Origin of the sequence: Bacillus paramycoides (genome assembly GCF_001884235.1) — a bacterium.
GTDB lineage: Bacteria > Bacillota > Bacilli > Bacillales > Bacillaceae_G > Bacillus_A > Bacillus_A paramycoides.
This window is the reverse complement of record NZ_MAOI01000133.1, coordinates 1-47,194: the sequence shown is the minus strand read 5'-3', so window position 1 is coordinate 47,194 and position 47,194 is coordinate 1. Positions and strand designations below refer to the sequence as shown.

The window sequence follows — 47,194 nt, the reverse complement described above, 5'->3', positions numbered from 1 at the left end:
CAGGAAGAAAATAGAGTGCGAAAACCAAGCCATTCGGTTCCTGCGTAAAATATCAACCGTACCAAAAGAGCGTCCAGGCGTTGGACATCTAGGGTTGGAGCACTCCGAAGTAACGCTCAGGGAGACGAAAGGTTGCTTTCGTCGTGGAACTGAGAAGCTCCCACTTCAAGTTTCGCTAAGTGGCGAGTAGTTCACAACAGTTTATTAATAGGCTTCATTTTGAATAACAATGGATTCTGGTGTTTTGACATTTCCGCACCAGAACCCATCAACTCCTTATACATAATTCCCCTGTTTTATGCTCTTTCGTGTATAGTATATAGTCTTTTATTTTCAATTAATTTATCAAGGTTATATATTAAATTGGCTGCCATTCGCAGGAAATTAAGCCTTGCAATTATGACTATTTGGTTGAGCCATCGATATGTTGTTCTGAAACATCAATATATCTTAAAAAGGAGCTCCCTTTATCAAGAGAGCTCCTTTTCTTATTTCTTCTTCTTTTCTGTCGGTTGGCTTTGTTTAGCGAAATTAGATGAATCATCGAAATTCGGTTGCTTTTTACCAGCATTATTACTTCTACCTTTTCCCATATGTAATGCACCTCCCCTCCCCCTTACTATTCCCAATAAAAAAATCCTCTTGCATCCAAAAGAATTTTTTATGAAGAGATACTTTTCCGTTCTGGAGATATTCTAAAATATTAGCTTGATGGTGATATTCCAGTATTTATTTAACAATTATAAATCGATATACTAATCACTAAAAAGCATAGTCGGGAAGCATATGTTATTATAGAACAAAATCAGTTGTAAGGAAGTAATTAAAATTCTATATTTTCCGCATTTTTTACACAAGCAAACCATTGACCGATTATCTCGTTATGATGCTTAATGATTTGAGACGCTGATAATACTGTAGAATTATATGTACTATGTCCATTCCCTACAAGAATAACGTCATATCCTAAGCTGTACGCACGCCTGCATGTTGCATCTACACAAATTTCAGATTGAATTCCTGCTATAACAATTCGTTTTATATTCCTCATTTCCAGAGCTTGTTGAAGACCCGTTTTATGAAAAGAATCCGGGTGATTCTTCTCAAGAACGACATCTCCTGTTGCTGGAGCAATAGATTTATGAATTTCCCACCCTGCTGTCCCTTGTTTAAGTGTGGAACCAGACTTCCCATTAAATTTCATATAAAAAATAGGGGCTGAAGCAGAACGGGCTTTAGAAATCAATAATCGAATAACTCTTAATAATTCCATTTCATTATATAGAACTTTTCTCTCTTCAAATGAACCTACTTGTACATCAATAATAAGAAGTGCTGTACAGCTTTTCATCATAAATACCCTCCTAACACTTGTTCCCAAAATACAAAAAAACATATGTAAACTACCAAGTTATGCATATTTAATGTCTCCAAAATTTCCAAATAAACACACTAATACATGTATGTATTTGCTACCAATACTATGAAATGCTTACGCCATTTGTAAGAAACTAAATTCCACTTCACTTAATAGTCATAAAAGGTGGGTAATAATGGTTCATAAATTAAAGTTTATAATTATAGTCGGTATCTTATGTACTATTGGTACATTGACTTCAAATAAAGTAGCTGCTCGCATGTTAATGAGAGAAGATCTAGAGCCAACGGGGATAGTCACTCGGGACGTACCTACCAACAAAAAGATAATTGGCTTTCGTATACAACAGGCTCCTCAATTAGTAAAAACGGTTTTAAATAAGGGGCATGAAATTGGCAATCATACAATGAATCATGTTTTCGCTCAAAAGACACCATTAAAAATAATCCAAAAAGATATTATAGAAGGGCAGAAATATATAGAAAAATGAAATAAAGATCTCTTACTTTTCAGACCACCTGGTGGTTATATAAATTACACTGTATTTACAACAGTCAAGCAACAAGGGAAACAAATTGTACTTTGGTCTTGGCATCATGATTCATGTTATAAAAAATGCTCGTAACGGAGATATTGCTCTTCTTCATGATGGTGGGGAGAACAGAAGACAAACTGTAGCAGCTCTAAAAATCATTCTTCCTAAGAATCAGGAAAAAGGATTTCAATTTGTTAAAGTTCATGATTTTCTCAAGTATAAACGAAGTAAGTAGCATAGGTGTACCTTTAAAAACACTCACAATATGACTGCTAAATGGTAGATGTGCAAAGAAAACTTTTCTCCAAACTATTAACAAAAAATAAATACATCCAAATCACTGATTATTGAGCCTCGTTATTAGCAACAGGATAACTACTTAAGGACAAAAAAGAATTTGCCAATTTTTTTGCAAAATGTAACGGGGGCTCCACTGATTGGATATGAATATACATAATTAATGGGTTCATGTACAACCAGTGATTATGTAAAGCACTAACAATAATTCCTTGTTGTACAATTGATCCCATAAATGAAGGGATCTCTTCTTGCAGAACAGCAATTTCTCCTAAATTTAATGCATTACCATTTTGATCCAACGATTCAAAACTTACTCCTACGGGTACTACATAGGCACTTGGCTTCCCTTGAACAAGCACCCTAAAATCGCGATGAAAAGATACCGAACAACCACCTTCACTTATTTTACTTTTCCCTTTAAGAATTGTAGCAAATTGATCACAAATGAAATTAAAGTTGTGCATAAATTTAATTCCTTTCTCATACAAAATGATGAATTTAGAGTTTTAATTTAAAAAGGACTTTTTCCTACTCTTACAGCCAAGAAACACAGATAAACAAACTCAACTCGCTTCGAAATTCTAAAAAACAGGTCACAAAGTGTAATCTGTGACCTGTTTATTTTAGACGAAATACCTATAATATCTCCAAGCAATCATAACCATTCTTGAAAGGGATCAATGTATCAGCTTTATTGAACGTCTGATTCATGATGTCCCCCTGTTCTGTTGTAGCTTTGCAATAAAGTTTGATTAAAAATACCTCACAAACCTATAGTTTACGGTAAAGAAAAAGAATCCAGTTTGAAAAAAGATTGATCAAAATGAATTCCACTTTTGAGATTGACTATTTATCTTTCATAAAAAAGTTTGATCATTTTTGTGATCTTCCCTCCATTAAAGCGCCCGTTTCTTGAATAACTATAGGTTTACCGCATATTTATCCCGTTCTGTTTTATTTTTTCCCCATTATTGGAGGTATAAATATAAAAAAAAGCAAGAAGTCCATATAAGATTCCTCCTAACAAGAAAAACGGTTCAACAATTACTAATAGTAAAGAAAGTGATTCTGATTCCAACAAGCTTTGAATTATCCCTACACCACCGCGTAAACCCAAAACCACACACGCTCCCCATGCAGAAGTGAGCAACAACCAGGATGGAAACCTTCGTCCCCATGCTTGAACAAGTGCAAGTGCAGTAAATGCAGAAATTATACATAGGGCAATTGCAACCAGATTAATGATGAATAACACTTCGCCCATCGTCTTGCCTTCAAATCCTAAAGTGCCTCCTGCAGCCCAGTAAATGTGGATTAACCCGAATAGAGTCGACCAAACAAAAGCTGCATAACCAGTAAAAACCAACCACTTCTCGATTTTGTCCAGAGGATGACGATCATTATTGTTTTTGATTGTAATAACTCCTTTCATTATGAGGGATAACAGAAATCTTTTTGAATTGCGTATAGTTTTATATATTGTTTCATTTTATAATTTATTATTATTAAATCCAATGAAAATTTTACGAATATTATGATTGTATTTGTACAATCAGTTACTACATTATAGTATACTCACAACGCTCCTACAAAGCTTACTAAAATAACAAGCTCATAATCCACGTAAAGTGACCTACGATTATCATCATGTCTTCATCAGAGTTGGTAATCCTGTAATTCCAAGAACAGGCATCCAACAAATAGCGAGGAAACCATAATCCGCTATAACCTGCGATACTAATTCCATCTTTCAGACTCCATTTCATCTGACATATGTTTTTTTAAATGTGGAAATAAGGTGTTCCCCCCTTTCAACTAACCAAGTTATGTTTCAAAAAAAGTTAATTAAAAGTCAGTGAACATATGCAACTTCTCTAATAAAAGCCACTCCATAAAGACTCTATTACTATTTGGTCTCAAGGTTATTCTTTTTTTCTTCCCGTATAATTTGATTTATTTTAATTAAGGTATCGGTCATTTGCTGCAAGGATTCGATATCAATTTTAGAGAAGTATTTCTCAATAAGTAAATCATCTAGCTCAGACAACCGTTCTATAAACTTGCTACCGTTAGGACCAAGTGTAAGGAAATATTCACGTTTATTGTTAGGATTTACTTGTTTCGAAATCATCTTATGTTTTTCCAATTTAGATAAAACTTGACTGACAGCACTTTTGGATATATTAAAAGTGCTCGCAATGTTGTTTGCTGTAGTATTTTTATTTAAATTGATATAGAATATCATGTTCTCTTGCTGTCCTGTTAGACCGAACTCAGTCTTTAACTCCTGAGATATTAAAATGTTTAATTCATTGTAGGCCTGGTTCATTTCGGTAATTACTCCTTTATAAGAACTAGTCATATAATTCTTCCTCCACTCATTTTGTTATTGCACCGTACGATGTTATTTCGCTTTTGTATATAATTAAGTTAAGTTAACTGTACAATGTCTTTGTGTTAGTGTAAAGCAAAATGTATCTCAATACTTTAATTACAAATTCTTTTTAATAGTGCATAAAAAGCTCCTATCTCACAGCAGTATTTGCAAGAATCCCTTGAACTACACAAGGTACACCTTTTGAAGCATTATCACAGGGTTGCTATTCTAGTCCCTCATATAGATAAAATGTAATGGATTAATAAATTATGGAGTTTCAAAGACTCATTTTTTCAAGACAGTTTAATTTACATTTAATACATAGATGCAAGATAAGAAACAAAAAGAGGCGATCTGTTGTTTCCAATGATAATAACGAAAACGGAGGCATATGGTATTGAAAAAATCGGATCTACGGATTATTCGGACAAAGATATTTATATATGATGCTTTTATCAAGCTGATAGGGGAAAAGGGATACGACGCTATTACCATTCAAGACCTCACAGATGAGGCACTCATTAATCGGGCAACATTTTACTCGCATTACAGGGATAAACAAGATTTGTTAACAAATCTTACCGAGAATACACTAGGAGAATTCACAAGTAAGATGGTCCTTTATACCCATGTACAGGAAAATCAAATAGAACTTTCGAAATTCGAGGAAATTTTACAATCCATATTTGAATGTATCGCAAAACATGCAGACTTTTATAAATCTATGCTTGGGCCTCATGGCATTCATGATTTTAAGCTACAAATGCAGCAGGCTATCATGGATAACCTTGAACAAAATTCCATTAAGCTTACACTTGGAGAACATGACTTAGATATTCCGAAAGATATGGTATTGCACTTCATCACTTCCTCTATTATTGGGATAGCAATTTGGTGGCTTCAAAATGACATGAAATATTCACCTAAATATACTGCAGAACAAGCAGCGAAGCTTTTTACTAAAGGCCCCTTTTGTGCATTGGGTTTTACTTTTTTTTCACGAGGTCTAGAAAAGGTAACTGTACTGTGAAGAATCATCCTATCATTTCAGGAAATTCGCACGTGTAGACACAAATTGCACACAAATTAACCGGTACCTTAAAAGTTAAGGTGCCGGTTAATGATTTTATGCTTAATAATTGAAATTTGGTCTCTTCCTAATTTCAATTATTATCTCCAATAGTTATAGCTCCTTTAGGCTCTGCTGCAAAAACTCTAAAGTTCTTGCAAGTAATCTCCTAAACTTGGACATACTGATCGTACACCTTTTATAAAGTTGTATTATCAATATGTCCAAAATTTGAAGATTCATTGCACAAGTTTTATCGTTTTTACACCAGAATCGTTTATAACGAAAACATGTTGCTTATAATAAAATTATATCTTATTCGCTATATAATTCAATTTACACATAGTTCATAAACGTATTGTAAAAAACAAAATTTCAAATTGTGTCGTTTATATTGACGATAACGAACGATTAATTAAAACAGGTAGGCATATATCTAATACCAACTCTACAAATTCTAACTCTTTTAAATTAACCTCTTATTAAGACTTAGAAATATCAACAAATCCTTCTCCGAACACATCACGAACATCGTGTATAGCGATGAAAGCATTCGGATCAGTAGATTGAACAATCCGTTTTAACTTTAATACTTCTTGCTTGCTAATAACAATATAAAGAATTTCCTTTGGGGTTTTTGTGTAATAACCATGACCTGAGTATACGGTAACCCCTCTGTCCATTGATTTAGTCACTTGTTCGGCAATGTCATTCGGTCTATCAGAGATAATGGTAATGGCCTTCTTCGGGTTTAAGCCTTCGATTACAAATTCCATCACTTTCGTTCCTATATATAGCATAATAATTGTCAACATCAGCTTTTCTGCACCTATAATAAAATAAGATGAAAAAGCAACTATTAAATCGAAAAACAATAGACCATAGCTAATGCTCCAGCCTAAATATTTTTGTGTAATCCTTGCTAAGATGGTAGTACCTGCTGTTGTTCCGCCAACCCGAATGATTAGTCCAATCCCGCACCCTACAAATATTCCTCCAAAAATGGCATTTACCATTAATTCATTAGAAGCAATATTCCAGCCTTCTGTCAGATGAAGAAAAAGCGAGTTAAAAACTACAGCAATAATCGTATAAATCGTTGTTACCTTATTCAAAAATTTATAGCCAATTATTAACAAAAACGCATTAAGAATTAAGTTGACTAAACCTGGTGACCACTCAAATAAATAGTAGGTTATAATCGTGATACCAGTTACTCCTCCTTCACCAAGCTCGTTCGGGATAACAAATAAATTAACACCTAACGCGAAAATAAAGGCACCCATAATGATAAAAATAATGTCTGTGGTTCTTTTTTTCATACACTACCTCACTTCTTATAAAAATATTTACTCAGGCATAAACCCTAACCATTATAACCTGGAACATTTAACTCGAACAGTAGTCTGTTTTTATTTTAATACAGGATTTTAACTAAATCAGGAACAGCATTCAAACTACAATTACAAAATAATAGTACATCTAGTGCTTCTTTATCTTATGGACATGTTTTTAACTAAATTATTACATTTAAATTAAAATAAAAGGCATTAACCTCTACACTGTATTGGTTAATGCCTTTTATTTCTTGTCTAATGAAATTACGTATTATTTCCTCTCCGAAATTTCAATATTATAGTGTTCTAAATCAGAGTTACTTACATTCTTTTTCAAGTATGTCAACCATTCCTTCTTATAGTCCATTTTTTCTGTTTCAATCCAAATTATTGGATCAGTGATACCAATTTGAAAACTAGCTAAATCATATTTGTTCCAAACGTTTTCAATTGCTGTTGCAATACGTTCTTCACGTAATTCTGTAGCACTTTTAGTTGTATCTACTTCACTAGCATAAACATTAAATACTAGTATACAAGTTAATAGTACTACTAAAACGAAAGAAAGTTTTTTCATTATAATACACCTATACAACTTTATTGTACGATGATAACCCATTTTTACATTTAATTTCCAATAAAATTCATAAAAATGCATCTGCGCTTTTAAAATAAATTCATTTGTAGTGTAAAAGAACTTCCTTATTTTTGGTCTGTTCGGTTTAATTTGAAAGTAAACCTTTAAATATTAGTTCACATTCAATACCCCAAATTCATTGACTGCACAACAAATCTCCTAATATCCTCAAAACACAGATAATAAAAGATTTGTTAGCTTTTCTTTCCAATTGTACGAAAAAATATTTAGCATAACAATTTTATCATCCCCCTTATATATAAGAGTAATTCTCTTTCGTACTCCGTAAACATAAAAACCTATATTATGTAAAAAAGTCATTATCCTGACTAATAAACAATACTATAAGAAGAAAATATAATGGAGGTGAAGTCATGGGAGTTGTTAACGCTACAGATGCAGATATTGCACTTTTAGCAAGATTACTGAGAGCAGAAGCCGAAGGAGAAGGAACCCAGGGTATGTTGCTCGTCGGAAATGTAGGAATTAACCGAATAAGAGCTAATTGTTCCGATTTTAAAAACCTTCGTACCATTAGACAAATGATTTTCCAGGAACACGCGTTTGAAGCTGTTACTCACGGTTATTTCTATCAAAGAGCAAGAGAAAGTGAAAAAAGCTTAGCTCGTCGAGTAATCAATGGAGAGAGGTTCTGGCCTGGGAAATTTAGTTTGTGGTATTTTAGGCCACCAGGTGATTGTCCTCAACAATGGTATAATCAGCCTTTTGTAGGGCGTTTTAAAAAGCACTGTTTTTTTCAACCAACAGCCGCAACTTGTGAACAGGTTTATAATACATTTTAAACAATGATAAAAACAATCTGTAATTAAAGAAAGAATAAAAAAGCGCTAATTTAACACTTTTTTACTAGTTTTAGGGGTAGCATCCATGCACATCAACTTAGGGAAACAGGTTATCCCCAAAACGATGAAAATGAATCTTATTACTATAAAAGCCATAAAATTCTTCGTTTTGGGATGCAAAAAAATTTGAAGTTTATAGAGATAGGGCAGGACCTCTTTAAAAAGATAAAATCCTGTTTATCAAAACAGGGTTTCTCATATCAAATAATATTTGCTTACTTTCTAAATAGCTATATTACATTTAAAAATATATAGTTGTTCCTTAGCACTAGTGATTTTTATAAATAATAACTCATGACAATTAAGGTTCTGGTGCAAACATAAAACAACAGAGAATAAAGCACATATATTCCTAACGGAATCATATCTTTTTTTGCAAGTCCAAACAATTGATGGATGAATTCTTTTTGATTTTTGACAAACTGGTTCCGTAAAGCAATCTGTTCTTTTTTAATCATATGCATGGCTTCTACTCCAGAAAGAATGGATGTAGCTATGTCAAAAGATTTAGGACCTAGCATAGAACGGATTCGCCTCCTTATAATGCGATGATCTTGTTCTACTATGTTATTCAAGTACTTTTGTTGTCTAAGTCGCATACCGTTAGGTATGCTTTTTTCTTTTCTCAACTGTTCAATTGCTATAGGATTAGCTGGATTCTTATCGACTGTTATCACACGTGGCTTTGAAACATGAAAAGACCATAAAGCTTTCTTGAAAAAGCGCCTTGCAGCCTTATGATCTCTTGTTGCGCTTAGGCAAAAATCGATTGTGTTTCCGTTCGAATCAACAGCACGATACAGGTACATCCATTGACCCTTTACTTTGATATATGTTTCATCGACTCTCCAAGAGCCATTTATTTGTTTGAGGTAACGTCGGATCCGTTTGTCCAATTCAGGACCATACTGATAAATCCGACGCATAATCGTTGTATGAGAAATGGATAAACCACGTTCCTCCATCATTTCCACCAAATCACGAAAACTTAGGTTGTACCGTAGGTATCATCTTACCGTTAATAAGATAATATCAGGCTGATAGTGCTTCCATTTGAACCAATTTTTCTTTTCCATACCGATTACACACCTATTTAGAGCAATAGTATCTGTATGTCCAAGTTTTAGAGATGATTTGTAATTACCTTGAAGTTTTTGCACCAAAACCTGGATTAATGTGTTTCCGGTAGTCCTACGCAGTAGACTACCTTTATTTAAAGAAATTACGGACAGGATCAATCTTAAACTTATAAAAACCAATACATCTAAAACGAGAGTGGTTGGTCTTATCTACCAACCGGAGGAAAATGCTTGACTACCCAATACTTCAACTATCGGGTGCTAATGTTCAACAACGCGTACCGAAAATGATCAAACATTTTTATATCCAATATAACGTACAGGAAATCGACTTTTCTCTTGTCGAAATTTACTTAGCGTACAGTGGTCATATATTTTTAAGAATAACGGAAGAATATATAGAAAATGCTACATAAATGTGAAGTTTGATCAACTTAGGAGGGACAACCTTGTTCAATCAGGTAGTAAAAGCTGTACCGAATTTATTTACGATTGGAAATTTATTGTGCGGTGTTTTTTCAATTACCATGAATATGAGTGACTATTTGGTAGTAGCCTCCATTTTCATTTTCTTGTCAGCTGTTCTAGATCTTCTTGATGGAAGGATTGCGAGAAAATTAAAAGTGAACAGTGAGTTTGGTGTAGAATTAGATTCCTTAGCTGATATTGTTAGTTTCGGAGTTGCTCCTGCACTTTTATTTCATTCGATAGCAACACCATCTATTTTAACTTCTTTGGCATTTATCCTTTTCCCAACGATGGGTGCTTTAAGATTAGCTAAATTTAGTGTTAAACCAACTATTGGATATTTTAAGGGATTACCTATTCCAGCTGCTGGATTAACATTGGCTGGTATGGGATTGTTTTCATATAGCAATGCATGGATCACATTAATCCTCGCTCTCTTAATGGTAAGTCCAATTAGGTTTAAAAAACTTTAATTGGGATCCCGTCCATCGCCATTAAGACTTTATGGAATATCGTTTATTTGAGTAAGACTATAGAAATATTAAAGAGTAAGTATGACTTCAATGAGGAACGGCTAAAACATATTTCAGGTTCTGTTGCAAAGTTTGAAATAAGCATAAACAAGTTGGTAAATGAGGAACAATGTTTATGTTGAAGTTCATTGTACGTTGAAAAGGCGGAGTCTCTTTGAAGACTTCGCCTTTGGTAGCAAGAATCCCACTGACATTAGTCAGCTTGCCCCTTTAGGGGGGATCATCATTAGGAATATATGCGCTTTATTCTCTGTTATTTTTGCACCAAAACCAATCATTATTTTTATTTTTCTTCACCTTTTGCCTGCATCGAGTTGAAAGTCCAATTTAAATGTAATGCATCTCCTTGGAACATATTTTGATCTTCGCCGTTATCTACAAATGTGAACATCACATAGAAGGTATCATCATCCCCTGGGGCAAGTCCGTTTTCTTCTCGGTCTAAAATACCTTTTTGCACAAGATCAGGAATATTCCCATTTTGTGTACCTTTCTTCAAATCAGATAATGTAGTCGACCATATTGGAACCTCATTTTTATCCAAATTCCACAAGAAATCAACACGGATATGATCCCCCAAATCAGCATTTCCATTATCTCCTTTATCATCGATTACATTGTAATCAGTCAGAAGCTTCACATCTCCTATCGCTAATGTACCTTTGTTAACTAGTTGAAACCCTCGTTCCATTTCGTCACCTGGCTTAAGATTATCTATATCAATAACAACTTTAGGATCAACACTCAAATCTAAAGTACCAGCTGCAAACGTGTTTTGTGATACTTCCTTATCACTGAAGTACGCATATGTACCTCCACCAATTAAAGATAGACCAAGAGCTGCAGTTACAACACCCATACCCAGTTTTTTCTTAATACTCATTTCACAAGTCCCCCCATTATTAAAGTTCAAACTACATATCCATCCCACAACCAATAATAATTAAGCAAATACCTTATCCAGTACCGAAAACTAACCATCTTTAAATTATTTACTTCATGTAGAGATTTAAGTATCCAAATAGCTATCGCTTTAAGACTACTTGAAGAATAACCGGTAATGTTACAATGAATCATTACCGGTCCAATATTAGTAACTCCCATTTGATTCTAAAATCATTATTTTATTGTTTAGTTTACTATAGAATTGTGCCCACTTATTTTTTTGGTTCTAATCCAATGGAACGCAAGATTTTATCTAACGTCACTGGCCCCACATTTTCTTTCGGTTTCTGATTTTCTTTAGCATCTGGACCCTTTTTCAAGAAATTCTTCTCTATCAAGCGAATATCCGTTTCATTTACAACACCATCTTGATTGACATCGCCATCTTTGACAGTCACTTTTCCTTTTCCATACGATAAAGCTGCTATTCTAGCATCTTGAATATCTACCACTTTGTCGCCGTTTACATCACCTGCAAGGTTGTCATCCATATCAGCTCTAAAGTTTTGTCCCACTAATTCTCCATCCTGCATTTTCCCTATTTTTGTTGTTAATTTACTATTTAAATGACCTGGCATTTCGACAAAAATATCGTATTCTTTATCACTTACAGGAACATTATGAATTTCGAATTGACCATGATCATCAATCGTTCCTGTATATTTCTTTCCATCCTTGCCAACTACGTACACTTTTGCTCCTAGTTTTGTGTAGTCGTTCTTACCTAAATACCCATCTTCATTCAAGAATGCTTCTGGTCCGATATACCCTCTAACTGTTGAATGCTTCGAAATAATAGAGAAGGATTTATCTTTAAATACAGGAATTTCAACACCTTCTGCTGCACCAGATTTTGTATAAGAGAATTTATTTGCTCCAAATGCAGTTAAATCATTAAAATATTCATCACTCGTCATTTCAAATGTAACATCTAAAAATGGTGTGTCTCCATCTAACCCTTTAAATTCTTTTCCTTCTAACGATGCACCAACTTTCACCTTGTTTTCCCAAGCTCCTTCTGTATCTATTACCTTTGGATCTTCTAATTTAAGATTTAGTCCATGTTGTTTTACATATTCCGTAAGTGCTGGATTTGGTTTCACATCTGTAAATTTAAATAGCTGCTTGTAATAAGGAATCTCAAATGTACCTGACATAAGTTGTTTCACATTATTGAGATTTAAAGTTAATGTAATTTTCTCTCCTAATTTGATTTTATCTTTGTCATAGCTTGGAACAGCGTATTCCGTTCCCTCTTTAACAAAAACATAGTCTTTAAATCCTGCTGCCATATCCCCTGCAGTTGCAAGGTCATATCCAAATAATTTTAAAGTTAACGGTTCATTTATTTCCTCTGGAAGTACCCCAAATTTAAAATCACCATTTGCTTGAATTGTATTCAGCCAACCTGATGGAAAGGCCGAGTTTTGATAATATACAATTTGATTAGCTTTTTGGTCATACTGCAGGCCTTTTACCTTTAATGCATCAACAGTAGAATCATAAATATTACCATGTACCCATAATGCTCGCTGACCATCTTCTTCTTTAAACATGGAATCATTTACTTCATGTATACCAGGTTGTACATCCTTAAATTTCATTTCAGGTATTACATTATCAATGATAATGCTATCGCCTTTTGTATAAGATTTTCCTTCTTTATCATATCCAACGAAGTTCAATTCGTAATCTCCATCAGGCAACATAACAGGTTTATCCCCAATTGGATGAGCTGGATCTCCTGTGAATGGAAGTACATACCCTCCCATACCAGAAAACATCATATATTCAACATTTGGTGTTAAACTGCTTGCATTAAGTGTACCAACGACTCCTAATGCCTTTCCTGTTTTTCGATCCTTCACAACTGCATCAATGGTTTCAAGAGGACTATTTAATTTAAATGTCAACGGCGAACTTGGTCTTTCCATAAATGGATGGAATTTAGATGCATCTGTTGCCATTGCGTCTCTCAGTAAATCTACAGACGCAATCCCTTTTTCTGTGAATTTAACTGCAAATGGCACTTGATATACTTCTTTTTCATTGTTTTTATTTGAAATATGAATATATCCCTCATATCTACCGAATTCAGCGTTTTCTGGAATGATAATTTCAGGGCTAATTTCCCCTGATGTACCAGGAGCCACTTTAATAGAATCTTGTACGTTCAGCTTCACACCATTCTTCGCTGCGTCCTGCACACCTACACTTGTTGGTGAAAACTCTACTTCTAATTTGAACTCTTTCCCGTCTGTTTTACTGCTGTTCTTAATTAAGACTTTTCGACTATCTTTAATAGGTTCATTTCCCAATTGATTTTTATACCCGAATGCAATAGAACCTGTTTTTTCTTCAATTTCTACTTCTTCATCATTTACAACATTTGATGTTTTATCGATAACCTCGATAGATGTATCTGCATGAACTGCACGATATGCATCAATTCGACCTGAGCCTACCTCAAATACAGAGCGCTCTTCTTTTAAGTCAACTGCGGTATTCATAAGCGCTTCTTTTACGTCAAATGGGCTATAGTTTGGATGTTCTTGTAAAATGAGTGCTGCTACCCCTGCAGTATGAGGAGTTGCCATAGATGTACCTGACATACGTCCATACGCTACTGGATAATTTTCTCCATCCTTTGGATCATTAATATATTCAGGAACAGTAGAGAAAATAGACACACCCGGCGCTACAATATCCGGCTTAATATCATCTGTTTTAGTTGCAGGACCACGAGAGCTGAAATCAGCTAAGTGATCTCCCTCAGTTTTTATATTATTAAGTTCTCCAAATGCTAAAGCCACATCCCCTTGGACAGCTTTTGCTTGTAATTTCTCACCATCTACTTTTGTTAAGCGGAACGATGGAATAGATGAAGTACTTTCTCCAAGATAACTAGTGATTTCACCATCAACATTGTTATATACAATGACAGCCTTTGCGCCTGCTTCCTTCGCATTCTTAATTTTTTCATCAAATGTAATCTCACCGCGTTGGATAAGCGCTAATTTTCCTTTTACATCTTTTCCTTTAAAATCATCTGATTTCCCAAGTCCTGCATATACAACCGATAAGGATTGACCTTTTAAGTCTTCAAGCTTATCAGTAAAGCTTTTTCCAAGTAGCATCATCTTATCCACATGTAAATCACCTGCAGCGGCAGAAAACGTTGGGATAGACATCGCAGCGTCACTTGCTCCAACTGTAATTGGAAGTGCCGCTGCACTAGGTGATCCAATTGTCCCTTCTCCTGGACCACTATTACCTGCCGCTACTACTGTAACAACACCAGCTAACATGGCATTGTTCACTGCCACAGAAGTAGGATATAAAGGATCATTAATAGCCGCACCTAATGATAAATTGATAACATCCATATCGTCTTTCACTGCTTTATCAATCGCAGCAAGAATACCGCTTGTTTGACCACTTCCATATGGTCCTAATACACGATATGAGTATAAATCTACATCTGGAGCAACGCCCTTAACTGCATAATCTACATTATTCTTTTTGTCTGCAGCAATTGTCCCAGCTACATGAGTACCATGGGATGTATAGTATGCACTTCCATTATAAATTTCAGGATATCCTCCAGAATTTTGCCAATCCTTATACGTTGTTTCCATCGGATCAGCATCATTATTAACAAAGTCCCATCCTTTTATTGAGTTCGGATCTATTTTGCTTGGATCTTCACCTTGCTTTGCACGATATCCTTTATATGCATCTTTTAAATCAGGGTGGTTATAATCAATACCTGTGTCCAGTATCCCCACCTTAATTCCTTTGCCTGTTATTTTTTCATCGTGTAGCTTGTCCACACCAATTTGTGGTACACTATCTGCCATTTTTGGCTCGACACCCGCCTTAGCTGTTTCTTTCGGCAAATCAATTTTGACCTCACGATCTTCCCATACACGCTTAACAATACCAGTACGAACTAAGTCTTCAATCATATTTGCTGGTAACGACATTGCTACACCATTAAAAGCATTCTTATATTCTCTTGTTATTTTGGCAGATTTAAAATTCGTCCCTTTATCTTTCTTCTTTTGAAGTTGTTCAAGCTCTGTTTTAAATCCTTTATGAGATGCCTCTACCTTTTGTTCCGCATTTGAAAGAGCTAACTTTTTCCCTTTTGCCGCTTGTTTTAGCACCTCAATTTTGCTAGGCGCTTGCTTAAATTCTACAATTACATTCACATTATCAGGGCTAGCTGTATTGATGCCTGGTGAAATAACAAAACCTGGTTTTGTATCCAATGTTTTTAAAGCATTACGTTGTTCCTTTGTAAGTCCTTTCAATACAGCATTTACATCATCAATACCCGGTAAAGTGGATGAATTCACATCTTCTGCCAATACGTTATATGGAATTCCTTGAGACAATAGCATACCAACTGTTAGCGTTCCAATAAGAATCTTTCCAAATTTCCCTTTTTTCATATTGCATCTCCCCATTATAAAAATTATCTTTCTAAACAAATTGATTATCAAATTCCCATTTAGCATTGAAAATTCTATTAATCTTAAACCTTCATTTCGTATAATTAAGAATTTCCAACACTGCTTCCATCCCACACCTCATATAGCTAACCACTCACTTTAATTTTTCTATAAAAGCCCCCCAAAAATTTATTTTCAATAACAGATTTTCATAAAATGGATTATTAATAGAGTTAAACTATAATTCTGTTTTTATTATTTCACGTTCTGATTTTTCTGAAAATTAATCAAAAGGAGTATTTTTCTTCTAACGATTCTACGTTTAAATAGTACAAAAGAACTACCTTGCCCCTTATTCTTTGTAATATAGAATAAGGAAACACGATAGTTCTTTTAAAAATCTCTTATTTAATCCAGCGGAACCAATTGATTTCGAACAGCATAAATCACCGCTTGCGATCGACTTTTGACATTCAGCTTTTTAAAAATTTTATTGATGTGAATTTTAACTGTTTTATCACTAATATATAGAGCTTCAGCAATTTCTTTATTACTAAGTCCTTTTACTAGTTCAAAGAGAATTTCCTTTTCACGCTCTGTCAGTTCATTTTCATTTGGTTCTGATTTCATTTTTTGCTGATGATATGTAATTAATTTTTTCGTCATACGCGGATGAATAACCGAATCGCCTTGATATAACATTCGAATTGCAGCCACTACCTGTTCCGATGATGAATCTTTCAATAAATAACCATCAGCACCAGCTTGAAGGGCATCCATTAAATACTCATCATGCTCATACATTGTAAAAACAAGTACTCGGCAATTAGGATAATTCTTTTTCACTAATCCCGTAGCTTCAATTCCGTTCTTCCCTGGAAGATTAATATCCATCAAAATACAATCCGGTCTGCATTCCCCTACTTTTTCCAATACCTCATCCCCAGAGCTCGCTTCTCCAACCACTTTCATATCAGATTCAACCTCTAGTATGCTCCGAATTGCGTCTCGTAAAAAAGCATGATCATCCACTACTAATATTTTAATCATTTTACGCACCCCTTGTCTGTGAATCTGGAATTAAAAGTGTAATTTCTGTCCCTTTCCCTACAGAACTATCAATCTGTAAAGTGGCCCCTAATTGTTCAGCTTGTTCATTCATATGTAATATACCATAATGTGGCTCACGTTTCGTTTTAACCATAGACTCAAATAGTGAGAAACCGACTCCATTATCCTTAACCTTTAAAAGCACGTGCTCACTTTGATAGCTTAGCAAAACATGAATTTTTTCTGCTTGTGCATGTTTAACAATGTTTTGTAAACTCTCTTGTAATGTATCAAAAATAACTCTTTCTTTCGAAAAGCTAAGCGCACGTGAATTACCTCTTTCATGATATGTAATATCTAGTTCATATTCTTGTTTTAAAGATTTTATTTTACTTGCTATCGCCTGCTTAAGCCCTAATTGCTGTGTCGGATACGGTTTTAAAGCATAAATAGAATAGCGGACTTCTCCTAAGCTTCCTCTTAAATCCTTTATACTTTTCTCGACTACTTGCTGCATATCGGTTGGTTTATCAAAGTATTTTTTCTTAGCGGATTCTAGTTGGAATATCACCCCGGCCAATGTTTGCGCAATGCCATCGTGAATTTCTCGTGCAATTCTATTTCTATCTTCTAAAATCATTCTTTTTTCCTGTTCAGAAATCAATATCCTGGTTTTAACTACGTTAGCTAATTGGTTAGAAAACGTGGCTAAAGATTGTACATCCTCCGGAAAAAAACCCGCATTTCTACTTTTTCCTGCAACAAACATTCCAACTAATTCATCATTCACAATAAGAGGAAAATATACAAGCGAGCGTATGACATCATCAAATATTTCATCTCCAGGCGCCGTACCAGTTTTCCAATCATTAAAAACAAGATTTTTAGAGATTTCCTCAAACGCCTCGATTTTATCTGAATGATCAGAAATATCAAGTTGAACTTTCCCATCTTTTAGTAGAAGATTCCAGTTTCCATCATCTTTTGTCCATATTACATATGCTTGTATACCAAAAAAACCCTTGAGTGCTTGTTTAATATGTTTCAAGTTTCCTCCGTTTAGTCCACGACTAATTTCTGTTGTAATAAGAAACAGTTCGTATAATCGTTCCTTCTCCATCCTAATTCGTACAGAAAAAGAACTGATAACTGAAATTGCTACAAGTGGAAAAAAGAAAAACAGTACTGTAATCTCGTTTATTTCCACACTATATGTACTAATTAATACATGCATCAGAGCAGCATAAGATACACCAAAAGTTTCACAAAGAAATACTGTTACGGCTTTTTTATACCACTGATGTATCGAATACGGCTGTGGGAGGAGTACCATTAACAAATCGTAAAAACGGTTGTTGAAAAAACAAAAAAACACGCAAAATAATAACAAAGATATTAAATTCTCATACAGAGCTGACATATCCATTCCGCTAATCAATAACGACAGACATTTATTTGAAAACCATTCTGCCAAGATTAAACTAAGAGCATGCTGGGTACTATTAAATAGCATTCTTTGTACCGGTGAACGACGATGCAGGTGAATAATTAGTGTAACGAATACAATAGTAATAATAGTTATATGTATTCCGAACTGCCAACTCATAGCGTAAATTATCGGAAAGGTAAGCGAGCTAGTTCCTCTCCAAAATCGTACAGGAAAATACTCTGCAATCCCCATAAATATTAATAACAATATTAGTATTGTTGGATGAGAAGGGATTTTAATTTCAAGTAAAGATATAGTTATAGTAATCAAACCAAGAAACGAAATAAAATAAAGATAAAAACTAGCAACTTTTTCTCTCATAGAAATAGAATTTACATCTTTCAAAACAGTCCCTTCTTTCTTTATAAGAATTCATTTTCTCTATTATCCAACAAAAAACCGGCACTGGCAAAATGGAAGAACTCCCACTAGCCAATCACCGGCTGTGTACTATACCTAAAGAGGCAAGACACAATACTAGTATAAATTTCTTTTCATACATTTTCTATTGATCAAATGATGTAATTATACATATCATTGGACGTAATCTTATAGTACAAAAGATATATGAAATATGAATCGTGAAATTACATTGTTGAATACTGTTTGTTTTTAGATAAATCGAATTAACAAAAAAATAATAATTTTTATTTTTTTCTTTGTAATTTAATAAATTTCATGTTAATATGGCGAAGGCTATAAAATAGATATCGTCATTCACAGTCTTTTTACAGAATATTCACTCCTGTAAAAACGTAACTATTCCAGTAATTCACTTCATGTTTTAGCTATACAAGAGCTACTTTCAATTTTTTGTACATAACTAAAAGTAGCTTTTTATTTCTATCTTCCTCATCGATTCTAATATAAATAATGAAAAAGCACTTTTGCAAGTGCCCTTCCCTTTCTTTTTAAAGATAGAAGGTCTAATAAAACCAAACACCTAGATTAAACTCATTCATAATCCTACTTATAAACTATCAGAGAGGCATAAACTATGGGAATTCCTACGCTCTTAATAAATACCTTTATTATTATTATTTGTATCCTTAGCTATCATGTATTTTGGCTGGAACATAAAGAAAAAATTGCATACAATAATATATTAATTTCTGTTCTTTCCTCCATTGCAATTATTTTTTGTATGACTTTTCCTTTTCATTTACATGCTGGATTCATTTATGATTTACGTTTTATTCCTATCATTTTAGTTTTTCTATATGGAAATACAAAAAGTATTATTTTTGTTGGGATTTTATATCTTTCTTATAGATTTTACTTAGGTGGAAGCGGAGTTTTCCCGTCATTTATTATCTTTACTATTATTTCTGTTATTACAATCACGTTTCGTTACTTGTCACCTATTTATTTCAAGGAAAAGAAGATATTATTAAGCATTCTACTTATTTTGATATGTACAACTTCCCTTTCTATTTGTGGTATTGTAACTCAAATAAATACAGGTGGTACAATTGACTCTACTCTGATTGAATTTTTATTTAATTATATTGTCATTAATATTTTCACAGTATTATTATCAGTCTATCTAATAGAAGGAATGATTGATAAATTTAAAATGAAAGAAAAAATGCAAAGGGCAGAAAAGTTTTATATAGCTAGTGAACTAGCTGCATCTATTGCACATGAAATTCGTAATCCACTAACCACGGTACAAGGATTCACTCAGTTATTAAATGAAAATGAAAGCTCTAAGGTACCTCAAGATAAGTACTTGGAAATCATGTTAATTGAAATGCAACAAGTACAGGCTACTATAAATAACTATTTATCTTTAACCAAACCACAAAACATTATTAAAGAGAAACTAGATATTAATCACATTTTGAATCAGGTAATAGATACAATTTCACCACTCGCTCTATCATGGAATGTTGAATTAAAACTGAATAGTACAGACTCCCTTTTTATAAATGCTGATTCTGAGAAATTAAAACTGTGTCTAATCAACATAATACAAAATGGAATTGAAGCTATGAAAAATGGTGGAGTATTACAAATAAATATTCAAAAAATAAAAGATAATATTGTAATTGATATTATTGATACAGGAATTGGAATGTCTTCTCAACAAATAAAACGAATTGCTTTGCCATTTTATTCAACAACAGAAAAGGGTACTGGGCTTGGTACTATGATTGCGTACAGTATTATTAAAGAATTAAACGGAGATATAGAGATAGAAAGTGAACTAGGAAAAGGAACACACTTTTCTATCACTATCCCCTGCTAATATAATAGAGTTATTAGAACGAACATTCGGAGATGACGACATAATGAAATTGAACTATAGGTTTGAAATCTATCCTACAGAAAAACAACAACATATATTAGAGAGAGGGATTTCCATTTGTCGTCAGCAATATAACTCCGCTTTGCTAGATAAACAACGATATTATAAACAAAAAAGACTTAACACGGTATGAATTACAAGATCAGCAAAAACTTGATAAAAAGGGTTCTGGTGCAAAGATAAAATAAAAGAGAATATAGCGCATATATTTCTAGTGGAATTGTATTTTATGCTGTAAGCCCAAACAATTGATGGATGAATTCTTTCTGGTTTTGGACAGACTGATCCCGTAAATCAATCTGTTCTTTTTTAATCATATACATGGCTTCTACTCCTGCAAGAATGGATGTAGCTGTGCTAAAGGACTTGAACCCTAGCATAGGAAGGAATCGCCTCTTAATGAATCGATGATCCTGTTCCACGATGTTGTTCAAATATTTTACTTGTCTTATTTTGATGCCTTCCGGCATCTTTTTTTCATTTTTCAACTGTTGAATAGATACTGGATAAGCTGGATTTTTATCTACTGTTATTACACGAGGTCCGGCAGCATGTGAAAAAGCCAAGGCTTTTGTCAAGAAGCGCTTGGCTGCTTTGGCATCTCTCGTTTTACTAAGGAAAAAGTCAATGGTATTCCCATTTGAATCGACTGCACGATACAGATACATCCATTGGCCTTTTACTTTTATGTACGTTTCGTCCACTCTCCATGAGTCATTAGTTTGTTTGAGATGACGTCGGATTCGCTTATCTAACTCAGGGCCATATTGATGTACCCAACGCATAATGGTTGTGTGAGCTATGGATAAGCCTCGTTCCTCCATCATTTCCACCAAATCACGGAAACTTAGGTTGTACCATAGGTACCATCTGACTGTTAACACAATCACATCAGGTTGATAACGCTTCCACTTAAATAAATTTTTCTTTTTCATACTGATCACGTCCTTTTTTAGATTGATAGTATAAGTATGTTCAAGTTTTATAAATTTCTTGCACCAGAACCCTTTTTTCTAACCCTTCTCTTTTTTGCATTTCCTTCATCGCAAGTCGTGTCACATCCATTAGCTTTTTTCCATCTAATGTTTTGGTTTTCGTATCATATATGCCTTGTTCTTCGAGCCAAGGATTATGAAAAGAGATGACATCTTGCCACATAATCCTTCCATTTCCATGACCAGTTTTGAACATTTCCTTTAAGGATTTTTTTTCACTTTCTGTTAATCGGTTTGAGTACTCTGTAAAAAGAGCTGAAGTTTTTTCTGGATTCCCCATGTACTCTTGATACAGTTCAAACATTTTTTGATTGAGCTTTACTTCACTTTTTGCTTCCTCTCGATCAACGTATTCAATATAGTTTTGAAATGCATCGGAATCAGGTAAAACAAATTTTGTTTTTAACACAACACCAGGCGTTACTGAAGATGGAACAGGAGCCGCATTACTCATTTTCATCATCCTGCATCATCATTTGGATAAACGCATTCATTTTTTGCATTTCGTTATAACAATCATTCATCACATAGATGTTTTTTTGAATAAGATTTTCTTGCTCCATTTCCTTTTTAGATTGCTCAGGTAAAAAGGCTGCCTTTTCGAGAATACCTTTTAATAATTTTTGCCTAGATGTTCCTTTTTTCTTTACCATTTCATCAAACTTTTTGATTGCAACTGGATCTATATCTCTTATTTTCAGATGCACAATTTCAGCTCCTTTTTGCAAATCTGGTTAGAGAACGAAAAATAGTGAGAAGAGCATAAGGGGTTTTTGTTCCCACCGAGGGTGTGAAGCTAGGCGGAGCCTAGCAAAACGATGGGGGCAAGAAAACTCGTTGAATGTCCCGTTAATGTCCCCTTATTTCTTATTCATGTCACCATCACGTCCCGTCATTTTTTCTAAATGTCCCTATCGTGTCCCCTTGTTTTTCCTCAATGTCTCCATCATGTCCCTAAGACTTTTTTCAGTTTTTATGAATTTCTTGTTCCTTTTTCTCCAATTTTTTAATCTTATCTTGTGCATTTTTTTGTTTCGTTTTAAACAGTTCTATGCTCTTTTCAGACTCTTTTATTTTCGATTCTAAAGCTGAAATTTTAGATTGCGTTTCCATCTTTTCCGCTTCCGTTTGATACTTTAATTCCTCTTTTAGTTCTTTCATTTTTTGATCTACTTGTTTCACATTTTCTTCTTCTAACTTGATTGCTTTTCCGTAATTTGTGATCTTTTCTCTCCAATCTTTTTTATCCCTTTCAATAAAATCTTTCTCATACGATTGCTTATCTTTTGCCAATAATTCATCATTTGCTTTTGTTTTTCTTTGGTCAGTAAAGATGGTATATGCCAGTTTGCTAGACGTATCTTTATCTGTCTTTTCCTCTTCATATTCTTAAGGGTCTTTTGTAAATTTCCGAATGTCCATTTGTTCTTTTTCACCGTTTTCATTATAAATATCTAACGCTACAGCTCCCCAATTCAGAGATGATTTTTGCACCTCAACTACATAATGACCATTGTCTTCATACAACACTTTGACAGGTAATTGTGTACCTGAATTCACCTTCTCTTGTGCTTGAAATGTATAGATAGTTTCTTTAAAATTTTCTAATCGAAACAGAATTTTCATAAAGTTTTTACGTGGATTGTATTCCCGTTTTTCCACTACTAACCTCCCCATGCCAGGTAACTTGATAACCTTATCTGCCTCCGTATGAAAGAGCTTTTCATCATTCGGCATATAGAATTTTGATGTCAAAAAGACAAAAAAACCGAGAAATAAGGATCTTCAAAATTTCTTCTCCATCAACTAATGAACCTATCAATTCGCTCACCCCTTATCACTCTCAACTGCTCCATTTCCTTATCAGCAGACTCCTCAAGCCATTCTTCATCTCCCTTGCTCATCCCGCCAATCCAATACCAAAAGTGGATTACCAGTAAAGTAACAAGTATACCTACGAAATATCCCGTAATACCTCCCAGCCAAAACATTCCATCACTTACTTCGCACAATAAAATAAGACGCTATACCGATAACGGCAGCGCCTAAAATAGTTATAACTATATACATCGTATTACCTCATTCAAATGTCCATTTTGTTAAATTAAAATGCTATGTTCTAAAAGATTGTTGCTATTGTATTTTATATTCATAAATTCCAAAAAAAGATTTACTTATCTTTCTCCATATATTTTTTAATCTTTCGTTCTTCCCACTCTTTTCCGAATATACCTAATGGAAGAGTTGTCAAACCGTGTATAACAATACCTATTCCCCAACCTCCAAGTGGATATAAAAACCATAATTCACTTGAGTCAGAGATTACATTTATTAAAAAAAGCATCAGATTAACTAGTATATAGACCGTTAAATGAATGTAAAACGCTTTTAAATTCTCCACCTTTTTTTAGCTCGTAAATAAATCTCATCTCGCTCCACCTTTAAACACCTCTTTCATTCCTCCATCATCTCCACCAAATCACGAAAACTGAGGTTGTACCGTTAACAAAATAATATCCGGCTGATAATGCTTCCATTTGAATACATTTTCCTTTTCTATACCAATCACGCACCATTTCTAGAGTAATCGTATCAGTATGTCCAAGATTTATAGATTTATTGCAAGTGTCCTGAAGTTTTTGCACCAGAACCAAAAATCCGGTACTGATGATTCAGCACCGGATTCCTTATGAAAGAGTAATATGAGTAATGTACTTGCGACCTGTTGACTAAGCTATACACATTAAGCAACTAGCTCCTGTGCTTGATCTTGAAGGGCTCGCTCTCGAAATTCTCCATTCTTTTCAAAGTTATTCTTTTACAGGAATAACAGCACCGTTATATTCCTTATTAATAAAGTCTTCAATTTCTTTCGAATGCAATACTTCTACAAGTGCTTTAATTTCTTTCTTATCTTTATCACCTTTACGAACTGCAACTACGTTTACATATGGAGAATCATTACCTTCAATCGCGATTGCATCTTTCTTTGGATTTAATTTTGCATCAATTGCATAGTTAGCATTAATTAAAATAGCATCGCCTTCTTTATTTTTATACATTTGTGTTAATAAACCAGGTTCAATGTCTGTTTTGAATTTTAAATTTTTCGGGTTTTCTGCAATATCTTTTACGGTTGCTTTTACAGGGTCTACACCATCTTTAATTTTCAAAATACCTTCTTTTTGTAAAATCGCTAAACCACGTCCATGATCAGTAATTGCATTACTCATAATAATTGTTGCGCCATCTGGAAGCTCTTTTAGGTTTTTATATTTTTGAGAATATAAACCGATTGGTTCAATGTGTATTTTTCCAGCTACTTCAAAATCATATTTTTTGTCTTTCATTTCTTTCTCTAAGTATGGAATACCTTGGAAATAGTTTGCATCTAATTCTTTATTCGCTAATGATTTATTTGGTAATACGTAATCTTGGAATTTTTTAATTTCTAGCTTTACACCTTTTTTCTCAAGTAACGGTTTTGCTTTTTCCAAAACAACTGCATGCGGTACATTAGAAGCACCAACAACAAGCTTATCTTCACTTTTTCCTCCACAAGCAGCTAAACCAAAAATTGCCGTTGTAATAAGTGCTGATAGTAATAGTTTTTTCATGTTGTAAACACCCTTCTTTTTTTTTATGTATTTATTTTTTTATCAATTCACGTTGTAACAAAATTACTAACCCATTGAATTAGAAAAACAATGAGTATTACACAAATTGTTGCAATGATTGTCACATCGTTATTCCTGCACTGAAATCCTTCTAAACAATCAAATTTCCTTTTCCTACCAGCACCGATAACACCAATAGTCGTTATGGTAATACCAACTACTGGTGTTAGTAAGGGTCCTAGAATTAATACCTTCCCAATAATCGTGCTCGTTTTGCTCCTATTGCTTTTAAAGCTCCAATCATTAAAGCTAGCAGTTCTACACTTATCCCAAGGAGAATCTTCATAAATGGGATCGCTAAAATAACTAAACGGGCAAAATATTGACTATATGACGGGATAGAATGAACTCATAAATATTACTTACCATCGGCTGTATAAATTGCTCTGTTTTCTCTCAGAATATTCTTCGCCCTCATTCGAACAACAAAAAACCTTTCTGCTTTTAGAATGAGCAGAAAGGTTTTTATGCATATATCAACAGTATCCCTTCCTCTCATCTCTCAAAGCATTTGCTTTGCAGGAATTAGCACCATTTCAATGTAAAAGTTGATGGTTGCTGGGTTTCACAGGGCACAGTCCCTCCACCTCTCTGGATAAGAGAAATCAGATTTAATTTTCATCTGATTTGAAATTTATGAAATTATCTATATTTTATGAATTGAATTTTATCAATATACACTCGTTATGTCAATAAGGATTTACGCAAAAAAAACTTCAAAATACTAGCTTGATGGGTGTGTGGTATTACCTCTTATAAATCCCTCAATCAAAACCACTTATTTTATACTTTTTCTAGATTCATTGTTATACAGTAACACGATAATACTAGAAGGATCTGTTGCAAAGTTTAGGTATACTTAAATTACTCTTATGAAAATTTTTACATTCTATGCGATTTTGGATTCTGGTGCAAAAATTATTTAATAGGGACATAGAGCTTACATTGGGTTCTGTTGCAAAGTTTGAAAAAAGCATAAACAGATTGGTGAATGAGGAAAAAGGATTAGGAAGTTGCTAGTATTTGTTGAAGTTCATTGTATGTTGAAAAAGTGGAGTCTCTTTGCAGACTTCGCCTTTGTTAATATAGCGGATGAATAGTCTCGATACCTTTTATCATACGTGAAGCATGGCGGAGATTTTGAAATCCAGAAGATTTGGCAAAGTCCGTTTTACATGACGGTGATCCTGTTCAATTAGGTTATTGAAATGCTTAATGGTACAATGTTTTGTACGCATATAAAGAGCATTCTTTTTCAGTTTTTTTGAACGCACAAAGTAAGACTGGAGCCTTATCTGCGGGAAGAACCGTTGGTTCTCCAAAGGCTTTGATAAGTCGCTTCATTAACATATAAGCTGCTTGATGATCACGTGTTTTTCGAAGCTGAAAATCAAGCGTATACCCATCGGTATCAATGGTACGATATAGATAGCGCCACTCACCTTTCACCTTGATATAAGTCTCATCTAAATGCCCAGCATGGTGGTGATTTGTGTTTTTCCTTTTCCAAACTTGATAGATTAGACTGCCATATTCATGAACCCATGGCATGATGATTATTAGGCGAACGGAAATACCACGTTCTTTCAGGATCTCAGATACATCGCGATAGCTTAAAGAAAAACGACAGTAATAGCCAACGGCTACCAAAATAATATCTTGTTTGACGGTATTATTTAAAGAAGACCCTCAAAACGAAGGGAAAAGTTATTATCTTAGTAATTATTACATTTCTATTGTAAATTCGCCCTTTCCTAAGGCTCCCCCACAAAGAGCAGTGTAAATGAAACATCCATAATTTTGCACTCACCCTATTTTACGTTTACTCTGATTCTGTCATTTCATCCATATGAATCTGTTTTCCTGTGAATAGTTTGTAAAACAGATGTGTGCGAATATCTAACAATTTATGTAGCGCATGCCATTGGCTCCAATGGTGTGCGTTTTGATTTTTTATATATGTTTGGAGTGCCGGTGGCACTTTTTCTTTATATCCTAATCAAAAAACGTAGGCTCACGCCTACCGATATTCATCTCCCACCTAAAATTGTTGTTTCACACCTTCACATTTTTGAGGAAGGAGTCTTTTGTCGGAAAACAATAAAATCTTATTAATTTTTATAATTAGTAGAATTTTTATAGAAATAATCCTCTTAATCTATTAAAATTATATCGTATGATGTCAGATTTTATTAAGGGGAGAGAAAATTTTATGTTGAAAAAAATCATTCCAGTTGCTTTAGCATTAAGTACAGTTACTTTTTCAAGTGTATTTGCTGCGCCTCCAGCTCAAGCAACTACAGAACCAAACCGCTACATAGATGTACAAATGCTCGGTATTAACGATTTTCATGGGCAACTAGACACTGTAAAGAAAATTAACAATAAAGATGCAGGGGGAATCGAGTACTTAGCGGCTTATTTACGTGATCGTGAAAAACAAAATCCGAATACATTAAAGGTTCATGCTGGCGATATCGTTGGAGCAAGTCCTCCTGTTTCAGCATTATTACAAGACGAACCCACAATTGAATTTCTAAATGATCTAAAATTTGATGTTGGAACCATCGGAAATCATGAATTTGATGAAGGCATTGAAGAAATGCACCGCCTTATTTATGGTGGATACCATGAAAAAACAGGGAATTTTAAAGGAGCAAAATTCCCATATGTTGCCGCAAATTTCTATAATAAATCCACCGGTCGTCTATTTTTACCACCATTTACTATAAAAAAAGTACAAGGAGTTCCTGTTGGCTTTATCGGAGTCGTAACAACAGATGTTCCTAACGTTGTTATGCCTACTATGCTAAAGAATGTAGAAATTACAGATGAAGTTGCAGCCATTAACAAATCCGTAAAGCAATTGAAAGAACTAGGCGTTAAATCTATCGTTGTTCTTGCACATAACGGAGGTACAACAGATGAGAACGGCGTAACAAATGGTGATCTCGTCCGATTAGCAAATGAGACTGATTCAGAAGTCGATGTTATTTTTGGGGGGCATAGCCACACCTATGTAAATGGAACTGTTAATAATAAACTTGTCGTACAAGCAAATTCTTATGGAATGGCTTTTGCTGATGTTGATGTAAAGATTGATCGTAAGACAAAAGATATTGTTGAGAAAAAAGCAGAAATTGTTACAACCTACCATGATGGCATAAAGCCTGATGAAAAAATAAAGAAGAAGTTGGATAAATATCAAGAAAAAATCGCACCTCTTGTCAATGAAGTTCTTGGTAAATCTACCGCTCCACTAGATCGCAAACAAAATACGGCTGGTGAATCTACTCTCGGCAATTTAATCGCTGATGCCCAGCGTGCAACAATGCAATCCCAAATTGCTCTTATGAACCCTGGTGGTATTCGTAATGACTTAGATGCTGGTGATATTACATGGGGAGAGGTATATGGCATTCAACCATTCGGAAATCAATTAATAAAAGTCAATTTAACGGGTCAAGACATTCGTGATATTTTAAATCAACAATGGCAAAAAGACATAACAAGAATGCTTCAAATTTCAGGGATCCAATACACTTGGGATGCGAACAAGCCAAATGGAGAAAAAGTCACAAGTATTCGCTTAACAAATGGAGAAGAAATTATTCCTACTAAAACTTACAGCGTCGTTGCGAACGCATTTCTAGCTTCAGGTGGAGATGGATTTGTGTCCTTTAAAAATGGGAAAGATGCTGAAACAGGACCAACTGATTTTGAAGCATTAGTAGATTATATAAAACAAGCAAAAGAACCAATTCAGCCTATTATTGATGGAAGAATTCAAAAAATAAATTAGTTTTTCATTAATCTCAAAACACCTAGATTACCTGTTCGCTATACTTTTTAGTGTGCAGGTAATCTATTTTTTCTTGTGTGGGTTTGAAATAAAGTCCTACCGTGATCAACGGATTTACCATCTATATGCAAAGTACCGAAAAAAAGAAAATTTATATTTAATTTTGACATATACGCTAATGTAACTTTAATAGAAAAAATCAATAGAAATTTGAAAAATGGACATGTTGATAATAATAAAGCCATAAATAATTTAGAACAGGATATCCAGGAAGAACTTAATAAAAAATTACAACATATGTTGTATGAAATACAAAAGAATAAAATTGATCCAATTGCATTATCACTATATGCTAGAGCTTTTCAATATAAAAAGTGGAAAAAACTAAAAGGAAATTGGCCGCAAGCATTAACAGAGGCTAAAATAAATATAAAAACTCACGTCAAAATTAAAGATACTGGAACCATTAGAAATTAGACTAGACTATACTTATATTTCATAAAATTTCTCTGTACATTTTTCCTTCCTCAATAATAATTATGTGAAGGACGCTAACTCAAAGAAAGATCTATTGGTTAAATGCTAACCAATAAATCTTTCTTTTTTATTACTAATTATTATCAGATATCAAATTATATCCATAATAAGTTACAAAAAATAATATAATTACTATCCAAACACATATAAACACCTTATAAGAATGTTTCATTTTATATACCTCAATGATTATATATAGATTCATAATGAATTTAAATCTAAAAATTCATTTGTATGTATTATTAGATTCAATAAATAATGTAACTTTAAAGTTCCCCTATTAAAAATACCATCTAGGCATTTTTTTAGAACAAATAAAATGTCTAAGATGATATTATTAAAAGTTTAGTTTTTTAATATTGTTTTAAGTAATAATATTTTCTTTAATGCAGTTAAATTCATATGTATAAGGGTCTATGTAGCAATTAGACTAAACCATAAACATGTACTAAATTGTGTGGGAAAGGAAGTACATTTTATTTAATCTCATTACAAAAAAACCTAAATAGTTGGTATTCTTCTTTTAAGACAGAAAGGAAATTTTATAATTTGCATGTAGTTCTAGCTCAGACTTTTTACTACACACACCCTTATACACATTGATAAATCATTTTAACTTTACATTTCGTAACAAAAATAAACACAAAGAAAAACAAATGAAACAAAAGTAACTTTATGTAATGTCATTGTAACATTAATGTAACATATAATATTTAAACATACAATATTTTTTATGGTTCTGGTGCAAAAATACTGTCATTGTGTACACTGAAAATATTCATAAATAAAGGACGTGTACGACGATGAAAAAACCAGTGGATATTAAATGGAAGCATTATGAACCGGAGATTATTCTATTAGCAGTTAGATGGTACCTCCGGTACAGTTTAAGTTATCGAGATTTGGTAGAAATGATGGAGGAACGTGGTTTATCCATTTCTCATACAACGATTATGCGTTGGGTTCATCGGTATGGATCGGAACTAAATAAACGCGTTCGTCGTCATTTAAAGAAAACAAATGATTCCTGGCGTGTCGATGAAACATATATCAAAGTGAAAGGAAAATGGATGTACTTGTATCGGGCTGTGGATTCTGGGGGAAACACCGTTGATTTTTATTTAAGTAAAAGTAGAAAAGCGAAATCAGCTAAACGTTTCTTCAAAAAGGCCTTATCTTCTTGTCATACCTCAAAACCTCGTGTCCTCACAGTTGATAAAAACCCAGCCTATACAAAAGCCGTGAAACAATCACAAAAAGCAAGAGACCTACCAGCAGGAATCAAGTTACAACAGATGAAATATCAAAACAACATTGTCGAGCAAGACCATCGTTTTATCAAAAAACGGGTCCGAAATATGCTAGGATTTCAATCTCTTCACACAGCAACCAAAACACTTGCTGGAATAGAAGCAATGCATATGATTAGAAAAGGACAGACTTTCTATGGAGGAAAGTCTGTCCAAAAGCAGATACAACTGATTAATATTCTCTTTGGTCTTAACGTATAAACAGTCATTCCGTTAGAAATGACTCATTCTTTTTACTCTTCATTATCTTTTTGTACCAGAATCCTGAGTATTATATGCCCCTTATAAATTTTACAGAACTAATTAAACCTATACCTTCACATAAGCTTAAAAACATCTTATTGCTTGCTGATCCGCACGAAGCACGACCGTTTAATAAAACTTCTTTAAAATTTAGAGAAGAGGTTTCAGAAAAAATCTGGAGGGAACTATGTAGATATATGTAAACAGAGTCGCCAAGGATTTGCTGTTTCATATTTCGCACTAACTTTCCTAATGCAGACAGCTTTTATAAGACATTTTTCTAAAAGAAATTTAATCCCTCAATTTAAATGATAGAGGGATCTCTTTGATTTACGATTACTGGTAGCCTACGCGTCTCTACAAAGCATCTCTTCACACTTCACTTTATCATAAAAATTGATATTCTGGTATATCATCACTAGACTTATTTCCTTTAGTTTTGCAATATTTGTATCCTATCTGCTGTCTGTTATATAAATCCCCATGCTCCAAACAGGTAACGTCCATCACCTCAAGTCTTTAGAATAGTCGTCCCAGCACACTCCTGTGATAAATCAGTATGAATTATATGCTAGCGTTGAATCATTTTCCTTCATCTAAATTCAATAAAAAGAGGCACAGACTTTTAAAGATTGTGCCTCAATTACCCTATTCACTTTAATTCCACACTATTCAAAACGTTGTTTAATGTCTTTAGTTCCTCAACAGTCAATGTAATGCCCTTACCCATCTTTTCATGATTTGGCGCCCAATCACGCAAATCATACTTTGCTTCTTTTCCATTCCAACTAATAAGATTTAATTCTTTTGTCCACCCTTTAGGTGATTGAGATAAAACGCCTACGTTTTCTTTAATTTCAAACTTTATATCTGCCATAGCTATGTCTCCTTTATAGTACATAGTCACCGCATTGTTGCCTGTTTTTCGACCTATATCAATAGAATCTGAATTTCCACACAAAAACTCTGCTTGTCTCATGACCACTTCCAGTGAATTCCCCGCTTAAATTGGTGGGGAATCCCATTTCTTGAACAGCCTTTTAATGATTCTTCTCCTACCTGCTTGAGCGCTTTGTCTGAAACTCCAGTCAATAGTTATGTTGTTCTTAATCGCATTTATTAATTCATGTGCGATTTTCTTTAGCGTTTCATTATCCATGGATTTCTTAATGACATCATCAGCTGTTAACTCCTCAGAACAATATTGTGAAAAAGTCAGTAACTAAGTATTATAATATGAGTAGGAATATTGTACCAATATACTTTTTATCATCAGCCTTTTAAATAATTGAAAAGGAGGTAATTATGTCATTTTTGTACGAAATGAAAATTTTAGCACCTTCATAAAAAGATATCCAGTCACATTTATTATTGTTTTTATTACCACAGTAATATTTATTCTCACGTGCATAGACGGAGGACCCACCAATATCCATACTGTAATTAAATATGGAGGACTATCTCAACCGCTTTTCTCAAATGGCGAATACTTTAGATTGGTTACATATTTATTTCCGCATGTTGGGGGAGTTACTCATTTCTTATGCAATATTTCATTTATCTTAATTCTTTCTCCTCCTCTAGAACGGATTATGGGGAGTTTCCGTCAAGGCATTATTTTTCTATTATCAGGTATAATTGGTGGACTATTTGTAATATACTTTACTCCTGAAGTCGTAGTAGGTGGAGCTTCTGGTGCAGGTTATGGTATGTTAGGAACATTTTTAGCTTTAATTTATAAAAAAATGCATATATTGATAATACGACAAAAAAGTATATTTTTGTCGTAACAGCAATAAATGTGATTTATACTTTTACTGGGGAAAATATTAGTATACCCGCGCATTCCGGAGGCTTGATTACAGGTTTTCTTCTATCTACCTTATTAATAAATCACACAAAACCAAGAAATATTGCAACAAATTATCTCGCTCCTATTACAGTTACCCTTGTTATCTTGGTTGGATACATCATTTCTCAAGACAACCATACAATTATAAGAAAAGTAACTAAGGCGTCAGATACTAATACAATAGAAATTATTAATGATGCGAATTGGTTTAATGAAAAATACAAGAACATTTATCCACTTATGGATGAATTAATAGACAGCTATAACCAAGGGATATCAAGCCATGCAGAAAAAGAACAATTTTTGATCAAGATAGAAAAAAAGGAAGACAATATTCAAAAAATTATTAGTGAGATTTCTAAGAAAAAATTCAATCCAAATATGAACGAACCTCAAGCATTATTACTTGAAATTTTCAACAAATTAAATGAAGCTGCTGAGTATTCTAAATTAGCTATAAACAACAAGGATGTAAGCAGTGGCAATAAATTTTCCAAATCTATTGACGATATAAATAAAAAAGCCGAAAAATATAATCAGTTGCTAACCCGTATATATGAAAAATCAGGTATACAGTGGACATCCAATGGAAAAAACTAAATTAATCCAGCTAGATGATTATCATCTAGCTGGATTTTTATTTTGGTTTGCTGATAGTTCTTGTACGGTTCACTATGATATGTCTAAGAGAGTTTTTTTCTTAAACTGCTTTAGGAGTGATATCTCTCCTATGTTTAGCCCTACTAAAATGGTAAGGCTATTTCATCTTCAAAGGATGAATTAAAAATTGATTTTAAATGATTATATTTTTGTAAGTAATTTAAGCAAACAAAGGAATACTCCCCAGTCGAGGCCTTCCCCTTTACACGTGACATACTAATAAATAACGCATTTTTTATTTGTTTTGGATTAGCTGTCTGGGAAACGATTACATCATTTAAATGACGTGTTGATGGAGAATCTAACACTAAAATAACATTAGGTGCTTGCCAGCCTTTGTAGCTGTGGTATGAACATACTTATTTACCATCTCTGTAAAAAGGCCATTTTTCCAGCCTCTGACAAAGGAATGGATATTGTGGATGTAACATAAGAGATCACCTTATGATGATCTACTTTTAGTATTCCTAAAAAAACATCAGGTTAATTTCAAGGAACAAATGGACAGGTCTATGTCCCTTATTCTTTACTTATTTTGATTTTTTTGAGCTCTTAATGCTATTTTTTCAAGTCCATTTTCTCCAGCAAGTTCTACATCTGCTTTTGGGAGAACGTTTTTATCATTCTTAAATTGATTTTTTTTATTTTTAGCCATTCTTTCACCACCCTTGTAGTTTAAATTTAGTTATTCCTTCAAAGATGCCAACAATTATACATACACCATATACAGATAGCGAAGTAGTATCTTTTCGTTATCGGCACCCTTGATTTTAGTTTGCTTTCTTTTTTGTAGGCTTATGCTATTTGATTTTCTTCTGTAACTAAACTCCCCCATTAGCTCAATAAGAAAAAGAAAAATCCTGCAGTTTTACTACAAGATTTTGATCAAACTTTATTATTTCCAATTTCCATCCATCTTTTGCTCAATTATTTCTAATACCATCGATTCAAGTCATATATGGTATTTTATAGAGCATCACACATCAAATCCTCTTATTAATACCTATACGACTCGAATTACCATCAACCCTAATATGTTAGCTCAAGTAATTACTTTAACCTTATACGAGTAATTTGATCATGAGGTGAAAATTACTAAAGATGCAGTTTAAAAATAAAAAAGCCTTTTTAGAAGGGCTTCTTTATTTTTCTTAGACTCATGCCCAGTTGTATAACATAATATTCCCTGTATGCCTTATAACTTCTCTCATCTTCAGCCGTACATTCGGGTGTACTGTTTAGTCTAGGAAGAGTTATTATAATTTAGCTGACATACTACCCATAAATTTATTGATGGAAGAAGTCTGAAAGATACGGAAATAAGGAGATTGAACGTCGTAATGTTTGTCTGTAATTATAAGGATTGAAGGAAAGAATTTAGAAGCTTTCGGTTGCCAGGATTCATTGTGCCATTCTTGACTATGGAAGTATAACTCGTATCTGCTTCCTAAACGCGAAAGACTAATTGTCTTCAATCCAATCTCTTTTGCTGTTTTCATTAACTCGATTACATCCATTGTTTCTCCACTGTAGGAGATTCCCCAAAGTTATTAGGTAATATAAAATGGTCTCCTTTTTTAAAGAAAAAGAGTTCGCCGTCTTTAATTAACTCACCTTCTCCCTCAATTACACTAAACTTTTTTCTATGGCCGATAAATCCCCAACCAAAAAGGATGCTCGTAAAAACTCTTACAAACATACTCTCATAGTGAATAAAACCTAATATTTTGGTAGTTAAAATATACATCTGCATTTCGTAAAGGATTTCACAAAATAGAATTCTATCTACTTGAGAGGGGTCACTTTAGCTTTTATTCCATTTTTTCTTGCTCATCGACTTAAATGATCGTTTAATAACATCAAAGAAACTTAGAGAACGAACCATGTGATTTGGATTTACATATTCTCGTATGGTCCGAAGAACTTTTTTGGGATCCTTAGAAGAAAAGGTGAAGGTCCCGTTTCTCTTCGTTTCAATCGCATAACGTGGAATCCATTTCCCTTTAAACATCACAGAGGCAATAACGTGATCTACTTCTTCCCATGGAATTTGAATAAATTTACGTGTGTCACGAGAATTATAAAATTCAAACCCTTTATCACCAATCATAATTTCCCCATAATCTGCAAGTCCCATAAAGGAAGTGGCATCTATTACTAGATCTACCTTTGTATTAATTGACTGAACCATTATATCCGCTCCATTTCTATTATCTTATTTATTAATTGCTTCTCTAAGCAATTAAGTCAACATGAAAAGTGGCCGAATCAATATCCTCCAGCCACTTTTATTTGCAAACAATTATGTATTTGCAGGCTGTAAAAGTCTCCTACAAACTACATCTCAATAGTAAACATTGGGAATTGAGAGCGTCGATACTTTCATTATAAAAGTCCAATTACGTGACCAACTATCCCAACTACGAATAGGGAAAGAATAATAACAATTGGGCTGACTTTTTTCTTAAGCAACCACATACATAAGAATGTCAGAAGCAATGCAGCCAAACCAGGAATTAATTGATCCAAGTTATTTTGTAAGGTCGTTACTTTCGTAGGTGAAAGTGCCATTCCTGAGTTTACTTGTTCAAAAGCTTGACGTATTCCTTCCCCATTTAAAGGAAGCTTATCCCATTCAATATATGCACCTTTATCTAACTGAACTTTAGATATAACCGGCTGAAATTTAATCGATACCCACCGTTGTACTAAGGCAGCAAGTACGAACATACCAAGGATTGATGCACCTTTTGTAATATCTTGTAATAATCCACCTGAAAGATTATCAGTGATTTTAGAACCTGCTTTATAACCAAATTCTTGTGTATACCACATAAAGCCCCAACGAATCAGATTCCAAGCTAAGAAGAAAAGGATTGGCCCAAGGATATTTCCACCCATTGCTAATGATGCCCCTAAAGCACCTAACATCGGACGTAAGGTAAACCAGAATACTGGATCACCAACACCGGCTAAAGGACCCATCATCCCAACTTTAACCCCTTGAATTGCCACATCATCAACTTCAGCACCATTAGCACGTTCTTCTTCAAGTGCTAATGTAACTCCTAGAATTGGTGAAGCAATATAAGGGTGCGTATTGAAGAATTCCAAGTGACGTTTTAACGCTGCTTTTCGATCTTCTTTTGATTTATATAATTTTTTGATTGCTGGAATCATCGAGAAGACCCAACCACCATTTTGCATACGTTCATAGTTCCAAGAACCCTGAATAAACGTAGAGCGCCATGCAACGGCTAAACGATCTTTTTTTGTTAATTGAATTTTTTCTGCCATTTCTTTTCTCCTCCTTCTGAATTAATAATCGTTTAAGATATCGCCAAGTGGATCGCCAGAGTTGCCTCCACCACCATTTGAAGAACCACCCATTTTAGAAAGTTTCAAATAAATAAGAGCTAAAGCCACACCCAATGCACCAAGTGCAATAAGTGTTAATTGAGAGATTGCAGCTATTACGAAACCAATAATGAAGAATGGCCATACTTCTTTAGTTGCCATCATATTAATAACTAAAGCATAACCAACCGCAACAACCATTCCACCACCAATAGCCATTCCGTCAGTTAACCATGCAGGCATTGATTCCAAGAATGCTTGAACGCTTTGTGCAGGGATAAATAAAAGTGCTCCTGCAGGAAGCGCAATTCGAATCCCTTGTAAACACACCGCAGCGATATGTAACATTTCGATTTTTTTTATATTTCCTTCTTCAGCTGCTGTATCCATCATATGTACGATAGGGACAGCTAGTGTACGAACGATCATTGTTAAGAAAAGGCCTGCTACTGCAAGCGGAACCGCTACTGCGATTGCTGATGCAACACCACTAACACCTTGTCCGCCTAATACTAAAATAATTGCTGATGCAACCGATGCCAATGCAGCATCTGGCGCTACGGCTGCCCCGATATTTGCCCATCCAAGTGCAATCATTTGAAGTGTACCACCAAGAACAATACCAGCCTCCAAGTTGCCTGTTACTAAACCAATTAATGTACATGCCACTAGTGGTTGATGAAATTGAAATTCATCTAATATTCCTTCCATACCAGCTAGAAAAGCAATTAGTATTACTAAAACTATTTCTATAATAGACATTATGGACCCCCCATTTCATTTAAATTTGCTATGTCACTATGCTAATTCAACTTTCGCTTTTTTTAGAATGTCATCCATGTTTGCACGATTATCATTCGGTACTTTACGTACATCAAACCGAACGCCTTTTTTTTCCATTCTCTCGAAAGCCTCAACATCTTCTCGTCCCATAGAAAGAACCTTACTAACGACAACTTTACCGGTTGAATGAGCCATAGAACCAACGTTAACTTCTTTAATGTCCACACCGCCCTCAATAACTTTTAGGACATCTAGTGGGTTTTCAAATAATAATAGTGCTTTAGTGTTACCAAAACGGGGATCTTTTGCAACTTCAATCATTTTGCTGATTGGAATAACATTTGCCTTAACCCCTGGTGGTGCCGCCTGTTCGATCAATTTCTTACGAAGGTCGTCTCTAGACACTGCATCTGAAACTACGATAATACGATTTGGGTTTGTAGACTTTGTCCACGCAGTCGCTACCTGACCGTGCAATAAACGAGAATCCACACGGGCTAAAACGAACTTGATTTTCCCGTCACCAACTACTGTACCTGGAGCAAGCGGACCTTTTGCTTGTCCATCTTCAACAACTACGGTATTAGTATTTTCTTTCGGCTCTAGCTCTTCAGGTTTAATTCTAACCCCCTCTTTTGCCGTTTTAACGATATGTACTGCGATTTCTTGAGCAGAATCCATTGAGAAACGGGATGCATAGGCTTCAATCACCATTGGTAAATTCATACCAGCAACGATTGCCCAATTGTCTTTGTGTTCTTCATACAAGCTGTTAGCTTGATTGAATGGAGTACCGCCCCATAGATCAACTAAAAACAATACTTCATTTTGATTATCAAAAGATGCAACTGCTGCTTCCATTTTTGCTCTCAAATCGCCTGGACCTTCGCTCGGCATTAAGGTAACCGCTTTAACGTTTTCTTGTTCTCCAAAAATCATTGCGCTAGATTGTAAAATGCCTTCAGCAAATTCGCCATGACTTGCTAGGATAATCCCAACCATATCACTACCCCCAATGTTTCCTTCTGTTTTTTCTGAATAGACACAACTGTTGCGTCTATTTTCGTCAATCTTTGTCTATTGAAAAGTTAACTTCTTCTCTGAGAAAATCACCTCCTTTATCCCTAGTAAGGATCTCGGAATTCATTATTCCGTATCGGCTCTGTCCTGATAGCCAAGATTTATCATTTATTCACCCCCAGAACAAACCTGATTCTTGAGATTTTTAAAGCGGTTTCAAAATTGGCGAGGAGGCATTGTTGTCGCCTATCTCTTCGAAAATTGAGTGATTGCTGTGAAATTTTTTTCTCATTCTCATCAGGACTACTTGACCTTCTCCTAACAGACCGCCTGCTTTATTCTGTTCCTCTATGAGATTACGATATACAGCGAGGCTGCGGATGGTGTACTATCGCTGAATCAGTGTTAAAGCTGTCCCCCCCCCTCTACCTAACAGTACTGCGCCAGATTAAATGATTGATGAAAGCTTAGTCATAAAACTCATTTTGTTGTTCCATATATCACTTGTGATTTTATTCACAAATAGAAGTAGTAAATAAGGCGCTTTTATACAATGCCAGATTAACTAATCATTGACTTAAACCTATAAAGTCAATAAAGGGTCTGCTAAGTAATAAAATTCACTGCCATAACTTATATTACTAGAATGCCTTTCTATCATACATTCACTATCAGAATCTAATACTCAGTTGTCATTGAAAACGTTAATACATCCTCTTCAAACCTTAATGAAAGTATCTACCATTACTGTATTTCAATATCAAACAGTTAAAAGTTTTATTTTTTACCGTAACTTCCGGAAAAATAGTAATTTTACCTTATCAAAACAAAAAGGTATAGACCTTCCGAGCCTTACCTCATTTCATGACGTAGATAAGATAAAAACTTCATTACATTCGTTTATTTCTTAAGCTTTTGAATAAAAGACGGCTTTTTCATCGTTCTTAATAGCTAGCAGAAATACGGCTCTGTTGCAAAGTTTGAAAAAAGCATAAACAGGTTGGTTAATACGGAAGAATGCTTAGGAAGTAGCTAGTTAATGTTGATTCCCCCAAAAAAAGAGTAACAAAATGTTACCCTCATCAGAAAAAATCGAACTAATATTTTCTAAGCTATACTCCAAACACAGTCATTCCTAGATAAACTAAAATATAACTAATTAAAGCATTTGTAAGAATCATACTTTATTCAAAGACTACAGCTGGTTAATTTGTGTTAAAATAAACAAACATCCTTTATACGTTATATATGGATAATTAAAATTATTGCAAGCTTGAAACAATACAATTAGTGTTACCTACCAAATCGTATTCCCCAAAATTATTAGGTAATATAAAGTGGTCTCCTTTTTTAAAGAAAAAGTGTTCGCCATCTTTAATTAACTCACCTTCTCCCTCAATTACACTAACAAGAAGGAATGCTTTTTGTTGTTTCAAACTAGCTGATCCATCTAGCTCCCATTTTCCCACTGAAAAATACGGGCATTTGATAAAGTTTGTTACGATCAAATCATTTACTTTTTCATGTTTTACAGTTAACTGATTCGATATAAATGGATTTTCGGTTACATCAATACTTTTTTCAAGATGAAGCTCACGTAAATTCCCTTCTGAATCTCTTCTATCATAATCATACAATCTATAGGTTGTATCAGAGTTTTGCTGTGTCTCTAATATCAAAATCCCTTTACCGATTGCATGAACAGTTCCACTTGGTACATAGAAGAAATCTCCCGGTTTCACCTTCACACGATGTAACAGTTGATTCCATTCTTTCTGTTCAATCATAGCCATGAACTCTTCTTTTGTTTTCGCATGATGTCCATAAATAATTTCTGCGTCTTCTTTGGAATCGATTACATACCAGCATTCTGTTTTTCCCAGTTCTCCATTTTCATGTACACTGGCATACTCATCATTTGGATGAACTTGAACAGATAGGTCTTGATTGGCATCCAAAATTTTTGTAAGAAGAGGGAAACAATCTCCCTCCACATTTCCAAATAAATCTCGATGTTCTTCCCACAACTCACCTAAAGATAAACCTTTATATTTTCCGTTCTTAACAATACTTTGTCCATGTTTATGTGCTGCGAAAGCCCAGCACTCTCCAGTTTGATTTGATGGAATCTCATATCCAAAAGAAGTTAATTGCGTTCCACCCCAAATTCTTTCTTTAAAAACAGGTGCAAAAAATAATGGTTCAGTCATGATTATAATCCTCCATTCTATACAATTTCATCTAGTAGCTTGTACGCTTCTTCTTTTGTTTGGACGGATAATAACCGCTCTCTATAATTATCATCCATTAGTTTTCGAGAAAGCATTTGAAGGATTTTTAAATGTTGATTTCCTTCACTTTCTTTTGGTACCGCAATCATAAATATTAATTTCGCTTCCGTTCCATCAAGGCTTTTCCAATCTACGCCTGATTGTTTAATCCCAAATACCACACTCGGTTTCTTAACAGCTTCTGATTTTCCGTGTGGAATCGCAATATTCATACCAATACCTGTTGTACTTTCTTGCTCACGATTCATAATCGCTTGTTTAAATTCTGTTTTGGAATGCAATGCACCGACATGGTTTAATTTTTGAACCATTTCATCAATGACGTCATCTCGTATTTCTCCCTTTAGATCTGTTTCAATTAACTCTAAGCTCGTAATGTCTGTTAGTTTTTTTATTTCTACCTTATCTACTTGTTTGCTTTCTTTTTGCGTTTCTTGCTCCACTTGCAGCAGTTCTTTTGTTGCTGAAACTTCTTGTATTTGTTCAACTGCTTGTTTTTCTACCTTTGAAATGTCTTTTTTCAATACATTTACTAGAACAGCAGTCACAGCTGAACCTACAATTACAGCCACAAAGAACATAAATACATTATCTACTGCTCCTAGCACCGCAACAATTGGACCGCCATGTGCCACTCTATCTCCTACATGGCCAATCATGGCAATCACAGCACCTGTCATTGAACCAGCCATAATACTTGGAATAACACGAAGTGGATCTTGTGCCGCAAATGGTATCGCACCTTCCGTAATCCCAAATAGCCCCATTGTAAATGATGCTTTACCCATCTCTTTCTCTGAATCTTGGAATTTCCCCTTACCTATGAAAGTAGCAAGTCCCATTCCAATTGGTGGAATACAGATTGCCGCAGCAATCGGACCCATAATCTCATAGTTTCCTTCTCCAATCATTGCTGAACCAAATAAGAATGCAACCTTATTGACTGGTCCACCCATGTCAAATGAAATCATTGCCCCTAAAATTAATGCTAGGAGAATTGAACTTGATCCCTGCATACCCGCCAACCAAGCAGTTAATGACTCGAAAGCTTGTGCGACAGGAGCACCAATAATAAATATAAATGCTAAACCAACTACAAGCGAAGCGAACACCGGAATAATAATAATCGGCATAATTGGTTGAATCGCTTTTGGAACTTTTATTTTTTTAATTCCTAATGCTACATAACCTGCTAGGAAACCAGCGATAATTCCGCCAAGAAAACCAGCACCACTTTCACTTCCATAAAAACTTCCTGTTGCTGCAATATATCCACCAATCATACCAGGAACAAGACCAGGTTTATCGGCTATACTATACGCTATATATCCAGCTAAAATTGGAACCATAAACGTAAATGATGCACCACCAATTTGTTCAATTGTTTTCCAGAAAGATCCATCTGGAATCACTAGACCTCCAGGTGTTTTTTCTCCACCGAGCGTCAATGCAATTGCAATTAACAATCCACCAACTACAATACATGGAACCATAAAAGATACACCATTCATTAAATGACGATATATCGGGTTTTGCTTTCTCTCCTGTTGATTACTATCAACTGTTTTGGCCTGTGAATGATAGACAGGTACATCACCACTTGCTACCTTCTGAATTAATTCTTCTGGTCTACGGATACCATCTTGAACTCCGACAACCAACAATTTTTTGCCTACGAATCTATCTTTATTTACCGCTCTATCAGCAGCTATAATGATACCGTCTGCTTCTCGAATATCTTTTTCAGTCAGCTCATTTTCTACCCCTATACCACCTTGGGTTTCAATTTTCATCTGAATACCTAATTTATCCGCTGTTTTTTGCAAATTTTCTGCAGCCATGTAAGTATGGGCAATTCCATTCGGACACGATGTAATCGCTAACAGTTTCATTTCTAATCCTCCTCACACTATCGTTGTAAGCGCCTACACATAATATAAATCAATATCGTAATGACAAAAGTTTCATTTTTTACCGTAACTTCCGGAAAAATAAACCTTTTACCGTAACAAACAAAAAAGCGAAGTATTTAGGCCCTCACTTTTCGTTTAATTATGTAAATACGATAAAAATTTCATTACGTTTGTTTCTTTGGTAAGCTTTTGAATAAAGGATGGTTGCTGACTTATGAAGGATAGCTCATGAAATAACTGTTTCGTTACCTCTTTCCCATCACTTTTAACTGCTAGCATAAATACAAGTGATACCTTCTCTGATCCCCAATCAATTGGTTCCTTTAATGTAGCTATTGCAATTACCGACTCTTGAATAAATTTCGGATTGCCATGTGGAATCGCAATCCCTGCTCCAATCGTTGTTGCTGACATCTTTTCTCTTATAATTGCATTTTCTGCATACTCTTTATCTACATAGCCTTTGCTATGCAAAGCATGCGCTAGCTTTTCAATTAGCTCATATGGGTGCTGCACGTCCTGTTGTAAAAATACTAAAAATGGAGATGTATAATTGAGCATAACAAAGTCTTTTTGTTCTTTATAACTCGGTTCATCGCATTCTTTTATAAAGTCCCCTAACTTCTTTTCTTCCGCTCCCTCTAATAATGGGGATACCACAATATGAGGAATAAGTAATTTTGAAAGAGCAATGGTAGAAATAACGAGTTCCACATCATGATGTTTCATTAAATAATCTTGTAAATCAGCTTTTGCAATGCAGTCCATCACATGGATATGACGAAATTTCCGCTCAATTTTTGTCCGTAACAACTGTGACATCCCAATTCCCATATGACACACTATAATTACATTTTTTGATTTTTCCTGATGATCTAACCGTTCAACAGATGCTTCAAAGTGTAGAGTAAGATACGCCGCTTCTTCTTCCGGAATATATAGAATTAAAGATTCATTTATTTCTTCTAATACCTGAATCAACATATTAAACATATATGGATACATTCTTTTTATATCGTGTAGCATTGGATTGGATACAGAGAGATCATAGTTCAAACGATTCAACGTTGTGTATAGATGAATTGTTAATCCCTCAATTAAAACTTGGTCTCTACTGAAATCAATTTCATACAACTGTGACATTCGTTTTATTAATTGATGTACAACCCTAGAAAGGATTGGATTACTTTCAGTAAGTTTACTACCTTCCCCTGGCTTGTCTTGATAACGGAATTTCCCGCCCAAAATATGAGCTGTTAAATACGTCGCTTCTTCTTCTGTAAAATGAACAGCGAAAACACACTCTAATCGTTTTAAAAACTCCAATGTCCATTTATATTCTTTTGTTTCTTGTATTATTTTAATTTCCCTTTTAGAAGTTAAAATCGATTGCTTAAGCTTCATTCTCCGTACCATCAGCAACGTATGAACTAATAAACTTTCAAATGCATCATCTGTAAAAAATAATGCATGTCGTTTTTGTAGCGCTTTCAATTCATTCGTAACAAATTCTACTTCATGATATAAAAATTGTTCCTTAATAAATTGATTCGTTAGCTCTGAATTACGAATTAAATCTGATAATCTAGCCAATGCTTTTCTTTTATTCTTTTCATTTCCCCTAACAATCAGTCCTATCCGCTGTTTTGAAACAACAGTTAAATCAAAATGATGTAACCACTTTTCAATTCTATCTAAATCTTTCTTTATAGTAGTACGATTTACAAAATGTTGAGAAGCCATATCCTGTGCAGTGACTGCCTTTACATTCATTAACAAGTTATAAGCAATTTGCAGGATTCTTTCTTCATCCGATTCATACTTTGTACGATTATTTATACAGTAAAGTTTATTAAACAAATCTACCTTTTCATATTCCTCAATCTCTAAGTAAACTCCTAAGCCCGGCTTCCTAACAAGAATTGCACTCGAATAATTCGTAAGGTGATCCTCAATTGCTTTAAAATCATTACGAATTGTTTTTTCCGAGCAATTTACTTGATCCGCAAGGTCTTGCACTAATAAATAATCATTAGATTCAGATAATAACAGAAACAAAATTTCTTTTTGTCTTGTATTCATGAATTTCACCTATCTCTTATATCCTTCTATGTTATATGCATTACGTCACAGGATATTTTTATTTTCCCTTATAACTAACACTTTAGATTATATGTGCTGATTTTAAAATTCCAACTATGTTATATATCTATATGTAATAACATGACACTAGATTGCCCTTACTAGTAAGCATCAAAATTCCCAAGAAGTTAAATCTATTGGGAATCTTGATGTTCTTTCAATACTTATTAATATATGATATACCGTTATATGTTATTGACTCAGGAGTTTCTAGATAAAACGTTCTCGCGTTGGAAATTCCTTTTATTATATAAACCATTCAAAACGGTACTTATTATCATGCGCCAATACTTTGTACTTGCATTACTTTACTTACACTTTGAAGCACTTGTTCTTCATCTTCCCCTTTTGCAATCACTTTAATTTGTGCGCCTTTTGGAACACCAAGTGCCATAATACCCATAATAGATTTTAAATTCACTTGTTTTTCTTTATACTCAAGCATCACTTCTGATTTAAATGAGCTAACTGCATTAACTAATGTTGTTGAAGGACGCGCATGAAGTCCCCCATCTTCTAATATTGTAAATAAATTTTCTACCACTTATGATTCCCCCTTCAGTTTTCTAAATTCATTAAGGTCCCATTCTAAGTATCTTCGCCGAGAATAGAAAACGTTTACATTTAATATATAGTAAAGCAAACTAAGTAAAAATTTTATTTTTTACCGTAGCTTCTGGAAAAGCTGTTTTTATCTTTTTCCGACAGAAGACTCCTTCCTCTGATATTATGCGAGGTTAGAGGTATACAATTTTCTCTAAAAAACATTAAAAGGGGTATATTTAACTATAAACATTCGAATGATTTTTAATGTTTTCTGGATACAATTCAGCCAGCATTTTAACCGAATTTACTTTCCAGAATTCACCGAAAGATGTAATCATTTTTTCTCTATCATTCATCCCTTCACTCCTATTCTATATAATTCCGATATAGAATAGGAGTGAAGATGTTACAATTTCGTTTCGAATGATTATTATTATATCGAAATGGAGGTGAAACTTATGATTATCAATAAAGCATATAAATTTCGTATATATCCAAATAAAGCACAAGCAACGCTAATCAATAAAACGATTGGTTGTTCTCGTTTTGTATTCAATCATTTCCTATCTCTATGGGATAACGTATACAAAGAAACAGGAAAAGGTTTGAAATATGGTACTTGCTCTGCCAAACTTCCTGCCATGAAGAAAGAATTTGTTTGGCTAAAAGAAGTGGATAGTATTGCTATTCAGTCGTCTGTTCGCAACCTTGCGGATGCTTATACACGTTTTTTCAAAAAACAAAACAGTGCCCCGCGTTTCAAATCTAAGAAGAACAATGCACAATCTTACACCACACAACAAACAAATGAAAACATTGCCGTTGTGGGAAACAAAATGAAATTGCCAAAACTAGGTCTTGTTCGATTTGCCAAAAGTCGTGAAGTAAGAGGGCGTATTTTAAATGCTACGGTTAGACGGAACCCTTCTGACAGATACTTTGTGTCATTATTAGTTGAAGCAGAAGTGCAAGAACTTCCGAAAACACATTCTTACATTGGAATGAATGTAGGACTAAAAGATTTCGCCATTTTGTCAGATGGAACAACCTATAAAAATCCGAAGTTTTTTCAATCATTAGAAGAGAAGTTGGCAAAAGCACAGCGTGTTCTTTCTAGAAGAATGAAAGGATCTTCTCGCTGGAATAAACAACGAGTAAAGATCGCTAGAATTCATGAATACATGACAAACGCTAGAAAAGATTACTTGGACAAAATCTCGACTGAAATCATCAAAAAT

At 34.2% G+C, this 47,194-nt stretch carries 34 protein-coding genes, 12 pseudogenes and 1 riboswitch; of the genes and pseudogenes, 12 read left to right on the top strand and 34 right to left on the bottom strand.

Annotation, left to right across the window (positions count from 1 at the left end; genetic code table 11):
- Positions 1–823: 823 nt before the first annotated feature.
- A complete protein-coding gene (locus BAU28_RS27330; protein ID WP_071721119.1) occupies positions 824–1,354 on the bottom strand; it encodes a cysteine hydrolase family protein in 531 nt (176 codons plus the stop codon).
- Positions 1,355–1,553: 199 nt separating this feature from the next.
- Here BAU28_RS27330 and BAU28_RS27325 point away from each other — a divergent pair.
- Positions 1,554–2,148, top strand: a pseudogene (locus tag BAU28_RS27325) (polysaccharide deacetylase family protein).
- 109 nt (positions 2,149–2,257) lie between these two features.
- Here the strand turns inward: BAU28_RS27325 and BAU28_RS27320 are convergent.
- The 4 genes and pseudogenes from BAU28_RS27320 to BAU28_RS27310 form a co-directional block, all read right to left on the bottom strand.
- Positions 2,258–2,677, bottom strand: coding sequence for a DUF1259 domain-containing protein (locus BAU28_RS27320; protein WP_071721118.1), 420 nt, complete (start codon positions 2,675–2,677; stop codon positions 2,258–2,260).
- Positions 2,678–3,141: 464 nt separating this feature from the next.
- Positions 3,142–3,645 (bottom strand): DUF3995 domain-containing protein, encoded by a 504-nt coding sequence (locus tag BAU28_RS27315; RefSeq protein WP_071721116.1) that lies wholly within the window; start codon positions 3,643–3,645, stop codon positions 3,142–3,144.
- Positions 3,646–3,791: 146 nt separating this feature from the next.
- Positions 3,792–3,960, bottom strand: a pseudogene (locus BAU28_RS31190) (DedA family protein); the annotation flags it as partial.
- Positions 3,961–4,119: 159 nt separating this feature from the next.
- A complete protein-coding gene (locus BAU28_RS27310; protein WP_071721115.1) occupies positions 4,120–4,575 on the bottom strand; it encodes a MarR family winged helix-turn-helix transcriptional regulator in 456 nt (151 codons plus the stop codon).
- A gap of 406 nt (positions 4,576–4,981) precedes the next feature.
- Between BAU28_RS27310 and BAU28_RS27305 the strand changes: the two genes are divergently transcribed.
- Entirely contained in the window at positions 4,982–5,620 is a 639-nt protein-coding gene (locus tag BAU28_RS27305) for a TetR/AcrR family transcriptional regulator (RefSeq protein ID WP_071721113.1), read from the top strand.
- Between the two features lie 521 nt (positions 5,621–6,141).
- On the opposite strand, the gene BAU28_RS27300 is transcribed toward BAU28_RS27305, so the two are convergent.
- Positions 6,142–6,981, bottom strand: a complete 840-nt coding sequence (locus BAU28_RS27300; RefSeq protein WP_071721112.1) for a YitT family protein — start codon at positions 6,979–6,981, stop codon at positions 6,142–6,144.
- A gap of 286 nt (positions 6,982–7,267) precedes the next feature.
- Entirely contained in the window at positions 7,268–7,573 is a 306-nt protein-coding gene (locus BAU28_RS27295) for a YolC/YozM family protein (protein WP_071721110.1), read from the bottom strand.
- Positions 7,574–8,007: 434 nt separating this feature from the next.
- On the opposite strand from BAU28_RS27295, the gene BAU28_RS27290 reads away from it, so the two are divergent.
- Positions 8,008–8,436, top strand: coding sequence for a cell wall hydrolase (locus BAU28_RS27290; protein ID WP_002175158.1), 429 nt, complete (start codon positions 8,008–8,010; stop codon positions 8,434–8,436).
- 338 nt (positions 8,437–8,774) lie between these two features.
- Here the strand turns inward: BAU28_RS27290 and BAU28_RS27285 are convergent.
- Positions 8,775–9,572 (bottom strand): annotated as a pseudogene (locus BAU28_RS27285) (IS6 family transposase).
- Between the two features lie 452 nt (positions 9,573–10,024).
- Between BAU28_RS27285 and pssA the strand changes: the two are divergent.
- Positions 10,025–10,516, top strand: a complete 492-nt coding sequence (gene pssA / locus BAU28_RS27275) for a CDP-diacylglycerol--serine O-phosphatidyltransferase (RefSeq protein WP_025149676.1) — start codon at positions 10,025–10,027, stop codon at positions 10,514–10,516.
- 343 nt (positions 10,517–10,859) lie between these two features.
- Here pssA and BAU28_RS27270 read toward each other — a convergent pair whose 3' ends face one another.
- The 4 genes from BAU28_RS27270 to BAU28_RS27255 form a co-directional block, all read right to left on the bottom strand.
- Positions 10,860–11,459, bottom strand: a complete 600-nt coding sequence (locus tag BAU28_RS27270; RefSeq protein ID WP_071721107.1) for a TasA family protein — start codon at positions 11,457–11,459, stop codon at positions 10,860–10,862.
- 274 nt (positions 11,460–11,733) lie between these two features.
- Positions 11,734–15,978, bottom strand: a complete 4,245-nt coding sequence (locus BAU28_RS27265; RefSeq protein ID WP_071721105.1) for a S8 family serine peptidase — start codon at positions 15,976–15,978, stop codon at positions 11,734–11,736.
- A gap of 408 nt (positions 15,979–16,386) precedes the next feature.
- Entirely contained in the window at positions 16,387–17,028 is a 642-nt protein-coding gene (locus BAU28_RS27260) for a response regulator (RefSeq protein WP_071721103.1), read from the bottom strand.
- Between the two features lies 1 nt (position 17,029).
- Complete coding sequence (locus BAU28_RS27255) at positions 17,030–18,862, bottom strand: GAF domain-containing sensor histidine kinase (RefSeq protein WP_071721102.1); 1,833 nt, start codon at positions 18,860–18,862, stop codon at positions 17,030–17,032.
- Positions 18,863–19,514: 652 nt separating this feature from the next.
- On the opposite strand from BAU28_RS27255, the gene BAU28_RS27250 reads away from it, so the two are divergent.
- Both BAU28_RS27250 and BAU28_RS27245 read left to right on the top strand, forming a co-directional pair.
- The gene (locus BAU28_RS27250; RefSeq protein ID WP_071721100.1) at positions 19,515–20,768 is read left to right on the top strand and encodes an ATP-binding protein; all 1,254 of its coding nucleotides are present in this window, start codon (positions 19,515–19,517) and stop codon (positions 20,766–20,768) included.
- Positions 20,769–20,811: 43 nt separating this feature from the next.
- Positions 20,812–20,961, top strand: a complete 150-nt coding sequence (locus tag BAU28_RS27245) for a helix-turn-helix domain-containing protein (protein ID WP_244158213.1) — start codon at positions 20,812–20,814, stop codon at positions 20,959–20,961.
- A 94-nt stretch (positions 20,962–21,055) separates the two neighbouring features.
- Here BAU28_RS27245 and BAU28_RS27240 read toward each other — a convergent pair whose 3' ends face one another.
- The 9 genes and pseudogenes from BAU28_RS27240 to BAU28_RS27195 all read right to left on the bottom strand — a co-directional run bounded on the left by BAU28_RS27240 (position 21,056) and on the right by BAU28_RS27195 (position 27,156).
- Positions 21,056–21,763, bottom strand: a complete 708-nt coding sequence (locus tag BAU28_RS27240; protein ID WP_071721098.1) for an IS6 family transposase — start codon at positions 21,761–21,763, stop codon at positions 21,056–21,058.
- A 73-nt stretch (positions 21,764–21,836) separates the two neighbouring features.
- Positions 21,837–22,277 (bottom strand): annotated as a pseudogene (gene mobL / locus BAU28_RS27235) (relaxase MobL); the annotation flags it as partial.
- Positions 22,270–22,530, bottom strand: a complete 261-nt coding sequence (locus tag BAU28_RS27230) for a hypothetical protein (protein WP_071721097.1) — start codon at positions 22,528–22,530, stop codon at positions 22,270–22,272. The pseudogene mobL and the gene BAU28_RS27230, both read right to left, overlap by 8 nt.
- Positions 22,531–22,789: 259 nt before the next feature.
- Positions 22,790–23,560 (bottom strand): annotated as a pseudogene (locus tag BAU28_RS27225) (hypothetical protein).
- Between the two features lie 433 nt (positions 23,561–23,993).
- Positions 23,994–24,262, bottom strand: a pseudogene (locus BAU28_RS27215) (2TM domain-containing protein).
- 18 nt (positions 24,263–24,280) lie between these two features.
- A pseudogene (locus tag BAU28_RS30155) lies at positions 24,281–24,383 on the bottom strand (IS6 family transposase); the annotation flags it as partial.
- A gap of 250 nt (positions 24,384–24,633) precedes the next feature.
- Positions 24,634–25,440: a methionine ABC transporter substrate-binding lipoprotein MetQ gene (gene metQ, locus BAU28_RS27205; protein ID WP_071721091.1), complete on the bottom strand. Its 807-nt coding sequence runs from the start codon at positions 25,438–25,440 to the stop codon at positions 24,634–24,636.
- Positions 25,441–25,487: 47 nt separating this feature from the next.
- Positions 25,488–25,819: pseudogene (locus BAU28_RS31635) on the bottom strand (ABC transporter permease); the annotation flags it as partial.
- 173 nt (positions 25,820–25,992) lie between these two features.
- Positions 25,993–26,102: riboswitch (SAM riboswitch) on the bottom strand.
- A 403-nt stretch (positions 26,103–26,505) separates the two neighbouring features.
- Positions 26,506–27,156 (bottom strand): annotated as a pseudogene (locus BAU28_RS27195) (IS6 family transposase).
- Positions 27,157–27,712: 556 nt separating this feature from the next.
- On the opposite strand from BAU28_RS27195, the gene BAU28_RS27190 reads away from it, so the two are divergent.
- The 3 genes and pseudogenes from BAU28_RS27190 to BAU28_RS27180 all read left to right on the top strand — a co-directional run bounded on the left by BAU28_RS27190 (position 27,713) and on the right by BAU28_RS27180 (position 31,350).
- Positions 27,713–29,302, top strand: coding sequence for a bifunctional metallophosphatase/5'-nucleotidase (locus BAU28_RS27190; RefSeq protein WP_071721089.1), 1,590 nt, complete (start codon positions 27,713–27,715; stop codon positions 29,300–29,302).
- A gap of 138 nt (positions 29,303–29,440) precedes the next feature.
- Positions 29,441–29,779, top strand: a pseudogene (locus tag BAU28_RS27185) (Ger(x)C family spore germination C-terminal domain-containing protein); the annotation flags it as partial.
- A gap of 863 nt (positions 29,780–30,642) precedes the next feature.
- The gene (locus tag BAU28_RS27180; RefSeq protein ID WP_071721087.1) at positions 30,643–31,350 is read left to right on the top strand and encodes an IS6 family transposase; all 708 of its coding nucleotides are present in this window, start codon (positions 30,643–30,645) and stop codon (positions 31,348–31,350) included.
- 694 nt (positions 31,351–32,044) lie between these two features.
- On the opposite strand, the gene BAU28_RS27175 is transcribed toward BAU28_RS27180, so the two are convergent.
- Both BAU28_RS27175 and BAU28_RS27170 read right to left on the bottom strand, forming a co-directional pair.
- On the bottom strand, positions 32,045–32,269 hold the full coding sequence (locus BAU28_RS27175) for a YdbC family protein (protein ID WP_033719866.1): 225 nt from the start codon (positions 32,267–32,269) through the stop codon (positions 32,045–32,047).
- A 126-nt stretch (positions 32,270–32,395) separates the two neighbouring features.
- Positions 32,396–32,611: a type I restriction enzyme endonuclease domain-containing protein gene (locus BAU28_RS27170; RefSeq protein ID WP_276327765.1), complete on the bottom strand. Its 216-nt coding sequence runs from the start codon at positions 32,609–32,611 to the stop codon at positions 32,396–32,398.
- A 91-nt stretch (positions 32,612–32,702) separates the two neighbouring features.
- Between BAU28_RS27170 and BAU28_RS30610 the strand changes: the two genes are divergently transcribed.
- Together BAU28_RS30610 and BAU28_RS27160 are read left to right on the top strand one after the other, a co-directional pair.
- Positions 32,703–33,182, top strand: coding sequence for a rhomboid family intramembrane serine protease (locus BAU28_RS30610; RefSeq protein WP_083594997.1), 480 nt, complete (start codon positions 32,703–32,705; stop codon positions 33,180–33,182).
- Between the two features lie 65 nt (positions 33,183–33,247).
- Positions 33,248–33,844: a hypothetical protein gene (locus BAU28_RS27160; protein WP_071721083.1), complete on the top strand. Its 597-nt coding sequence runs from the start codon at positions 33,248–33,250 to the stop codon at positions 33,842–33,844.
- A gap of 586 nt (positions 33,845–34,430) precedes the next feature.
- On the opposite strand, the gene BAU28_RS31370 is transcribed toward BAU28_RS27160, so the two are convergent.
- The 11 genes and pseudogenes from BAU28_RS31370 to BAU28_RS27105 form a co-directional block, all read right to left on the bottom strand.
- Positions 34,431–34,559 carry a hypothetical protein gene (locus tag BAU28_RS31370; RefSeq protein ID WP_002175141.1) on the bottom strand — a complete coding sequence of 43 codons (129 nt, stop codon included), beginning with the start codon at positions 34,557–34,559 and terminating at the stop codon, positions 34,431–34,433.
- A 601-nt stretch (positions 34,560–35,160) separates the two neighbouring features.
- Positions 35,161–35,349: pseudogene (locus BAU28_RS27150) on the bottom strand (hypothetical protein); the annotation flags it as partial.
- 62 nt (positions 35,350–35,411) lie between these two features.
- Positions 35,412–35,537 (bottom strand): annotated as a pseudogene (locus tag BAU28_RS27145) (hypothetical protein); the annotation flags it as partial.
- 171 nt (positions 35,538–35,708) lie between these two features.
- Positions 35,709–36,095: a DUF956 family protein gene (locus tag BAU28_RS27140; protein WP_071721079.1), complete on the bottom strand. Its 387-nt coding sequence runs from the start codon at positions 36,093–36,095 to the stop codon at positions 35,709–35,711.
- Between the two features lie 194 nt (positions 36,096–36,289).
- Positions 36,290–37,201: a PTS system mannose/fructose/sorbose family transporter subunit IID gene (locus BAU28_RS27135; protein WP_002175137.1), complete on the bottom strand. Its 912-nt coding sequence runs from the start codon at positions 37,199–37,201 to the stop codon at positions 36,290–36,292.
- Between the two features lie 21 nt (positions 37,202–37,222).
- Entirely contained in the window at positions 37,223–38,023 is an 801-nt protein-coding gene (locus tag BAU28_RS27130) for a PTS mannose/fructose/sorbose transporter subunit IIC (RefSeq protein WP_048376089.1), read from the bottom strand.
- Between the two features lie 36 nt (positions 38,024–38,059).
- Positions 38,060–39,046 carry a mannose/fructose/sorbose PTS transporter subunit IIA gene (locus BAU28_RS27125; RefSeq protein WP_071721077.1) on the bottom strand — a complete coding sequence of 329 codons (987 nt, stop codon included), beginning with the start codon at positions 39,044–39,046 and terminating at the stop codon, positions 38,060–38,062.
- Between the two features lie 1,280 nt (positions 39,047–40,326).
- On the bottom strand, positions 40,327–41,274 hold the full coding sequence (gene manA / locus BAU28_RS27120) for a mannose-6-phosphate isomerase, class I (protein WP_071721075.1): 948 nt from the start codon (positions 41,272–41,274) through the stop codon (positions 40,327–40,329).
- 17 nt (positions 41,275–41,291) lie between these two features.
- Entirely contained in the window at positions 41,292–43,247 is a 1,956-nt protein-coding gene (locus BAU28_RS27115; protein ID WP_071721074.1) for a PTS fructose transporter subunit IIABC, read from the bottom strand.
- Between the two features lie 156 nt (positions 43,248–43,403).
- Entirely contained in the window at positions 43,404–45,350 is a 1,947-nt protein-coding gene (locus tag BAU28_RS27110) for a BglG family transcription antiterminator (RefSeq protein WP_071721072.1), read from the bottom strand.
- A gap of 337 nt (positions 45,351–45,687) precedes the next feature.
- Entirely contained in the window at positions 45,688–45,954 is a 267-nt protein-coding gene (locus BAU28_RS27105; protein ID WP_071721070.1) for a phosphocarrier protein HPr, read from the bottom strand.
- Between the two features lie 460 nt (positions 45,955–46,414).
- Here BAU28_RS27105 and BAU28_RS27095 point away from each other — a divergent pair.
- A partial coding sequence (locus tag BAU28_RS27095) for an RNA-guided endonuclease TnpB family protein (RefSeq protein ID WP_071721121.1) occupies positions 46,415–47,194 on the top strand: 780 nt, incomplete at its 3' end.

Coding starts and splice junctions, on each gene's coding strand:
- BAU28_RS27125 (WP_071721077.1), bottom strand. CDS start 39,046: ATGGTTGGGATTATCCTAGCAAGTCATGGCGAATTTGCTGAAGGCATT.
- BAU28_RS31370 (WP_002175141.1), bottom strand. CDS start 34,559: ATGGCTAAAAATAAAAAAAATCAATTTAAGAATGATAAAAACGTTCTC.
- BAU28_RS27300 (WP_071721112.1), bottom strand. CDS start 6,981: ATGAAAAAAAGAACCACAGACATTATTTTTATCATTATGGGTGCCTTT.
- manA (WP_071721075.1), bottom strand. CDS start 41,274: ATGACTGAACCATTATTTTTTGCACCTGTTTTTAAAGAAAGAATTTGG.
- BAU28_RS27140 (WP_071721079.1), bottom strand. CDS start 36,095: ATGGTTCAGTCAATTAATACAAAGGTAGATCTAGTAATAGATGCCACT.
- BAU28_RS27315 (WP_071721116.1), bottom strand. CDS start 3,645: ATGAAAGGAGTTATTACAATCAAAAACAATAATGATCGTCATCCTCTG.
- BAU28_RS27295 (WP_071721110.1), bottom strand. CDS start 7,573: ATGAAAAAACTTTCTTTCGTTTTAGTAGTACTATTAACTTGTATACTA.
- BAU28_RS27290 (WP_002175158.1), top strand. CDS start 8,008: ATGGGAGTTGTTAACGCTACAGATGCAGATATTGCACTTTTAGCAAGA.
- BAU28_RS27175 (WP_033719866.1), bottom strand. CDS start 32,269: ATGGCAGATATAAAGTTTGAAATTAAAGAAAACGTAGGCGTTTTATCT.
- BAU28_RS27190 (WP_071721089.1), top strand. CDS start 27,713: ATGTTGAAAAAAATCATTCCAGTTGCTTTAGCATTAAGTACAGTTACT.
- BAU28_RS27260 (WP_071721103.1), bottom strand. CDS start 17,028: ATGATTAAAATATTAGTAGTGGATGATCATGCTTTTTTACGAGACGCA.
- metQ (WP_071721091.1), bottom strand. CDS start 25,440: ATGAAAAAACTATTACTATCAGCACTTATTACAACGGCAATTTTTGGT.
- BAU28_RS27250 (WP_071721100.1), top strand. CDS start 19,515: ATGGGAATTCCTACGCTCTTAATAAATACCTTTATTATTATTATTTGT.
- BAU28_RS27330 (WP_071721119.1), bottom strand. CDS start 1,354: ATGATGAAAAGCTGTACAGCACTTCTTATTATTGATGTACAAGTAGGT.
- BAU28_RS27110 (WP_071721072.1), bottom strand. CDS start 45,350: ATGAATACAAGACAAAAAGAAATTTTGTTTCTGTTATTATCTGAATCT.
- BAU28_RS27265 (WP_071721105.1), bottom strand. CDS start 15,978: ATGAAAAAAGGGAAATTTGGAAAGATTCTTATTGGAACGCTAACAGTT.
- BAU28_RS27310 (WP_071721115.1), bottom strand. CDS start 4,575: ATGACTAGTTCTTATAAAGGAGTAATTACCGAAATGAACCAGGCCTAC.
- BAU28_RS27270 (WP_071721107.1), bottom strand. CDS start 11,459: ATGAGTATTAAGAAAAAACTGGGTATGGGTGTTGTAACTGCAGCTCTT.
- BAU28_RS27240 (WP_071721098.1), bottom strand. CDS start 21,763: ATGAAAAAGAAAAATTTATTTAAGTGGAAGCGTTATCAACCTGATGTG.
- BAU28_RS27180 (WP_071721087.1), top strand. CDS start 30,643: ATGAAAAAACCAGTGGATATTAAATGGAAGCATTATGAACCGGAGATT.
- BAU28_RS27115 (WP_071721074.1), bottom strand. CDS start 43,247: ATGAAACTGTTAGCGATTACATCGTGTCCGAATGGAATTGCCCATACT.
- BAU28_RS27245 (WP_244158213.1), top strand. CDS start 20,812: ATGAAATTGAACTATAGGTTTGAAATCTATCCTACAGAAAAACAACAA.
- BAU28_RS27305 (WP_071721113.1), top strand. CDS start 4,982: ATGGTATTGAAAAAATCGGATCTACGGATTATTCGGACAAAGATATTT.
- BAU28_RS27135 (WP_002175137.1), bottom strand. CDS start 37,201: ATGGCAGAAAAAATTCAATTAACAAAAAAAGATCGTTTAGCCGTTGCA.
- BAU28_RS27130 (WP_048376089.1), bottom strand. CDS start 38,023: ATGTCTATTATAGAAATAGTTTTAGTAATACTAATTGCTTTTCTAGCT.
- BAU28_RS27320 (WP_071721118.1), bottom strand. CDS start 2,677: ATGCACAACTTTAATTTCATTTGTGATCAATTTGCTACAATTCTTAAA.